Raw genomic sequence first — 56,723 nt, 5'->3', positions numbered from 1 at the left:
GGCCGCGGCGTCCGGCCCGTCCACGGCCACGCGCACTGCGGCGGCGCCGGGTTCCGGGGGGACGTCCGCCAGCAGGCCGGCCAGGCGGTCGGCGAGAGCACCGGGGGACAGCGGCTCCGGTCGGGTCAGGAGCGGCCGTCCGCGGTGGCGACGGCGCCGCTGGCCACCGGCTCCGGCCGCGGCACGGGCGGAACGGCGACGGGGGCGGGTGTTTCGGTCGCGGCGGTGGATGCGCCCGCGTCGGGTGCCAGGCTCTCGAGCACCTCGCGGGCCAGCTCCACCACGGGCCGGCCCTGCGTGCGCGCCTCGCGGCGCAACCCCTCGAACGCCGTCCGCGGGCTCGTGCCGTGCCGCTCGGCGAGCACCCCGATCGCCCGCTCGGTGGACACCCGGGCGGCCAGGGCGTGCTCGAGCTGCGCCACGGTGCGTTCCAGGGCGGCGATGCGCGCGTCCACCGGGTCGGTGTCGCCGGGGGCGCCCACCGGGCCGCGGGCCGAGCGCCGCGCGGACCGGTCCGGCTCCGGCAGCCCGCCCAGCTCGTCGGCCACCAGGTCGGCCAGGGTCATGCCCTCGACGACGTCCTCGACGGCGTCACCGCCGACCGGGCCGCCGGTGAGGGGGACTACCACCCAGCCGCGCGCGACCCGGGTCAGCGCGACCCGCGGCCGGTCACCGGTCCCCGGGCAGGCCGGGACCTCGGACCGGGACGACGCATCGGGGGACACGCGCCCGTCGGAGGGCCTGGGACCGGGGACCACGGGTGCTCACGCCTCCGGGATGTGTGCCAGCTGGGCCTTCACCGCGTCGATGCTGGGGTTGGTCAGCGCGGTGCCGTCGGGGAAGACCAGCGTGGGGACGGTGCGGTTGCCCCCGTTGGCCTGCATGACCAGGTCCGCCGCCTGCGGGTCGGTCTCGATGTCGACCTCGGCGAACGCGATGCCCTCGCGCTGCATCAGCTTCTTGAGCCGCACGCAGTACCCGCACCACGTGGTGGTGTACATGGTGACGGCGGCGCCGGGGGTCGTGGTCATCGCGGGGAGTCTCCCTGTTCGTGCCTGGTCGGTCCAGCCCCAGGGCGGGGTGGCGTGCTGCGTGCATGCCAACGTGCCGCTCCTGGGGATGCTTCCCGACGTCCGTCGGTGCCGGCTGGGAGGATCGTGCGGGGAGCCGACGGCTCCCCGGGACGACCGGGACGAGGAACGCGGAGGGACGCCGGCGATGGCGCATGCGGACGCGGAGGCCGTGCTCGACGGCCTCGACGACGAGCAGCGCGCGGCGGCCCAGGCGGTGTCGGGGCCGGTCTGCATCCTGGCCGGTGCCGGCACCGGGAAGACCCGCACGATCACCCACCGGATCGCCCACGGGGTGCACACCGGCACCTACGTGCCCGAGCAGGTGCTGGCGGTGACGTTCACGGCGCGGGCGGCCGGGGAGCTGCGTGCCCGCCTCGCCGCGCTGGACGTGGGCGGGGTCCAGGCGCGCACCTTCCACGCCGCCGCGATGCGCCAGCTGCGTTACTTCGCCCCGCGCGTGCTCGGCGGCCCGATGCCGGGGCTGGTCGAGAACAAGCTGCGGGTGGTCGCCTCCGCCGCCACGCGCAACCGGCTGACCACCGACCGGACCAGCCTGCGCGACCTCGCCAGCGAGATCGAGTGGGCCAAGACCACGCTCGCCACGCCCGAGGACTACCCGGCCCGCGCGAAGGCGGCCGGCCGAGAGGCCCCGTTCGAGCCGGCCGCCGTCGCGGCCGTCTACGCCAGCTACGAGCAGGCCAAGCAGCGCGACGGTGCGCTGGACTTCGAGGACCTGCTGCTCGTCACCGCCTACGCGCTCGAGGAGCACCCGGACGTCGCCCGGCAGGTGCGCGCCCAGTACCGCCACTTCGTCGTCGACGAGTACCAGGACGTGAACCCGCTGCAGCAGCGGCTGCTCGACGCCTGGCTGGGCGGGCGCGCGGAGATCTGCGTCGTGGGCGACCCGAACCAGACCATCTACTCCTTCACCGGTGCCGACCCGGACTACCTGCTCGGGTTCGCCGACCGCTACGCCGACGCCGCGGTGGTGAAGCTCGAGCGCGACTACCGCTCGACGCCGCAGGTGGTCGGGCTGGCCAACCGGCTCATCGGCCAGGCGCCGCCGCGCAAGGGCCTGCCCGGGCTCCGCCTGCTCGGCCAGCGCCCCCAGGGCCCCGAGCCGACGTTCGTCGAGCACCCCGACGAACCGGCCGAGGCGGCGGCGGTCGCGGCCCGGTGCAAGGCGCTGATCGACGACGGGACGCCGGCCGCCGAGATCGCGGTGCTGTTCCGCATCAACGCGCAGTCGCAGGTGTACGAGTCCGCGCTGGCCGACGCCGGGGTGCCCTACGTGCTCAAGGGCGGCGAGCGCTTCTTCGAGCGGCCCGAGGTGCGGGAGGCGGTCCTGCTGCTGCGCGGGGCGGCCGCCGGGGGGAACGAGCCCGGCATGCTGGTCCCCGCCGTCCGCGACGTGCTGGCCTCGACCGGCTGGGTCGAGCACCGCCCGCCGGCCGGTGGCGCGGCGCGGGACCGCTGGCAGTCCCTCGCCGCGCTGGTCGACCTCGCCGTCGACCTGGTGGCCGAGAACCCCTCCCTGGACCTCGCCGGGTTCGTCACCCACCTCGCCGAGCGGGCCGACGCCCAGCACGCGCCGACCGTCCAGGGCGTCACCCTGGCGTCGATGCACGCGGCCAAGGGCCTGGAGTGGGACGTCGTGTTCGTCGTCGGGCTGGTCGACGGCGTGCTGCCGATCGCGCAGTCGCTGAGCCGCCCGGACGCGGTCGAGGAGGAGCGCCGGCTGCTGTACGTGGCGGTCACCCGCGCCCGCGAGCAGCTGACCCTGTCGTGGTCGCTGGCGCGCAACCCGGGCGGCCGGCGTGCCCGCCCGCGCAGCCGGTTCCTCGACGGGCTGGCGCCGGGCTCCGGGCCCACCGCGCCCCCGCCCCGCCGCCCGGCCAAGCGCCCCAAGGTGGTCCTGGAGGGCGAGGCCGGCGAGCTGTTCGAGCGGCTCCGCGCGTGGCGCAGCCAGGCCGCCCAGGACGCGTCCGTGCCCGCCTACGTCGTCTTCTCCGACGCCACGCTGCAGGCGATCGCGGAGAGCCGGCCGGCCAGCCTCCGCGAGTTGTCGGGGTTGCCCGGCATCGGCGCCCGCAAGCTGGAGCTCTACGGCGCCGACGTGCTGGCCACCGTCAGCGGCTGAACCGGTGAGGAGGCCGTCGCCGACGGCGACGGCAGGCGGTTCCGAGACCCTCCGGGACCCTCGCGCGGAGGAGTCGCGATTAATTCGATTGACCCGGAATCCGGGGCGCCCCTAGTGTCCCGTTCCACACGCGCTGCACCCCCGTGGCGAGCCCGGCCGACCGGCCGGACCGCGAGAGAGGAAGGAGGGGGTACCCGATGACGATCACCACCACGATCACCGCTGCCTCCGCCGACCTCCTCGGCCTGGGTGGCGTCGACGCGCGCACGGGTGGCTTGATCATGACCGGTCCCGCCGCCCAGCACGAGGGCACCGGTCTGTCCTCCTCCGCCTGCACGAGCGGTGGGTGGACCGCCGTCCTCGGTGGGGACGCCGCCGTCACGGCCTGCGTCGTCGCCTTCGACCGGCGCCCGAAGTCGCTCCGCACCGTCGAGCGCCCCTTCGTGCCCACCTACCTGCCCCAGAACGACGGCACCACCCTCGGGATCCGATCCCCCGGGAGACCGCTGAGCTAGCCGCTCGACGGTCCTCCTCGAGGCCGCGGAACCCGAATCCCGGGATCCGCGGCCTTTCTGTTTCTCCCTCCGCGGCACCCGGCCCCGACTTCGGTCGGCGGACCACCGCCGGCCGTACACGACGAGTACGAGGAGGAGCGGCAGTGCAGCAGACGATCGACCGCCCGACGTCCCACCGCCGGCCCGGGCTCCCGCGGACCGGTGGCCCCACCCCGAGGCGACCGCGCCCGACCCTGCCCCCCGGACCGGTCCGGCGTCCCCTGCCGTGCCGGGTGGAGGACGCCGAGCTGTGGTTCGCCGAGAGCCCGTCGCAGCTGGAGCTCGCCAAGAGCTTCTGCGGCGACTGCCCGGTGCGGGAGTCGTGCCTGGCCGGCGCGCTCTCCCGGGCCGAGCCGTGGGGCGTCTGGGGAGGGGAGATCTTCGACCGGGGGGTCGTGATCGCCCGCAAGCGGCCACGTGGCCGTCCCCGGAAGGTCGTCGCGGCGTGAGCCGGCGGCCATCCCCACCCCGAAAGCACATGACCAGCAGTTCCGAGCTCCCGACCGGGAGCCGACCAGAGGATCAAGCGATGTACATGTTCGAGCACGACATGGCCCGCAGCCGCATGAGCGAACTGCAGGCCGAGGCGATGGCCGCGTCCCGCGCCCGTCGTCTGTACCTGGCGCGGCGTGCCTCCCGGCGCGCCGAGCGTGCGGTCCGCCGGGCCGCCCGCGCCAGCGCCGCCGTCTACTGAGCACACCGCGGTCCTCCGGACCGCACCGCCTCCACGTGCCGTCCCCCGGTGCCGTGGAGCCGGCCAGTCGTACCTGCGCGGAGCCCTCCGGGCCCCACTCGGCACGACCCCACCGCCTCCACGTGCCGTCCCCCGGTGCCGTGGAGCCGGCCAGTCGTACCTACGCGGAGCCCTCCGGGCCCCACTCGGCACGACCCCACCGCCGCCGGGGGTCGGACGCACGTCGTCCGGCCCCCGGCCGCTACTTCTTGAACCCGGGGAGCCACTCCTCGAGGATCGCGCGCCAGTCGGCGGCGGCGTCCAGCTGGCAGAGCACCCCGATGGAGCCCATCGAGACCCGGTGGATGAGCAGGTAGGCCGGTGGCAGGTTCAGCTGCCTGCCCAGCCGGTTGGCCTCAGTCCGCGGGTCGCCGATCCGCATGGCCTGCTCCTGCATCCAGGCTCGGGTGAAGTGGAAGTGGTGGCCGGCGATCGGCTCCAGCAGGGGGCGGAGGTAGTCGAGCACCGCCTGCGGGTCGACGTCCACGCCCGGCCGGACGAACCCCTCGGTGCGCAGGTCGGCGAGCACCTCCGCGGCGCGGCCGTCCAGTGCCCAGTTCAGCAGCCGCCCGATCGGCTCGGGGTGCCCGTCGGGCAGCCGGGCGATCGCGCCGAAGTCGATGACACCCATGCGGCCGTCGGGCAAGATCCGGAAGTTGCCTGGGTGCGGGTCGGCGTGCAGCAGCCCAGCGCGCTGCGGCGCGGAGAAGTGCAGGGTGCCCAGCAGCCGGCCGGCGCGGTCGCGCTCCTCCCGGCTGCCCGTGGCGATGATCCGGGAGAGCGGGGTGCCCTCGATCCACTCGGAGACGACGACCTTGGGGGCGCTGGCCACCACCCGGGGGACGGCGATCTCCGCGTCACCGGCGTAGGCGGCGGCGAACGCGCGCTGCGCGTCGGCTTCCAGACCGTAGTCCAGCTCCTCCACCACGCGGGCCTTGAGCTCGGCGATGAGCGGCTTGACGTCCAGCCCGGGGAAGACGGCGGCGAACAGCCGGGCGAACCGCGCCAGCTGGTTGAGGTCGCTCATCAGCGCCGTCGCCGCGCCGGGGTACTGGATCTTCACCGCGACGTCACGGCCGTCCCGCCACGTGGCGCGGTGCACCTGGCCGATGCTGGCCGCCGCGGCCGGGGCGTCGTCGAACTCCGCGAAGCGCTGCCGCCACGTGCCACCCAGCTGCTGGGCGAGCACCCCGTGCACGGTCCGCACCGGCATCGGTGGCGCCGCCTCCTGCAGCTTGGTGAGGGCCTCCCGGTAGGGCGCCGCCATCTCCTCGGGCACCGCGGCCTCGAACACCGACAGCGTCTGGCCGAGCTTCATGGCGCCGCCCTTGAGCTGCCCCAGCACCGCGAAGAGCTGCTCGGCGGTGCGCTGCTGGAGCTCGGCGTTCACCGTGTCCGCCGACTGCCCCGACAGGCGCTTGCCCAGCCCCATTGTGGCGCGGCCCGCGGCGCCCAGGGGGAGGGACGCCAGCCGTGCCGTCCGTCCGACCGACCCCCTCGGCATCACCGGTCGCTCGTCGCTCACGCATCCTCCTCGCCGGCGGCCGGGCGGAACGGCGCCGTGTCGTGTCCGGTGAGCCCGAGAGCTGGCTCGGTGACCATTGTCGCCCGAGTGGCCGTGGTCCCGCCGGGAGGGCGCCCCGCACCCTCCTCGGGTGGCTCGTCCGCAGCCGCAGCCGCCGCCGCGCCGCAGCCGCAGTCCGGGTGCGGGGGCCATCGCCGCAGGTGGGGTACCAGGTCGGGTGGGCGCAGCTCCACGGTGGCGTCGAGGGTGACCGGTGCGCCGCGCCCGTCGACGCAGGCGAGCACCTGGCCGGCGGCCAGCACCGCGGTGAGCAGGCAGGTGAGGGTGGCGCCGCTGGATGGTGGCTCCGTGGCGGTCAGCTGGGCCGCGAACCGGGGCCAGCGCGGGTCGGCGTCCCGGCGGTGCAGGTCGCCGCAGCGCAGGCAGCTGCTGGCGCCGGGGACCACCAAGGGGCCGACGACGCCGGTCTCCCCGCGCACCGTGGCGACCAGGTGCGGGCCCGGCACCTCGGCGACCAGCGGGTCGGAGGCTGCCCACGGGCGGGTGAGGACGACCACGTCGGGCCGGAGGCCGGGCGGGAGGGGCCCCAGGTCGGTCTGCGGGCTGGCCCGGCGGATGGCGTCGGCCGCCGCCACCGCGCGGGGCCGGCCCTCGTCCGCGGCGGTCAGGCCCCCCACGACGGCGTCGGCGGCGGTGACCACACCGGCGTCGCGGACCACGACGCGCCCGATCCCGCTCGCGGCCAGGACGGCGGCGAGCGGCGTGCCGACGCGCGTCGCACCCTCGACCACCACGGTGGCCCGCCGCCGGGCGCGCCAGCCCGCCGCACCGGGGGAGGAGTCCGTCGCGGGCAGCTCCACCGCCGCGCGTGCGGACGCAGCCGGGCCCGGTCCGATCGCGAGCAGGTCGGCCGGGTCGAGGTCGCGGACCAGCCCGGCCGAGCGAAGCGCGTCGACGGCGGCGTCCACGAGCCCGGGCGGCAGGTCCGCGCCGGCGGCCTCGGCCCGGACGGTGCGCCGCGAGCGCCGTCCGTCCAGGGCGCGGAGCACGGGCGCCAGCCCCGCGGCCGGCTCCAGGAGCAGCAGCCCGTCGGTGGTGTCGACGCCGCCGACCTGGACGCTCCCGGCGTCGCCGACGAGCAGCGGTGTCGCCGCGGGGAGGAGGGGATGGGCGTTGTCGCTCACCCCGGCAGGGTGGCAGCCCTCCGGTGGGGAGGGCGTCGTCGTCCACAGGCCCCACGACGACCGGTGAGATCTGCGAGGGGCCGGCGTGCCGGAGCCTCGACCCCCGTGGTGATGTCCCACAGGACCGCCCCACGTGCCGCCGAACTGGCAAACGACGGCGGCGCCCCCCGCAGGGGACGCCGCCGAGGTGACGTGCTGGAACGGCCACCCTCCAGGGGCCCGCGCCGAGCCTGCGAGCTGCGGGGAAGAGGGTGGTTCTCTCAGGCCTTGCCGAGGATCCGGTTCATCTTCGTGCCGCAGACGGGGCAGGTGCCCTGCGCCATGCGGCGGCCGGACTCGCTCACCTTGACCTCGCCGTCGAAGTCGCGCTTCTCCTTGCACTTCACGCAGTAGCCGTTGTAGCTCTCCGCCACCTGATCTCCTCGTCTCCGGGGCGCCTCGACCCGCACGCCGGGCGCCGTTCGCGAGCACGCTACCCGTGACCCGCCGGTGCCGACCCTCCGACGGGACGCCCGCTCGCGGGGTTCCGGGAATCGGTGGCCGCGCGTTCCCCACAGCTGTGGACGGGGCTGTGGATGCCATGGGGACGGCGGGGCGTGTCGCTGTGCGGAACCAGGGGACGGGCCGGGGACGGGTGACCCGCCGCGACCTGGCACCCCCCGCCGACCTGCGCAGACGTCCCCGAGCGGGTGTGGACCCCCGTGCGCGGCCACCCTCGTCACCGGCTGGAGCGGCGACGATGTCCACCGTCCGTGCGACCTGCACCCGAGCGGGTGTCTCCGCGCAGGCACCACGCCCGCACGGTGCCCTACGGTCTCCTCGTGCCCGGAACGACTCCTCATGCGAGCGCCCTGCCTGAGCCGGCGGACGGCGACGTCGTGGAGGTCCGGCGCAGCAGCCGCCGGCGGCGCACGGTGACCGCCTACCGCGAGCTGGGCCGCACCGTCGTGCTCATCCCGGCCGCGTTCAGCCCGGCCGAGGAGCAGCGCTGGGTCGCGCAGATGGTCGCCAAGCTGCGCACCCGCGAGGAGCGCCGCAAGCGCTCGCTCGGGGGCGACGCCGAGCTCCTGGCGCGGGCGCGGGCGCTGTCGGCCGCGCACCTCGACGGCCTCGCGGAACCGGCGAGCGTGCGCTGGGTGGACAACCAGCACCGCCGCTGGGGCTCCTGCACGCCGGCGGACCGGACCATCCGGCTCTCCAGCCGGCTGCGCTCGATGCCGGAGTACGTCGTCGACTACGTGCTGGTCCACGAGCTGGTGCACCTGCTCGAGCCCGGGCACGACGAGCGCTTCTGGGCCCTGGTGGCGCAGTACCCCCGCGCAGAGCGGGCGCGCGGCTTCCTGGAGGGTGTCGAGCTGGCGGCCACCGCCGGGGCGGCGGGCGCCGAACCCGCCTCCGACGTCGACGGGGTGAGCGGCTAGTACTGCGGCCGTCAACGTTCGCCTGCCTGGCGGCTGCCTTCCCGAGACCGCCGCTGATGGCGATGGAGTGCGCAGATGGTCAGTTTTCGGCACGGGAATGGCGCGTCTGCGCACACTGTCCTGACGCGAAGCGCTAGCCGGCCCAGCTTGAACCAGTCGAAGGTTGCGTGACGCGGTACTAGCCCTCGCCGCCCAGCTCGCGCCGGTCCTCGTCCTCGTCGTCGGACGGCCGGTCCGGCGCCCGCTCCGCGTCATCGGCGGTCAGCGCGGCCAGCTCGTCGTCGAGGCCCTGGCGGGCGACGAAGTCCAGCGGCTCGTCCAGGTCCTCCGACGTCGGCAGCAGGTCCGGGTGCGACCACAACCGGTCCCGCTCGGCGCTCCCGTGCTGCTGGCCCATCGCGCCCCACACCGTCGCCGCGTCGCGCAGCCGGCGCGGCCGCAGCTGGAGGCCCACCAGCGTGGCGAAGGTCTGCTCCGCGGGGCCGCCGGAGGCCCGCCGGCGGCGCATCGTCTCGGCCAGGGCGGCGTGCCCCGGCAACCGGTCGGCCGCCGCGGCGGCGACCACGGCGTCCACCCAGCCCTCCACCAAGGCGAGCAGGGTCTCCAGCCGGCGCAGCGCCATCTGCTGCTCGGGGGTCTCCTCGGGCTCGAGGACGCCGCTGCCCAGCAGGCGCTGGATGCTCTCCGGGTCGCTGGGGTCCAGCCCGCCGCCCATGCCGCCGGCCATCGCCTCGGTGATGCCCCGCTCGATCGCCTCGCGGTCGATGGTGATGCCACGCGCGTAGGCGTGGACGGCGTCCTGGAGCTGCTGGCGCAGCCACGGGACGTGGGCGAACAGCCGCTGGGAGGCCGCCTCCCGCAGGGCCACGAACAGGCGGACCTCGTCGGCCGGGCGGTCGAGCCCCTCGGCGAAGGACGCCAGGTTCTGCGGCACCAGCACGCCGGTGCCGGCGGGCGCGAGCGGGAGGCCGACGTCGGTGCTGGTGAGCACCTCGCCGGCGAGCGAGCCGAGGGCCTGGCCGACCTGGGCGCCGAACATCATCCCGCCCATCCGGCCCATGATTCCGGCGATGGGGCCGAAGGACATGGCCGCTTCCTCGGGCAGGGCGCTGGTCATCGCCGCCACCACCCGCTCGGCCAGCGGGTCGATGAGCGCCGCCCACGCGGGCTGGGTCTGCTCGACCCACTCCACCCGCGACCACGCGGCGGTGCGCTCGATCCCCGACGGGAGCTCGGTCACCTGGTCCAGCCACAGGTCCGCCAGCCGGAGTGACTCCGCGGTGGCGGCCCGCTCCTGCTCCGACGACGGCTGGTGCCCGGCCGCGAGCTGGCTGATCGCACCCTGCCGGGCGAGGTCCCAGTTGACCGGGCCGCCCGACCAGTTCATGAGCTTCTGCAGCTCGGCGAACAACGGCATCTTGCCGAGCACGTCCTCGGGCGACCCGCCGCCGGCCATCCCGCCGAAGAGGGCGCCGAGGCCGAACGGGTCGCCGCCCTGGTCGCCGCGGCCGGGCTCGCGGCGCTCGGGGTCGCGGTCGGGAGGGCCGAAGCCGAACGGGAGGTCGCTCATGCGTCCACGGTAGACGTGCGATCTTCGGCCAGGGGGAGTCGTTCGCCCGGAGCGGATGGTCCCTGGACCGGGCCGGCGGCCGCCGGGACGACGGCGCCGTCCAGGGAGGCGTTCTAGGCTCGCCCCTCGTGACCCGTCGCAACGCCGTCCTCAGCGTGGGCGCCGTGCTCCTGCTGATCTTCGGCGTGCTCGGCACGACCGTGCCCGTGCCCTACGTCGCGCAGGTGCCCGGCCCCATCTTCGACACGCTCGGGGAGGTCGACGGCGAGCCGATCATCGCGGTGGATGGCCGGGAGCGCAACGACGTGGAGGGCAACCTCAACCTGACCACCGTCGGCGTCAGCCGCGGAGGGCTCAGCCTCGTGCAGGCGGTCCGCGGCTGGTTCGACGACGAGGTCAGCGTCGTCCCCGAGGAGACCGTCTACCCGCCGGACCGCAGCGAGGAGGAGACCCGGCAGGTGAACCGCCAGGCCTTCCTCACCTCCGAGCAGGCGGCGGAGAGCGTCGCCCTCGGCGAGCTCGGCTACCCGCAGAAGGTGGTCGTGCGGGCCGTGCCCGAGGGCTCGCCGTCGGAGGGGCAGCTGGAGGAGGGCGATGCCCTGGAGACCGTCGACGGCCGCCCCGTGCCCGACGCCGAGGTGCTCGCCGACGTCCTCGCCGACATCCCGCCGGGGACGCCGGTGGCCGTCGGCTACACGCGGCTGGGGGAGCCGGGCACCGCCACGATCACCACGCAGGCGGCCGAGGAGCGCGCGGGGTCGCTGCTGGGCGTCAGCGTCCTCGACCAGCCGGCCGCGCCCTTCGACGTCGACATCCAGGTGGCCGACGTGGGCGGCCCGTCGGCCGGCCTCATGCTCACCCTCGGCATCCTCGACCTCGTGGGAGAGGAGGACCTGACCGGCGGCGCGGCGGTCGCCGGCACCGGCACGATCGACCTCGCCGGCAACGTCGGCCCCATCGGCGGCATCGCGCTCAAGATGGTGGCCGCCCGGGACATCGGCGCGGAGCTCTTCCTCGTCCCGGCCGGGAACTGCGCCGAGGCGCTGGCCGCCCCCGACACCGGCGTGCCGATGGCCCGGGTTGCCACGCTGGACGACGCCCTGGCGGCCCTCGCCGACGTGCGCGCCGGCCGGACACCGGAGGGTTGCTGACCCGAAGCGCCCCGGCGCGCCCCGGGAACCCCGCGCCGTCCGGTGCGTTGTCCATGAGGCCGGGCACGCCCGGCGTCGCACCACCCGACCCCCGCGGTCGATCGTCGCGTGGCCGAGAGGCCACGCCTGCAACTGAAGGAGACCGCTCGTGGCCATGCGGCCCCCCGTGCCGGTACCGACCCTGTCGCGGCGCGCGAAGCTGGTCATCGGCGCCATCGCCGTGCTGCTGGTGCTGTTCACCGCCGTCGGCACCCTGACCAACGTCTACGTCGACTACCTGTGGTTCGACGAGGCCGGGTTCACCGAGGTGTTCTGGACCGAGCTCCAGTCCCGCGCGCTGCTGTTCGCCGTGGCGGGCGTGGCGACCGGTGGGCTCACCGCGCTGGCCATGTACCTGGCCTACCGCTTCCGCCCCACGTTCCGCCCGATGTCGCTCGAGCAGCAGAACCTCGAGCGCTACCGCCAGTCCCTGGAGCCGCGGCGCGGCCTGGTGCTCACCGGCATCGCCGTCGTCCTCGGCCTGTTCGCCGGGTTCACCGCGCAGAGCAGCTGGGAGACCTGGCTGTCGTTCCGCAACAGCACCGACTTCGGCCGCACCGATCCCCAGTTCGGCGTCGACCTGTCGTTCTTCGTCTTCGACTACCCCTTCTACCGGCTGCTGCTGGGCTTCGGGTTCGCGGTCGTCATCCTCGCGCTCATCGGCTCGCTGCTGACCCACTACGTGTTCGGCGGGCTGCGGCTGCAGACCCCCGGCCAGAAGCTGACCGGCGCCGCCCGGGTGCAGCTGTCGGTGCTGCTGGGCGTCTTCCTCGCCCTCAAGGCCGTCGCCTACTGGCTGGACCGGTACGGGCTGGTCTACTCCGACCGCGGTGACGTCTTCACCGGAGCCAGCTACACCGACGTCAACGCGCTGCTGACGCCCAAGACGATCCTGGTCTTCGTCGCGGCCGTGTGCGCCCTGGCGTTCTTCGCCAACATCGTCGTCCGCAACTTCCTGCTGCCGGCCGCGGCCCTGGTGCTGCTCCTGGTCTCCAGCCTGGTGATCGGTGTGGCCTACCCGGCGATCGTCCAGCAGTTCGTGGTGAAGCCCAGCGCCAACGAGAAGGAGGCGCCCTACATCGAGCTGGCCATCGAGTCGACCCTCGATGCCTACGGGCTGTCCGAGATCGACTACGTCGACTACGCGCAGCAGACGACCGGCGACGCGGTCGACCCGGACCTGGTCCTGGCCGAGCTGCGCAACGACACCGAGACCATCCCCAACGCGCGGTTGCTGGACCCGAACGTGCTGTCGGACACGTTCACCGCGCGCCAGCAGATCCGGAACGTCTACGGCTTCCCGGAGAAGCTCGACATCGACCGCTACACCGTCGACGGCGAGACCGGCGACTACGTGGTGGCGGTCCGCGAGCTGGACAGCGCGGGCCTGAGCGAGAACCAGGACACCTGGATCAACCGGCACACCGTCTACACCCACGGGAACGGCTTCGTCGCCGCCCCCGCGAACGAGGTGGTCGCCGGCGCCGAGGGCGGCGAGCCGAACTTCACCACGCGGGACCTGCCGACCCGCGGTGACATCGAGGTGGAGCAGAGCCGGGTCTACTACGGCGAGCTGATGGAGGACTACTCCGTCGTCGGCGCTCCGCCTGGCGCGGAACCGAGGGAGTTCGACCTGCCCGAGGGTGGCTCCGACGAACGCCAGATCAGCAACACCTACGACGGCGAGGGGGGCGTCGAGATCGGCAGCTTCTTCCGGCAGCTGACCTTCGCGATCCACTACCGGGAGCGCAATTTCCTGCTCTCGAACGCGGTCAACGACGCCTCCAAGGTGCTCTACGTGCGCGACCCGCGGGAGCGGGTCGAGAAGGCGGCTCCGTTCCTGGAGGTCGACGGCGACCCGTACCCGGCCGTGATCGACGGGCGGATCGTCTGGATCCTGGACGGCTACACGACCTCGGCCTACTACCCCTACGCCGAGCAGATGGAGCTGGGCGAGGCCGCCGCGGACTCCCTGACCGGCACGGGGACGACGGCGCTGCCGAACGAGACGTTCAACTACATCCGCAACTCGGTGAAGGCCACGGTGGACGCCTACGACGGCACCATCACGCTCTACGCCTGGGAGCCCGAGGACCCGGTCCTGCAGACCTTCATGAAGGCGTTCCCGGGCACCGTCCAGCCGAGGACCGAGATGAGCGAGGAGCTGGTCAGCCACGTGCGGTACCCGCAGGACCTGTTCAAGGTGCAGCGGGACATCCTGACCCGCTACCACGTCGACGACCCGGAGACCTTCTACGAGCAGAGCGATCGTTGGCAGGTCCCCGACGACCCGACGCAGGACACCAACCAGGACCAGCCGCCCTACTACATCCTGGCCCAGCGGCCGGGCGACGACGAGGCCACCTTCCAGCTGACCAGCGCACTCAACGCCTTCCAGCGGGACAACCTGTCCGCATTCATCTCCGCGTCCAGCGCGCCGGAGACCTACGGCGACATCCAGGTGCTGCAGCTACCGGGCAACACCCCGTTCCGCGGTCCGCAGCAGGTGCAGAACGCGTTCCTCAGCAACAATCAGGTGCGCCCCGACCTCACGCTGTTCAACAGCGACAACTCCGATGCGGTCTTCGGCAACCTGCTGACCCTGCCGATCGGGGACGCCGGCCTGCTGTACGTCGAGCCCCTCTACGTGCGGGGGGCCGGCGAGAGCGGGTTCCCGCTGCTGCAGAAGGTGCTGGTCAACTTCGGCGACCGGATCGGGTACGCCAACACCCTGTCCGAGGCGCTCGACCAGGTCTTCGGTGACGGTGCCGGCCAGGTGGCGACCGACAGCGACGACATCGCCGACACCACGGAGGACGTGACGGCCCCGGGGGACGAGATCATCCCCGGGTTGCCGTCGGATCCGCCCGTCGACGGAGAGCCCGCTCCGGCGACGCCGGACATGGCGGAGGCCGTCACGGACATCAACGCCGCCCTGGCGGCGCTGGCCACCGCCCAGCGCAGCGGCGACTTCGCCGGGCAGGGCCAGGCCCTGGAAGACCTCCAGACCGCGGTGGACGCCTACCAGGCGGCCCAGCGGGCAGCGGCCGGCGAGTGACCCAGCGGTGGGGTCACCGACGCGGGGTGGAGCAGCTCGGTAGCTCGCTGGGCTCATAACCCAGAGGTCGCAGGTTCGAATCCTGTCCCCGCTACCACCACGAAGGCTCGGTCCCCATCAGGGGGGCCGGGCCTTCGTCGTGTTGCGCGCGGTCGGGCTCTCGCGCCGGCCGGCCGTACGGGTGGCCCGGTCAGCGTGCGCCGAGGCGCTCGCGCGACCGGTGGTCCTCCTGCCGCGGCGTCCGGCGGTACGGCGTCGGGCGGGGCCGCCCGGGCGCGGCGGGCGCGTGCGCGCGACCGGGCGCGGGGATGCGCGGATCCGCGGGTGGAGGGGTGACCGCGTGTTCCGGCGGGCGCGGTCGGTTGGTCAGCGCCGCCAGGAGCGTGTGCGGCCGGGTGCGGTCCTGCTCCACCGCCGGGGCGCCGGTGGCCATCGGGCGGGCCGGCGCCGCCGGGAACGGCTCGCGCCGCGGGGGGTGCGCCGGGTCGGGCAGCCGCAGCTCGGCGAGGTCCTTCCACGTCGAGTGCCGCAGCCCGTCGACGGTGCACCGCACGCGGGCGGAGACCCGGCCGTCCGGGGTGTGCCGCCAGCCGAGCAGCTCGCCGGAGTACCAGATCCCGCGGTGGTGGATCTCCACCGGCTGCGGGTCCCCGACGAACCTGCTCGCCGTCCCGTTCCCCGCCACGAGCCGGACTGTAGGCGGGGTGCGAGCGGGGGAGCCGGAGGCGCGCACGCTCCCCGTCCCGGCTGTGGCGGCCCGTCCCACCGTTCACACGGGTCCGCGCCGACGTCGCCGCGTCAGGCGCGCGAGGCCTGGCTCCGGTGGTCCGACCGGCTCCTGGGGCGTACCCCGCGGGCCTGGACCAGGCCGGTCAGGCGCCGTTCGCCGGGCAGGCGGGTCCGCCGCAGGGCCTGGGCCACGTACTCGCCGAGCAGCGACCCGGCGGCCAGGGCCAGGCCGACGGTGATCGCCGTCCCGAGCAGCGCCATCCCGCCCAGCGTGTCGCCCTCGGTCAGCCGGCGGAGGCCGCGGTAGATCGTGAGGCCGGGGAGCAGGGGGATGATCCCGGCGGCCACGTAGACCAGCGCGGGGACGCGCTGGCGGGCGGCCAGGACGAAGCTGCCCAGACCGATGACGACGGCGGCGGCCGCCGTGGCGAGGGTGACCGTGAGCCGCAACTGGTCCAGCCCGACGAACACGGCCCAGCCCAGCGCGCCGGCGGCGGCCGCGGGGGCCAACGTGCGCCGGGGGGCGTGGTTGGCGACGGCGAACGAGCCCGAGATGGCGGCCGCGGCCACGAGCTGCAGCGGTACGTCCGCCAGCCCGACCGACGGCGGGTCCCACATCGCCACCGGGACCCCGAGCCGCACACCGATCGACAGGCCGACCGCGACCCCGCTGATGATCCCGGCCGTGAGCAGGAATGTCTCGAACGCCCGCGCACTCGCCGTCACGTAGAAGCCGGTGATGGCGTCGTGCACCGCGCCGACGAGCGTGACACCGGGCAGCAGCAGCACGATCCCGCCGGCCACGACGAGCGAGGGGCGGACGCCGATGTCCGCGGCGACCAGCGCGAGCGCGACCGCCGTGGCGATCAGGCCACCGACGGCGTTGAGGAAGAAGGCGGGCAGGCCGCGCCGGCCCAGCCGGTCGATGGCGAGGTCGACGAGGACGGTGGCCCCGAACGCGGCCGCCGTCACCGCGGCGCCGGCGCCGAGCAGCACGGCCACCGCAGCGGCCAGCAGCGCCCGCGCCCCGGTCACGACCCACCGCCGGTAGGGCTGCCGGCTGGCGGCGACCGACTCCAGCCGGCGGTCGGCCTCCGCCGGGGTGACCCGGCCCGCGGCCAGGTCGCCGACCACGTTGTGGACGGCGGTGGCGCGCGAGTAGTCCAGCTCCCGCTGCTGCACCAGGCGCAACCCGCTGACCGCCCCGGCGTCCTCCGCGGCGTGGCCGGAGACGGTGATCGACGTGAACGTGATGTCGCACTCGACCCGCCGGAGGCCGCAGGAGCGGGCCACGACCGTGCAGGTGGCGGTCACCTCGGCCGCGCTGGCCCCCGCGGAGAGCAGCAGCTCGCCCGCCCGGAGGGCCAGGTCGACGGCGCGGTGGGCGTCCTGCGGTGCGAGCGGCTGAGGTGGCACCCGTCCACGATCCCCGACGTGCCGGTCCCGCGGGGGTGGGCCTCGTCACCTGCGGGAAGATGCGGGACCGCGCGAGTGCTGACAACCTGGAACATCGTGCCCGCCACCGGCCTGCTCCGGTAGCGCTCCGGCACGCCGGTGCCACCCGCCGGTCGCCCCCTACTGGAGGAACCCCTCGCCCGTGCGCAGAACATCCGCCGTCTTCTGGGCCTCGCTGGCCATCGTGCTCCCGTTCATCCTGTGGGGAGCCTTCTCCCCCTCGTCGCTCGACTCCGCCGCAGGAGCGGCCCGCGCCTTCGTCGTCGACCGGTTCGGCTGGTTCTACCTGCTGACCGCGACGATCGTCCTGATCGCGGTCATCGCGCTGGCGGCCTCGCGGTGGGGGCGGATCCGGCTGGGGGCGGACAGCGACCGGCCGGAGTACAGCACCCGGTCCTGGTTCGCGATGCTCTTCAGCGCCGGGATGGGCATCGGCCTGGTGTTCTGGGGCGTCGCGGAGCCGGTGTCGCACTTCCTCACGCCGCCGACGGCCGAGCCCGGGACGACCGAGGCCGCCCGGGACGCGCTCCGGTACTCCTTCTTCCACTGGGGCCTGCACCCGTGGGGCATCTACGCGGTCCTGGCGCTGGCCCTGGCCTACGCCCGCTTCCGCCGCGGCTGGAAGGCCACCATCAGCGGGGCGCTGCGCCCTGTTCTCGGTGACCGCGTCGACGGTCCGCTGGGTACCGCGGTCGACACGATCGCGGTGGTGGCCACCGTCTTCGGCGTCGCGACGTCGCTCGGCCTGGGGGCCGCGCAGATCAACGGTGGCCTCGCCTCGCTGAGCGACGGCATCGCGATCGGCTCGGGCGTGCAGCTGGCGATCATCGCGGTGGTCACCGTCCTCTTCCTGATCTCCGCGCTCTCCGGCATCAACCGCGGGATCAAGTGGCTGTCCACCGCGAACGTCGTCCTCGCGATCGCGCTCTTCGCCTTCGTGCTCTTCACCGCCTCGTCCGGCCGGCTGGTGGGTGCCTTCACCACGACCCTCGGCAGCTACTTCGCCGAGCTCCCCACCCTGAGCCTGCAGACCGGCCCCTTCGACGCCCAGCGGTCGGAGTGGATCAACGGCTGGACCATCTTCTACTGGGCGTGGTGGATCTCCTGGTCGCCGTTCGTGGCGACGTTCATCGCGCGCATCTCGCGCGGGCGCACCATCCGCGAGTTCGTCATCGGCGTGCTGGCGGTGCCCACGCTGGTCAGCGGGCTGTGGTTCTCGGTGTTCGGCGGCGCCGGCATCCTCGCCGAGCAGGAGGGCGCCGAGCTCGCGGGCCAGGCGACCGAGTCGCAGCTGTTCGCGCTGCTGGACACCCTGCCCGGCGGTGTGATCGCCGGGATCGGGGCGATGATCCTCATCGTCACCTTCTTCGTCACCAGCGCCGACTCGGCCACCTTCGTGCTCGGCTCGCTCAGCAGCCGCGGCGGGCAGGACCCGGCACGCATCGTCAGCGTGGTGTGGGGTCTGGTCATCTCCGCCTCCGCCGCCGTGCTCCTGGTCAGCGGGGGCCTGGGCGGGGTGCAGACCGCGTCCATCGTGGCCGCGTTCCCGTTCGCGATCGTGCTGCTCCTGGTGCTGGTCTCGCTGGCCAAGGGGCTGGCGCAGGAACCGCGCATCCCGCGCCGGGCGCCGGAGGAGACGCCGCCCCCGGTCACGACGGCGCCGGCCGACGGGCACGCCACGGCCGGTGCGACGGCCGCACCGGCGACGGCGGGCACGTCCCGCAGCTCCTGAGGTCCCGCCGGTCCCTCGGTCGCACTCCGACCGAGGGGCCGGCGACCGGCCTCCCGCGCCGATGCGGTAGCGTGGCGGCACAGCGCGGGGTGGAGCAGCTCGGTAGCTCGCTGGGCTCATAACCCAGAGGTCGCAGGTTCGAATCCTGTCCCCGCTACGAAGTGCAGAGGCCCTCCCGGATCCGAGTCGGATCCGGGAGGGCCTCTGTCGTCCGCGGCGTCGGTCGTGCGATCAGTCGCCGGCGGCTTCGTCGGAGGCGTGGTCGTTCCCGCCGAACACCCGGGCGGCGACCTCGCGCCGGGTCGTGGTGAGCCAGCTGTGCTGCCGGTTCGCCTGCTCGACGAGCCCGTCGAGCTGGTCGGCGTCCAGGCGGTCGTCGACGTCGGCGACCTCCCGGAGGCTCTCGAAGCCGCTGCGCTTGGCGCGGACGGCGGAGGCGAGGAACTCGAACTCCACCAGGTCGCTCAGCGGCGAACGGGTGACCAGGCGGCCGTTGAGCTTCAACCGCGAGACCTTCTCGCCGAGCCAGAGCGCCACCTGCTTGTGCCGCCGCACCGGGAGGCCCAGGTCGTCCATGATCGCCCGCAGCGCGGCGTTCTCCTCGTGCAGCTCGGCCAGCAGCGTCTCCAGCTCCGACGCGTAGCGAGTGCCCCGGTGCACGTTGATCATCCGCCGCACCAGCTCCATGCCCCCGACCGAGGCAGCCAGGTGGTCGTTGAGGTAGATGGCCAGCAGATCGGTGTTGCGCAGGCCGGCGGGCGGTGGGGACACGGGACCTCCTGGGGGCGAGCAGCTGGTCACAGTGTCGCGGTCGCCGGGGCGCTGCGCGCGCGAGGCCGCCCGGACGTGGGCGCCCGGCCGGGGGCGTGTACCGTGGGTGTCACCGACGCGGGGTGGAGCAGCTCGGTAGCTCGCTGGGCTCATAACCCAGAGGTCGCAGGTTCGAATCCTGTCCCCGCTACCACGACGAAGGCCCGGCCACCGGTGGTGGCCGGGCCTTCGTGCATCCGCGGGAGGAGCCTCGCAGGGGTGTGTTGTGTGTCACCCCGATTCTCTCTAGCGTGCGGAGGACGACCGCCGCCCAGAGAGGACCTCCCGTGTCCGTCGACGCCGCACCAGCACCGGGTACCGCCCCGCAGCCCCGCAGGGCGGGCGCCGCCGACCTCGGCATCGACCTGTCCGACCGCGACTTCTGGTCGCGCCCGCCGGCCGAGCGGCACGCCGTGTTCGACCGGCTCCGCGCCGAGCGGCCGTTCGCCTTCTTCGCCGAGCCGGAGATCCCCAACCTGCCCAGCGGGCCGGGCTACCACGCAGTGACCCGCTACGCCGACCTCGAGGCGATCAGCTCGCAGCCCGCCGTCTTCTGCTCGGGCGAGGGGGCGGTCTCCATCCAGGACATCCCCGCCGACCTGAACGAGTTCTACGGCTCGCTGATCAGCATGGACGACCCGCGGCACGCCAAGATCCGCCGCATCGTCGCCAAGACCTTCACCCCGCGGATGCTGGAGCGGGTCGTCGACTCGGTGGCGGGCATCGTCGACGACGTCCTGGCCCGCGTGCGCCGGCAGGCGGCCGAGGGCGACGGCACCTTCGACGTCGTCGCCGATCTCGCCGCACCCATCCCGCTCCGGGTCATCTGCGACATGATGGGCGTCCCCGAGCAGGACCGGGCGATGGTGCTCGCCAAGTCCAACGTCATCCTCTCCGGTGGCGACCCGGAGCTCGTGGAGGACGAGGAGGACCCGCTCACCGGGGTCCTCATGGCGGGCATCGAGCTGGCCGCGCTGATGGAGCGGCTGGCCGCCGAGCGCCTGGAGCGCCCGACCGACGACCTGACGACGGCGCTGGTGACCACCGAGGTCGAGGGGGAGAAGCTCACCCACCAGGAGATCGCCTCGTTCTTCATCCTGCTGCTCGTGGCGGGCAACGAGACCACCCGCAACGCCATCTCCCAGGGGTTGCTGGCGCTGCAGGAGCACCCCGACCAGCGGGCCCGCTGGATCGCCGACCCCGGCCTCACCCGCACGGCGGTCGAGGAGATCGTGCGGTGGACCAGCCCGATCACCTGGATGCGCCGCACCGCAACCCGCGACGGAGAGGTGAACGGCCACCCCTTCACCGCGGGGGACAAGTTCCTCCTCTTCTACACCGCCGCCAACCGCGACCCCGAGGTGTTCGCCGACCCGCACCGCTTCGACCTCGCGCGCGACCCCAACCCGCACGTCGGGTTCGGGTCGAAGGGGCCGCACTTCTGCCTGGGCGCGCACCTGGCCCGGCGGGAACTGGCGGTCACCTTCGCCCGGGTCTTCGAGCAGCTGCCCGACCTGGAGATCACCGGTCCGCCCGCCCGGCTGCGGTCGTCGTTCGTCAACGGGCTCAAGCGGCTCCCGGCCCGGCTGGCGGACAGCCGGTGAGCCGCCTGGCGGCCGACCTGGAGCGCTGCGTCGGGGCCGGCGCCTGCGAGGCGCTGGCGCCGGACCTGTTCGAGGTGGGCGACGAGGGGACGGTGACGGTGCTGCGCCCCCACCCGGAGGGCGGTGAGCTCCGCGACGCCGAGGAGGCGGTGCGGCAGTGCCCGACCCGCGCGCTGCAGCTGGTCGCGGAACAGCCGGCTCCCGCGGCGGGTTGACCGCGGGCATGGAGACCACCGTCACCGACGTCCCCGAGGCCGACCGGTTCGAGATCCGCGACGGCGACCGCGTGCTGGGGCTGACCGCCTACGAACGCCGCGGCGACACCCTGGTGTTCACGCACACCGAGATCGACCCCGACGCCGGGCAGTCCGGGCTGGGCAGCACCCTCGTGCGCGCCGCCCTCGACGAGGTGCGGTCGCGCGGTGGGTCCGTCGTGCCGCGCTGCTCGTTCGTGGCCGGCTGGATCGAGCGGCACCCCGAGTACGCCGACCTGGTGGCCGACCAGGACCGCTGACGGCCCCGTCCCGAGGCGCCGCGAGCGTACGAGCGGTGAGGAGGACGGGGTCCTTCAGAGGACCTTGGTGCCGTACATCTCGCCGAGCGGGTCGGCGATGAGCTCGATGCGGGCGCCGTCGGGGTCGCGGAAGTAGACCGAGACACCGCTGTGCACCTCGTGCGCGACGCCGGCCTCGGTGAGCCGGCCGACCAACTCCTCCCAGCGCTGCGGGTCGACGCTGATCGCCATGTGGTGCAGCCCGCCGAGCACCTCGGCGTACGCCCCGACGTCCAGACCGGGGAAGTCGAAGAACGCCAGCAGGTTGCCGTTGCCGATGTCGAAGAAGAAGTGCGAGGAGCCGGGGTAGTCGCGGTTCTCGATCAGCTCGGTCAGCGGGAAGCCCAGCACGTCCTGGTAGAAGCGCACGGTCCGCTCGACGTCGCTGCTGAGGAGTGCGGTGTGGTGCAGCCCGCGCGCGGTGGAGGGCGGCCGGGTGCCGGCCGGGCGCAGGTGCGTGGCCCGGATGCGGTCGCGCTCGGCCTCGAGGGCCGGCAGGTCGCGGTCGTGGTCGGTGGTGCTCACGGCGTCTCCTCGACGGTCGGCGGTGACCGGCACAACCCGTGGGACCGTGATCTCGTTCCCTGCGGATGCCCTCGACGCACCAGGCTGCCAGGGTGGAGGTCGTGCGTGTTCTCGTGGCCGGGTGGTTCAGCTTCGACGAGGTGATCGCCACCGTCGGCGACGAGCTGGGGGCCGAGGTCGTCACCGGCTGGCTGACCGAGCTCGGCGTCGACCACGACGTCGCCTGGGCGCCGTACCTGGAGCGGGGCGTGCACTGGCGCGACGTCGACCCGGCCGACTACACGCATCTGGTCTTCACCACCGGGCCCGTGGGTGACCTGCCGGGCCTGCGCGACCTGACCGCCGCGTTCGCCGGGGCGCAGCGGTGGGCGGTCAACGTCTCCGTCGTCGACGAGGCCGCCCGCGCGATGTTCGACGCCGTGTGGGAGCGGGACGCCCCCGGCGTGAGCCGGCCGGACCTCGCGATCGAGGGCCCGGCGGCGGATGCCCCCGTCCTCGCCGTCGCCTTCGCCCCGCTGCAGGGTGAGTACGGCGACCGCAGCCGGGCCGACCGCATGCGCGGCGTCATCGAGGAGTGGCTCGCCTCCCGGGCCCTGCCGTGGTTCCCGATCGACACCGACCTGTACGACAAGCCGCACCCCCGCAGGCCGGCGCAGGTGGAGGCCCTCCTCCGGCGGTGCGACGTCGTGCTCAGCATGCGCCTGCACGGGCTGGTGCTCGGGCTCAAGCACGACCGGCCGGTCATCGCCTGCGACCCGATCGCCGGCGGCGCCAAGGTGAGCGGCCAGGCCCGCGCGCTGGACTGGCCGCTGGTGCTGGAGGCCGAGGACGTCACCGCCGCGGCGCTGGACGCGGCGTTGTCCCGCTGCCTCTCCGGCGAGCTCACCGGGGCGGTGACCCGCTCCCGGGGCCGGGGAGCGGCCGGGACCGAGGACGCGCGGCGGTGGTTCACGGCCCGGCTGAGGGGCTGAGCGGCCGCTGCGCCAGGGCGAACCGCCGCTCCACCTCGGCCGGCACCGGCCGCCGCTGCCGCAGCGCAGCGGGCAGCCGGCGGGCCCAGCCGCGCAACGCCGCCCGCGCAGCCGGGTCCGACGGCACCCGCCGGGCCAGCCGGGCGGTGGCGGCCAGCGCCACCGGGAGCGGCCGGCGCAGCCAGTCGACCAGCAGGTCGTTGCGGGTCTGCAACGTCCAGCGGCGCGCCGGGACGGTCGGTGGACCGGCCGGGTCGTGCCAGGCGACGACGTCGTCGGCGAAGCTCTGCTGCCACCCCGCGGCCGCGAGCTCCAGCGCCAGCAGGTGCTCCTCGCCGCCGAAGAACAGCAGCGGTGAGAACCCGCCGACCGACAGGTACGCCTCGCGGCGGAGCACCGTGGCGAAGGCCGGGTAGCTCAGCACGTCGGGCCCCGGGGCCCCCGGCGTCGTCCCCAGGACGGCGGCCCGGTGCTTGTGGGTGACCGCGTCGACCGACCCGTCGCCGGCCATCCGCACCCGGCCGGCGAGGAGGGCGACCCCGGGGTGGTCGTCGAGCAGGTCGGCGGCCCGGTCGAGGGCGCCGGCCTCCCACCACGAGTCGTCGTCGGCGAAGGCGACGTAGGGCGTGCCGGCCCTCCGGACGCCGACCGTGCGCGCCACCGCCCCGCGGTTGACCGGCAGCTCGACGACGGTCACGCCGGGGTGCCGGGTGCGCACGGCGGCCGCGGTGCCGTCCGAGGAGCCGTTGTCGACGACGACCACCGGGTGGACGCCGTCGTCGAGGTGGGCGAGCGACCGGAGCAGGGAGTCGCGCCGGTCGCGGGTGGCGACGACGACGGTCGCGCGGGAGGAGGTCACCCGCTCCTGCGTACCGTGCCGGAGCGGTCCTCGAACCCGCCGAGGGGCGCCTCTTCGTCTACGGGTGCGCGCCGGCAGCCCTGGCCGGCCGCACCACCGGGGGCACTGCCCGGTCCGCCACCAGGTGCTCCCGGGCAGTTGGTGTCTGCCCAGCCGGTGTGGGCAGAGAGCGACTGTCCCCGGACCATCGTCGTGGGTCTCGACCGACCGCGTCCGGCCGGCCGCGATGGCGCATCGCGGTCGGCGCCGGTCCGTCGACGGGCTCGGCCAGCAGCGCGACCAACCGGTCCAGCGGCAGCCCGACGGAGTGGGCCAGCGCTGCGACGGTGAAGAAGGCGGGGGTCGGCACACGCCCGGACTCGATCTTGCGCAGCGCCTCCAGGCTCACCCCGGAGGCCGCCGCCACCTCCGCCGGGGGGCGGGTGCCGCGCGCCTCGCGCAGGAGTGCGCCCAGCCGGCGGCCGCGCTCGCGCTCCTCGGGGCTCAGCGGCGGTCGCACCATGGGCGTGATAGTAATACCGGGATAGCTTTACCGGAAGCGTCCGAGGAGGGCCACCGTGATCGAACTGCGCACACCCGGCGAGCTGGACGCGATGCGGGCCGCCGGTGCGGTGGTCGCCGACATGCACGCCGCGGTGCGGGCGCTCGCGGCACCGGGGGTGCGGCTGACGCAGCTCGACGCCGTGGCCCGCGACGTCCTGGCCGACGCCGGCGCCACCTCACCGTTCCTCGGCTACGCGCCGCTGCCCACGACGCCGCCGTTCCCGGGCGTGCTGTGCCTGTCGGTCAACGATGTCGCGCTGCACGGCATCCCGACTCCCGATGTGCTCCAGGACGGCGACCTGCTCAGCGTGGACGCCGGTGCGGTGCTCGACGGCTGGGTCGGCGACGCCGCGATGACCTACCCGGTGGGCACGCCGCGGCCCGGGGACCTCGCGCTGGTGGAGACGACCGAGCGCGCGCTGGCGGCCGGCATCGCGGCGGCCGTCGTCGGCAACCGGGTGGGCGACGTCTCCGCCGCCATCGGTGCGGTCGGCCGGGCGGGTGGGTGCGGCATCAACACCGACCAGGGCGGCCACGGGGTGGGGCGCACCATGCACGAGGCGCCGTCGGTGCCCAACGAGGGCCGCGCCGGCCGCGGGGTGCCGCTGCGCCCGGGCCTGGTCATCGCCATCGAGCCGTGGTTCCTCGCCGGGGGCAGCGATGACTACACGATCGACGCCGACGGCTGGACCCTGCGCAGCGCCGACGGCAGCCGGGCCGCGCACGTCGAGCACACGGTCGCGGTGACCGCGGACGGCCCGCGCATCCTCACGGCGCCGCGCTGAGAGCCGCCGCGGCAGCCCACCGGCGGGCCGTACGGTGCACGCCGTGATCCTCGAGCACGCAGAGCTGTCCGTGACTCCCGGCCGCGAGGCCGAGTTCGAGGCGGCGTTCCGGTCCGCAGCCCCGATCATCTCCGCGTCGCCGGGCTTCCGGCGGCTGCTGCTGTCCCGGTGCGTGGAGCGGGAGAACGTCTTCCTCCTGCTCGTCGAGTGGAACAGCATCGAGGACCACACCGAGGGCTTCCGCGGCTCGCCGGGGTACCAGGAGTGGCGGCGCCTGCTGCACTCCTTCTACGACCCGTTCCCCGTGGTCGAGCACTTCCGCCCGCTGTTCATCGTCGGGCCGACCCCCACGGGGGCCTGACACTCAGCCCCCCTCACGATCCAGGTGAGATGAACTGTCGGCCCTACCCGGCACTATTCCGGGTGTGAGCCACGGCGCGGTGCGGGTGCGCCTGGATGTGACCGACGTCCAGGCCGGGATGATGCTGCGCGCCGCTGGCGCCCGCCGGTTTGCGTGGAACTGGGCGGTCGCCAAGGTCAGGGCGAACGCCGACCAGTGGGCAGCTGAGGCGACCTATGGCATCGACAAGCCCCACCGCGTACGGCCACTGTCCTTCTTCACCCTCGCCAAGCGGTGGACGGCGGAGAAGCCCGCCGTCGCGCCGTGGGCGGGTGAGCACTCCACCTGGACGTTCCGGTATGCGATCCGGGATGCGGCCAACGCCCACCAAGCGTTCCTCGCCGGCAAGCGGCGGTTCCCGCGCTTCAAGTCCCGGCACCGGGACCGGGCCCGGTTCACCGTCCGCGACGGGCTGGCGCTCGAGGCCGGACGGGTCCGCCTGGCCAAGTACGGCTGGGTGCGCATCACGGCGGCGTGCCCGCAGCAGGCGAAGCTGCGGCGGCTGCTCCGCCGCGGGCATGCCGCGCTGCAGCACATCACCGTGGCCCGGCACTCCGACGGGCACTGGTACGCGACGGTGAACTTCGATCGGCAGGTCCGGGTGCCGGCCGAGCAGCGCCCCTCGCCGGTCGGGCCGGTCGTCGGCGTGGACCGCGGGGTGAAGACGGCGGCCGTCGTGGCGACCGCCGACGCTGCGCTGGTCGCTGAGTTGCCCGCGTCGCGGGCGCTCCGGGACAGGCTCCGCCAGGTCAAGCACCTGCAGCGCGCGCTGTCCCGTGCGAGCAAGGGCTCGGCGAACCGGCGCAAGGCCGTGGCGCGGCTTGGCCGGGCGCATGCCCGCGCGGCCGCGGTTCGAGCCGAGGCGCTGCACGGCTTCACCGCGAAGCTGGCCCGCGAGCACGGTGCCGTGGTGGTCGAGGAACTGGCGACGGCGAACTTGATGCGCAACCGGCACCTGGCGGCCGCGATCGGTGACCAGGGCTGGGCCGAGTTGGCCCGGCAGCTGACCTACAAGACGGCCCGTCGCGGCGGGCAGTGCATCGTCGTGGACCGATGGTTCGCGAGCTCCAAGACGTGCTCGGCGTGCGGTGCGGTGAGACCCAAGCTCACCCTCGCCGAGCGCACCTACCGCTGCGGCAACGGCGCCTGCGGCCACGTGGCCGACCGGGACGTCAACGCCGCGGCCAACCTCGCCGCCTGGGGCGAGCACACGCTGGGCATCTGCCCGTGCGTGACCCAGGCCGGGGACCGCCACCCGAGCGGCCCGACAGCCGAGCAAGCTCGGCATGCCTGCGGAGGGTGGGTGTCAGGACCAGCCTTACGGGCTGCTCCGGTGCCGCCCGATGAAGCAGGAACCAGCCGGCCACCCGTCAGCGTGGCGTAAGAACTGGATGCCCCGGACAGGGGCGCTCACGACGGTCGACGATGCTTCGGCATCTCACCTAAATCGTGAGGGGGGCCCTCAGCCCAGCGCCTGCTCGAGGTCGGCCACGAGGTCGTCGACGTCCTCGATGCCGACCGAGAGGCGGACCAGGTCGGCCGGCACCTCCAGCGGTGACCCCGCGGAGCTGGCGTGCGTCATCCGCCCCGGGTGCTCGATCAGCGACTCCACACCCCCCAGCGACTCGGCCAGTGTGAACAGCCGGGTCCGCTCGCAGACCCGCAGCGCCGCCTCCTCGCCGTCCCGCAGCCGGAACGAGAGCATCCCGCCGAAGCCGGACATCTGCTTCGCCGCGACCTCGTGGCCGGGGTGCTCGGGCAGCCCCGGGTAGAGGACCGTCGCGACGTCGGGCCGGCCGAGGAGGAACTCCGCGATCCGGGCGGCGTTGGCGCAGTGCCGGTCCATCCGGACACCGAGGGTCTTGATCCCGCGCATCAGCAGCCAGGCGTCGAAGGGGCCGTTGACCGCGCCCATCGCGTTCTGGTTGTAGACGAGCTGCTCCGCCCAGTGCGCGTCGTTCGTGACCAGCGCCCCGCCGACGACGTCGGAGTGCCCCCCCAGGTACTTCGTCGTCGAGTGCACGACGACGTCGGCACCCAGGGTGAGCGGCTGCTGGAGGTAGGGCGAGGCGAAGGTGTTGTCGACGACGAGGACGGCGCCGTTCTCGTGCGCGATCTGCGCCAGCGCGGCGATGTCGGCGATGTTCAGCAGCGGGTTGGTCGGCGTCTCGCACCAGATCACCCGGGTGGAGGGCCGGGCCGCCGCGGTCCGCACGGCGTCGAGGTCGCCGAGGTCGATCGGCTGGTAGCCGACGGCCCACGGGGCCAGCACCCGGGAGATGAGCCGGAACGTCCCGCCGTACGCGTCGCCGCCCAGCAGGATGTCGTCACCCGGCTGGCACAGCGTGCGCAGCAGGGTGTCCTCGGCGGCCAGCCCGGAGGCGAAGGCCAGCGCCGTCGATCCCTGCTCCAGGGCGGCGAGCTGCTGCTGCAGCGCATCGCGGGTGGGGTTGCCGCTGCGGCTGTACTCGTAGCCTCCCCGCAGCCCGCCGACGCCGTCCTGCTTGTAGGTGGTGGTCAGGTGCAGCGGCGGGATGACCGCGCCGGTGGCCGGGTCCGGGTCCTGCCCGGCGTGGATGGCGCGGGTGTTGAACCCGGGGGAGGCGCTCATCGCTCGACCGTAGGCGCCGGGCGGGGCGATGACACACCGGCGAGGTGGCCCAGCACGTCCTGCCGGGTGACGACGCCGGCGGGCTTGCCGTCGACGTGCACGAGCAGCGCGTCGGCCGAGCCCAGCTGGGCGACCGCGGAGCTCACCGCCTCGCCCGAGCCGACGATCGGCAGCGGTGGGCTCATGTGCTTCTCCACCCGGTCGGCCAGCGAGGCGCGGCCGGCGAAGAGCGCGTCGAGGAGCGTCTTCTCGTCGATCGAGCCGACGACCTCGCCGGCGGTCACCGGGGGCTCGGCCCGCACGACCGGCAGCTGGCTGACGCCGTACTCGCGCAGGATGTCGATGGCGTCGCGGACGGTCTCGTTCGGGTGGGTGTGCACCAGCGTCGGCGTCTCGCCGGACTTGATGTGCAGCAGTTCGCCGACGGTCTCGCCGCCGGTGGCCTCGACGAATCCGTAGTCGGCCATCCACGCGTCGTTGAAGATCTTGCCCAGGTAGCCGCGGCCGCCGTCGGGCAGCAGCACCACGAGGACGTCGTCCTCGGTGAGCCGCTCGGCCACGCGCAGCGCCGCGACCACCGCCATGCCGCAGGAGCCGCCCACGAGCAGACCCTCCTCGCGGGCGAGCCGGCGGGTCATGGCGAACGAGTCGCCGTCGGAGACCGCGACGATCTCGTCGGCGACCTCCTGGTCGTAGGTGCTGGGCCAGAAGTCCTCGCCCACGCCCTCGACGAGGTACGGGCGGCCGGTGCCCCCGGAGTAGACCGAGCCCTCGGGGTCGGCGCCGATGACCTGCACCCGGCCGCCGGACGCCTCCTTGAGGTAGCGGCCGACCCCGCTGATCGTCCCGCCGGTGCCGGCTCCGGTGACGAAGTGGGTGATCCGGCCCTCGGTCTGCGCCCAGATCTCCGGCCCGGTCGTCTCGTAGTGCGAGCGCGGGTTGTTCGGGTTGGAGTACTGGTCGGGCTTCCAGGCGCCGGGCGTCTCGCGGGCGAGCCGGTCGGACACCGAGTAGTACGACCGCGGGTCGGCCGGATCGACGGCGGTCGGGCAGACGACGACCTCGGCGCCGTAGGCCTTGAGCACGTTGATCTTCTCCTGCCCGACCTTGTCCGGGCAGACGAAGATGCAGCGGTAGCCGCGCTGCTGGGCGACCAGGGCCAGGCCGATGCCGGTGTTGCCGCTGGTGGGCTCGACGATCGTGCCGCCCGGCTGCAGCTCACCGCCGGCCTCGGCGGCGTCGACCATGCGCACGGCGATCCGGTCCTTCACCGAACCACCGGGGTTGAGGTACTCGACCTTGGCCAGCACGAGCGGCGCGTCCGGGCCCAGGTGGCGGGTCACCGACGACAACCTCACCAGCGGGGTGTTGCCGACCAGGTCGACGACGGACTCGGCGTACTGCACGGTGGTGCCTCCTCGGAGCCCCGGGCCGGCCGCGTTGCCGGCCCCGGTCACCCCCCATCCCACCAGATGCGGCGGGTCAGGGCTTGAGGACGACCTTGGTGCAGTCGTCCTCCTTGTCCCGGAACATCCGGTAGCCCTCCGGCGCCCGGTCCAGCGGCAGGGTGTGCGAGATCAGGAAGGTCGGGTCGATCTCGCCGTCGCGGATCTTCTCGTACAGCGGCTTCAGGTAGCGCTGCACGTGCGCCTGCCCGGTGCGCACGGTGAGCGACCGGTTCATCAGCGAGCCGACCGGGAACTTGTCCATGAGCCCGCCGTAGACCCCGATGATCGAGACGGTGCCGCCGTTGCGGCAGGCCATGATCGCCTCGCGGAGGGCGTGCGGCCGCTCGGTCTCGGCCATGACGGCGGTCTTGGCCCGGTCGTAGGCGTCGACCGCGGTGGTGGGGTGGGTGGCCTCCAGCCCGGCGGCGTCGATGCACCCGTCGGGGCCGCGGCCGGCGGTGAGCTCGTCCAGCGCGTCGAGGACGTCGACCTCCTCGTAGTCCAGGACGTCGGTGGCGCCGGCCTCGCGCGCCTTGTCCAGCCGGTAGCCGAACCGGTCGATGGCGATGACCCGCTCGGCGCCGAGCATCCTCGCGCTCGCGACCGCGAACAGGCCCACGGGCCCGGCGCCCCAGACGGCGACGACGTCGCCGGGGGAGATGTCGCACATCTCCGCGCCCATGTAGCCGGTCGGGAAGATGTCGGAGAGGAACAGCACCTGCTCGTCGGTGAGGTCGTCCTCGACCTTCAGGGGGCCGACGTCGGCGAACGGCACGCGGGCGTACTCGGCCTGCCCGCCGGGGTAGCCGCCGACCAGGTGGGAGTAGCCGAAGATGCCGCAGGGGGAGTGGCCCCAGAGCTTCTGCGCCATGCCGGCGTTCGGGTTCGAGTTCTCGCAGACGGAGAACAGGCCCCGCGCGCAGGCGTTGCAGGCGCCGCAGGCGATGGGGAACGGCACGACGACGCGGTCGCCGACGCGCAGGTTCGAGACGCCCCTGCCGAGCTCGACCACCTCGCCCATGAACTCGTGGCCGAGGATGTCGCCCTTCTTCATCGTCGGGATGAACCCGTCGTAGAGGTGCAGGTCGGAGCCGCAGATGGCGGTGGAGGAGACCTTCACGATCGCGTCGCGGTCGTTCAGCAGCTGCGGGTCGGGGACCTCGTTGACCTCGACGTGGTTCTTGCCCATCCACTGGGTGGCGCGCACGGGGTGGTCCTTCCGGTCGGCGGGGTCAGGAACGGGGTGCGGCGGGCTGCTGCTTCGCCATCCGGCGGGCCAGCGGGCCCTCGGGGGTGCCCTCGGAGCGGACCACCTGCCCGGTCTCGAGGATCTGCTTGAAGCGCGCGAGGTCGTCGCGGACCTGCTGGTCGGGGGCCTCGCCGAACAGCTTCGCGACCGCCTTGCCGGCCGTGCCGCCGGGCTGCGCGTAGGCCAGCCGCACGCGCACCTCGGTGCCCTGGTCGCCGGGGGCCGGGCGGAACTCGACGACGCCGGCGTTCTCGACGTCCGCACCCGGCAGTGACCGCCAGCGGATCCGCTCGCCCGGGGACTCCTCGACCACCTCGGCGTCCCACTCCACGGTGCGCCGGCCCGGCGCCTCGGCGACCCAGTGCCAGCGCCCGATGCCGGCGGGGCGGACCTCGCGGACGTGCGCCATGAACTCAGGCAGCCGGGTGAAGTCGTGCCAGCGGGCGTAGACCTCCTGGGGCGGCTTGTTCACGGTGGCGGCCGCCGAGACGTCGATCGCGCTCGTCCACGGGGCCGAGGAGGGCAGCAGCTCGCGGGCGGCGCTGCGGCTGCCGGCCCGGCGGGACCGCGCGGCGGTGAGCAGGTCCAGCGCGGCCAGGGCGGCGACGGCGGCCGTGGCGGTGCGCAGCCGGCGGCCGCGCTCACCACCACGGTTCGACAGGGCCACGCCCATGGCGGTGAGGTCGACGGCGTCGCCGGCCACCCGGGTCCAGGCCCAGCCGGGCCGGCCGGCGAGCAGCGGCAGGGCGTGCAGCAGCTCGCGGGCGCCGACGAGCGGGATGAGCGACAGCGCGGTCGCCGAGTCGTCGACGCCGGAGAACCGCGCGACGCCCTTCGGGTCCCGCAGCATCGCGACGCCGAGGCCGGTGCTGGCGAGACCGAGGACGCGGGCGGTGCGGCGCGGACCGGGACGGGTGCGGCTGGAGCTCATCGGGTCCTCCGGTAGGTCGGTGCCCGCACCGGCTACCCGGGGGCCCGGCGGGGAAACGGGGGCGGTGGCGGACGACGCGACGCGCGGACGAGGATGCGGCCATGCCTCCCGCCACTTCTCCCGTCGGTACCCGCACGCTCGGCCGCGACGGCCTGACCGTCTCCGCCCAGGGCCTGGGCTGCATGGGGATGAGCCAGATGTACGGTGCCGCCGACCGCACGGAGTCGATCGCGACCGTCCACCGCGCGCTGGAGCTGGGCGTGACCTTCCTGGACACCTCCGACGTCTACGGCAGCGGCCACAACGAGGAGCTGGTGGGCGAGGCGACCGCCGGGCGGCGCGACGAGGTGCAGCTGGCGACGAAGTTCTCGCTGTCCCGGACCCCGGACGGCGGGGTGCGGATCGACGGCCGCCCCGAGAACGTGCGGGCCTGCGCCGAGGCCAGCCTGCGCCGGCTGCGGGTCGAGGTGATCGACCTCTACTACCAGCACCGGGTCGACCCGCGGGTGCCGATCGAGGACACCGTCGGCGCGATGGCCGAGCTGGTGGCCGAGGGCAAGGTCCGGTACCTCGGGCTGTCGGAGGCCAGCGCCGCCTCGATCCGCCGCGCGGCCGCCGTGCACCCGATCGCGGCGCTGCAGAGCGAGTGGTCGCTGTGGACCCGCGACCCGGAAGTGGCCGGGGGCGGTGGGGCGGGTGGCGACACGGTGCTGGCCGTCGCCCGGGAGCACGGCATCGGCATCGTGCCGTTCAGCCCGCTCGGCCGCGGCTTCCTCACCGGGGCGATCCGCAGCCCCGGGGACTTCGGCGAGGACGACTGGCGGCGCGGCCACCCGCGGTTCACCGGCGAGGCGTTCACCGCCAACCTGCGGCTGGTCGACGCCGTCCGGGCCCTCGCCGGGGAGAAGGGCGTGACCGCAGGGCAGCTGGCGCTGGCCTGGGTGCTGGCCCAAGGCCCCGACGTCGTGCCGATCCCCGGCACCAAGCGCCGTGCCTACCTGGAGGAGAACGTGGCCGCGGCCGCCGTCGAGCTCTCCGCCGAGGACCTCGCGCGGCTCGACGCGATCGCGCCCCCGGGGGCGGCGGCCGGCGGACGGTACGTGGACAGCAGCTACGCCTACGGCGACAGCCCGGAGCGCCGGCCGGCGCCGTGACCGGGGTGTTCCTCGGGGCGGACCTCGGCACCAGCGGGCTGAAGCTGGTCGCGCTGGACGACGACGGCGCCGTCGCGGCGGAGGCGGAGGCGCCGTACGCGTACGACCGGCCGGCGCCGGACCGGGCGGAGATCGACGTCGCCGTCTGGCGCCGGGCGTTCGACACCGCCCTCGGGGAGCTGCTCCCCGCGCTGCGCGGGGCCCCGGTGCAGGCACTGGGGCTGTCCGGGCAGATGCACGGCGCGGTGCTCGTCGACAGTGCCGGGCGCGCCCTGCGCCCGGCACTGCTCTGGCCCGACTCCCGGGCCGGCGCGGAGCTGACCCGGTGGCTCCGGCTGCCGAGGGACGACCGCGCCGCGCTGGCCAACCCGCTCGTCCCCGGCATGACCGGGCCCCTGGTCGCCTGGCTGGCGGTGCACGAGCCCGCGGTGGTCGGGCGCGCCGCCACGGTGCTGCTGCCCAAGGACGCCCTGCGCGCCTCCCTCGTCCCCGACGGGCCGCTGGTCACCGACCGCAGCGACGCCTCGGGGACGCTGCTCTGGGACGTCCCCTCCGACGCCTGGTCGGGCGCGGCGGCCCGCGCGGCCGGGCTCCCCTTCGAGCTGCTGCCGGCGGTCCGCCCCTCGGCGGAGGTGGCCGGGACCACGCCGCTCGCCGCCGGCGAGGTGCCCGTCGTGGTGGGCGGCGCCGACACCCCGCTGGCGCTGCTGGCGGCCGGGACGGCCGAGGGCCTGCAGGTGAACCTCGGCACCGGCGCGCAGGTGCTGCGCCCGGGCTGGTCGCCGCAGCCGGTCGAGGACCCGGTGGTGCACGGCTACGCCGACGTCGAGGACGGCTGGTACGCGATGGCGGCGCTGCGGAACGGCGGCTCGGCCTGGGCCTGGGTGTGCGACGTCCTCGGCCTGACCTGGCCGGAGCTGTTCGCGGCCGCCGCGTCGGTGCCCGGAGCCGGGGGCGTGGTCTTCCGCCCCTTCCTCACCGGCGAGCGCGGGGGAGTGGCCGGGCCCGACGACCGGGCCGGCTGGGACGGGCTGCACCCGGGGACCACCCGGGCGCACCTGGCGCGGGCGGCGGTCGAGGGCGTCGTCCGCGCCGTGGCCGCCGCCGCGGCGCTGCTCGGGGGGCCCGGCGACGGACCGGTGGTGCTCACCGGCGGCGGGGCCCGCAGCGCCGTCGTCCAGCAGCTGCTCGCCGACGAGCTCGGCCGACCGGTCCGCCCCCTCGCGCTGCGCAGCGCCTCGGCGATCGGGGCCGCGGTGCTGGCGGCGCGGGGGGTCGGAGCCGACGTCGTCCCGCAGCGGGCGGCGGAGGTGCTGGTGGCGCCGCGCCGCTGAGCCGGCCGGTCAGGCGGGGGTCGGCCGGCCCGCCGACCGCAGCTGCTGGAGGGCGGCGTCGTGCAGCTTGCCGTTGGTCGCCAGCGCGCTGCCCCCGGCCGGCCCGGGAGCGCCGGTGACGTCGGTGAACCGGCCGCCGGCCTCCCGGACGATCACGTCCAGCGCCGCGAGGTCCCACAGCGACACCTCGGGCTCGCAGGCGATGTCGACCGCGCCCTCGGCGAGCAGCACGTAGCTCCAGAAATCGCCGTAGGCCCGGGTGCGCCACACCGAGCGGCTCAGGCCGAGGAAGCCCTCGAGCCCGCCGCGCTCCTCCCAGCCCGAGAGGCTGGAGTAGCTGAGGCTGGCGTCACCGAGCTGGGACACCTCCGACACGCGGCAGCGGGTGGCCGACTCCAGCCGGCGCCCGGTCCAGGCGCCGACGTCCTTGGCCGCCCACCACCGCTTGTTCAGCGCCGGTGCGGAGACCAGGCCCACCACCGGCTCGTCGCCGTCGAACAGCGCGATCAGCGTGGCCCAGACCGGCACGCCGCGGACGAAGTTCTTCGTCCCGTCGATCGGGTCGAGCACCCAGCGGCGCGAGCCGTGGCCGGTCGTGCCGAACTCCTCGCCGAGGACCGCGTCCCGCGTGCGGGCCCGGCTCAGCGTGATGCGCAGCATCTCCTCGACCGCCCGGTCGGCGTCGGTGACCGGCGTCAGGTCGGGCTTGGTCTCGACCGTCAGGTCCTGCGCCTTGAACCGCTCCATGCTGATCGAGTCGGCCTGGTCGGCCAGCACGTGTGCCAGTCGCATGTCCTCTGAGAAGCCCCGACCCGACGTCATGGGCACCCAACCTAGCGGTGCGTCAGTCGAAGACGGCGGAACTGACCCCGCTGGGCCCTTCGTACTCGCGGTCCTCGATCTTCTTGAGCGCCTCCAGCACCTCCCCGTCGCCCCCGTGCTGCTCGGCGTGCTTGACGATGTCGTCCTTGCGCGCGGGGTAGTCGATGCCGGACAGGGCCTTCTGGATGTCGATGGGGCTCACCATGCCCCGCTCCCTACCCGGGCGGCGGTGGCCGATGCACCGATTACCGTCGGGGCGTGGACGCGGCGACGATCGCGGGGCTGCTCGCGGACCCGGTGCGGCTGAAGGTGGTCGCGGCGCTGGCGCTCGGCGCCGGCACGATCGAGGAGGTCGCCGAGGCCGCGGGGCTGGGGCTCAAGGAGGTGGCCCTCGCGGCCCGCCGCCTGGCGCGGGCGGGGCTGGTGCACCGCGACGGCCACGCCCTGGTGCTGCGCGCCGAGCGGTTCTCCGCGGCCGCGCGGGCGGCCGCGGAGGCGGCGCCGCCTCCCGAGCCGCTGTCGGACGACCCGGCGGCCGACGCGGTGCTCTCGGCCTTCGTCCGCGACGGGCGGCTGGTGTCGATCCCCTCGCAGCGCAGCAAGCGGCTGGTCGTCCTCGACCACCTGGTGCGCGTCTTCGAGCCCGGCGTCCGCTACCCCGAGCGCGAGGTGAACGCGCTGCTCGCCGTCTGGCACCCCGACGTCGCGGCGCTGCGCCGGTACCTGGTCGACGAGGGGTTCCTCACCCGCGAGGCGGGCGTCTACTGGCGCAGCGGCGGCTACGTCGAGGTCTGAGCGGGCCGCCCGCCCGTTGCCGACCCGCCGTGGTGTCCCGGGCGGTCGACAGCACGACAAGTCGACAGGCGGTGGTGTCGACAAGTCGCTCGTCAGCGGTCCGCCGGCGACGCAGACTGGCCGGGTGCCCAGCCCCTCGGCCGATGCCTTCGCCGCCCTCGCGCGGTCCTCGCCGTGGCGCTGGTCCACGCTGCGGTTCACGGTCTCCTGGCCCGGCGACCCGTGGCGGACGGCGGCCGTGCGTGCGTGGCTGCGCCGGCCTGACGCGCTGCGGGTGGAGACGCTCGACGGCGCGCTGCTCCAGGCCGGCCGCGACACCCGGCTGACCGTCGCCACGGATCCCGCCCCGGTGCTGCGGGCCGACGGCCTGGTGGCCGAGCGGCCGTGGGGTCTCTGGCTCGACGACCCGATGTTCCAGAACTACTTCTGGGTCGCGATGCTCGATCCCGCGGAGCTCGCCGACCCGGGCCTGGATGCAACCCCGGGGGAGCCGCCGCTGCTGCTGGACGCGGTCACCGAGGTGGAGCACGCCGGCCGCCCGGCGTGGGAGGCCGTCGTCCGGACGACGCCGGAGTACGAGCCGCGCTGCGGCTGCTGCTCGCTGCTGCGGTCCCCGGACGTCGACCGGGCCGAGTACGAGGACGACGCGGCGCACCTCCTCGCGGCCTACCCCGAGCGGCACCGGGTCCGGCTGGACGTGCGGACCGGCGTCTGCGTGTTCACCGAGGCCCTCGGGGGAGAGATCTCGGGGCGGGGGCACGACCTCCGCATCGAGGCGGTCGACGAGCCGATGGCCGACGCCCTCTTCGTCGAGCCGCGTCGGCCGCTGTTCGGTCGTCGCGGCCGTCGACCGGGCCCGCCGCGGCCGGGTCTCGCGTAGGCCGGTCAGTAGCCGGGGCCGACCTGGCCGACGGCGGCCAGCAGCACCCGCACCGCGTCGAGCTGCTCGCGGCGGACCGGTGGGCCCTCCGCGGCCCACGCGTCCAGCGCGCAGTCGGGGTCCTCGGCGGTGTGCCCGCACCCCGGCGGGCACTCGGTCGCGGCCTCGGCGATGTCCTCGAACGCCACCAGGACGTCGTCGGCGGTGACGTGGGCCAGGCCGAAGGAGCGGATGCCCGGGGTGTCGATGACCGTGCCCCCGCCGGGGAGGTCGAAGAGCACCGCTGACGACGAGGTGTGCCGGCCCTTGCCGATCTTGCTGACGTCGCCCGTGGCGCGCAGGGCGTCGGGCACCAGCCGGTTGACCAGCGTCGACTTGCCGACGCCGGACTGCCCGACGAACACGCTCATCCGGTCGCGCACCCGGTCCAGCAGGTCGGCCAGCGGCAGCTCCCGCGACATCGGCACCGCTTCCAGCCCCAGCCCGGCGTAGCGGTCGAGCAGCGGGCGCGGGGAGGCGAGGTCGGTCTTGGTGAGGCAGAGCAGCGGCTCGAGCCCCCCGGCGTAGGCGGCGACCAGGCACCGGTCGAGGAAGCCCAGCGCCGGTTCGGGGTCGGTGACCGAGGTGACGATGACGAGCACGTCGGCGTTGGCGACGACGACGCGCTCGGTGGGGTCGCTGTCGTCGGCGGTCCGGCGCAGCGACGTCGTCCGCTCCTCGATGACCACGATGCGGGCCAGCGTGTCCGGCCGCCCGCTGGTGTCGCCGACCAGCCGCACCCGGTCGCCCACGACCACGCCGTGCCGGCCCAGCTCCCGGGCCCGCATCGCGGTGACGTCGACCGGTGCGCCGTCGGGCCCCTCGACCCGCACCGTCATCCGCCCGCGATCGACCGCGACCACCAGACCGGGAACGGCGTCGGCGTGCGTGGGCCGCGTGCGCGTGCGGGGGCGCGATCCGCGCCGGTTGGGCCGGACGCGGACGTCATCCTCGTCCATGCGCCGAGCGCCCCGCTGCGCGCTCAGGGGACGGCCCCGATCGGCTCGCCCAGCAGGCCGGCCCAGCGCTCACGGAAGTCGGGCAGGGTCTTGGTGACCGCGCCGGCGTCGGTGACCGTGATGCCCTCGACCGCGAGGCCGAGGACGGCGGCGGCCATGACCATGCGGTGGTCGGCGTAGGAGTCGAGCACCGCGGCCCGCCGGGGGCCGGGCTCGATCTCCAGCCCGTCGGGCAGCTGCCGCACCCGGGCGCCCACCGCGGTCAGCACCTCGTCGAGCGCCTGCAGCCGGTCGGTCTCGTGCCCGCGCAGGTGGGCGATCCCGGTCAGCCGGGACGGGCCGTCGGCCAGCGCGCACAGCGCGGCGAGCACCGGCGTCAGCTCGCCCACCTCGCCCAGGTCGGCGACCAGCGGCCGGACGGTGCCGGTGCCGGTGACCTGCAGCCCCTCGGCCGTGCGGACCACCTGGGCGCCCATCGCGGGCAGCAGCCGGTCCAGGTGCGCCCCGGGCTGCGTGGTGACGGCCGGCCAGTCGCGCACGGTGACCCGGCCACCGGTGACCAGCGCGGCGGCGAGGAACGGCGCGGCGTTGGAGAGGTCGGGCTCGACCACCCGGTCGAGCGCGGCGACCGGCCCGGGGGCGACCCGCCAGCCGCGGTCGGTGGCGGTGACGTCGACGCCGTGCTCCCGCAGCGTGGTCACCGTCATCTCGACGTGCGGCATCGAGGGGACCCCGCCGGCCAGTGCGAGGTCCAGACCCTCGTCGAAGCGGGCGGCGGCCAGCAGCAGCCCCGAGACGATCTGGGAGGACTCCCCGGCGTCGACCTCCACGGGGCCGCCGCGCACGCGGCCGGCGCCGTGCACGGTGAACGGCGCACGGCCGCGACCGTCGTCGTCGACCCGCACGCCCAGGGCGCGCAGCGCGGCGAGCAGACCGCCGTTCGGCCGCTCGTGCAGCCGCGGGTCGCCGTCGACGCGCACCGCGCCGTCGGCCAGCGCGGCCACCGGCGGCAGGAACCGCAGGATCGTGCCGGCGAGCCCGGCGTCGACCGTCACCGGGCCCCGCAGCGTGCCGGGGCTCACGACGACGTCCTCGCCGTCGTCGTCCACCCGAACCCCGAGGGTGCGCAGCGCCGCGGCCATGAGGTCGGTGTCGCGCGCCCGCAGCGGCCGCACCAGCCGGCTCGGGCCGTCGGCGAGCGCGGCCAGCACGAGAGCGCGGGCGGTCAGCGACTTCGACCCCGGCAGGGTGACGACGGCGTCGACGGGGGCCGGGTGGTGCGGCGCGGACCAGACGTCACTCACGTGCTCAGTCTGCCCGGTCGCCCGCGCCGCACCGTCCGCGCATCCGATCAGCCGGCCTGCGGCTTGTCGGCCTTCCTGACCGGCACGGTGCGCAGCAGCCGCCGGTTGGCGAACTCGAACATCGCCAGCTCGGAGAGCTCGCGGCCGTAGCCGGACCGCTTGACGCCGCCGAAGGGGAGGTCCGGGAAGGAGGCCGTGGGCTGGTTGATCCACACCATGCCGGCCTCCAGCCGCTCGGCCACCGACCGCGCGCGGTCGAGGTCGCTGCTCATGACGGTGGCACCGAGGCCGAAGTCGCTGTTGTTCGCCAGCTCGACGGCCTCGTCGGCGTCCTTCACCTTGTAGACGACGGCCGCGGGGCCGAACAGCTCCTCGCTGAAGGCCCGCATCTCCGGCGTGACGTCGGTCAGGATCGTGGCCTCGACGAAGGCGCCGGGCAGATCCGGGCGCTGGCCGCCGGCGATCACGGTCGCGCCCTTGTCGACAGCGTCCTGGATCTGCGCGTGCAGGTCCTGGGCGGCGCGCTCGCTGGACAGCGGCGCCAGCGTCGTGCCCGGGTCGGCCGGGTCGCCGGGGGCGAAGGTCGAGAACGCCTGCTTGAGCCCCTCGACGAAGGGCTCGTAGAGCTCCTCGGTGACGATCAGCCGCTTGGACGCGGTGCACGCCTGGCCGGTGTTCTGCATCCGGCCCATGGTCGCCGCCTTGACGGTGGCCGCCATGTCCTCGGCGTCCAGCACGATGAACGGGTCGCTCCCGCCGAGCTCGAGCACCGACTTCTTGAGGTGCTTGCCGGCCAGGGCGGCGACCGAGCTGCCGGCCCGCTCGCTGCCGGTCAGGGTCACGCCCTGCACCCGCCGGTCGGCGATCACCTGCTCCACGTCCGAGATCGCCAGGAAGACGTTGGTGAAGAGACCCTCGGGGGCGCCCGCATCGGTGAAGAGGCGCTCGATGGCCTGGGCGCACTGCGGCACGTTCTCCGAGTGCTTCAGGATGACGGTGTTGCCCAGGACGAGGTTCGGCCCCGCGACCCGGACCACCTGGTAGAACGGGTAGTTCCACGGCTCGATGGCGAACAGGACACCGATCGGCTCCGTCCCGATGACGGCCTCGCCCCTGCCGAACATCGGGTCGATCGACGTGGGCTCGAGGAAGTCGGCGCCCTTCTCGGCGTAGTACTTCAGGATCATCGAGCAGAGTTTGAGCTCCCCGACGGCCTCGTCGCGGCGCTTGCCCATCTCGCGGGTGATGAGTCCGGCGTACTCGTCGAGCCGCTCGCCCAGCAGCTCGGCGGCGCGCGCCACGACGGCGGCGCGCTCCGCCACGGGACGGCGCCGCCACTCCTGGTACGCGGCGTGCGCCCGCTCGATGACGCCGTCGATCTCCGCGGCATCGAGGAACGGGAACTCCTGCTCGGTCTCCCCGGTGTAGGGATTCACCGTCGCGTACGGGCGGGCAGCGGCGTCGCTGGCGGTCTTCGGGTGCTCGGTCGGTGGCTTCTGGGTAACAGTCACGCGGTGATCCTCGTCTCTCGTCGGCTGTTGCGACAGGGGGGCTACCCGCGCCCATGCGGGACACGCACCCGAGGTTCGCTGTCGGCGGGGCCACCTAGAGTTCGAACGGTCAATCCCGACCGGACCCGAGGAGGCGCCCGTGTGCGGTCGCTACGCGGCCAGCCGCAAGCCCGAGGACCTGGTTCTCGAGTTCGAGGCGGTCCCCGCCGGAGGACAGCCCCCGTTGGCTGCCGACTACAACGTGGCGCCGACCAAGGACGTCCACGTGGTGCGGCACGCCCGGGAGCGCGACGCCGAGGGCGTGCCCACCGGGGAGGGGCACCGCGAGCTGCGGGCGGTGCGCTGGGGCCTGGTGCCCTCCTGGGCCAAGGACGCGTCGGTCGGCAACCGGATGCTCAACGCCCGCGTGGAGTCGCTGACCGAGAAGCCCGCCTTCCGCAGCGCGGCCCGCTCGCGGCGGTGCCTGGTCCCGGCCGACGGCTGGTACGAGTGGGCCAAGCGCCTGGACTCCCCGGCCAAGCAGCCCTACTTCATCACCCCGGAGGACGGCTCGGTGCTCGCCATGGCCGGCCTCTGGGAGGTCTGGGGGAAGGGCGAGGACCGGCTGTACACGTGCACCGTGGTCACCGCCCCGGCGACCGGCTCCCTCGCCGAGATCCACGACCGCATGCCGCTGGTGCTGCCGAAGGAGCGCTGGGCCGAGTGGCTGGACCCGGCGCGCGCGGACGTCGCGGAGCTCGCCCGGCCCACGCCGCCCGAGTTCGTCGAGAGGCTGGAGCTGCGGCCGGTGAGCCCGGCGGTCAACAGCGTGCGCAACAACGGTCCCGAGCTGCTCGCCCGCGCGGACGGCGTGGACGCACCGGCCGACCAGCCGGCGCTGTTCTGACGTGGTCGCGGACGAGGCTCCCGCCCCGGTCGACGCGCCGCCGCAGGCCCCACCGCCCGGCGGTGCGCTCCCGGCCTGGGTCGCGGCGGGGCTGACCTTCCTCAGCTCCGGCGCCGTCCTCGTGCTGGAGATCGTCGGCCTGCGGCTCATCGCGCCCTACGTCGGCGTCACGGTGCAGACGAGCACCGCCGTGATCGGGTTCGCCCTCGCGGCGATCGCCGCCGGTGCCTGGCTGGGCGGTGCGACCGCCGACCGCACGGACCCGCGCCGGCTGCTCGCGCCGCTGCTGGTCGCCGGCGGCGCGCTGGTCGTGGCCGTGCTGCCGCTGGTGCGCTTCACCGGCTCCTTGCTCAGCGGCGCCGACGCCGGCGGGGTGCTGCTGCTGGCCGCCGTCGCCGTCGTCGTGCCGGCCGCGCTGCTGTCGGCGGTGCCGCCGATGGTGGTGAAGCTGCAGCTGGCCAGCCTGGACGAGACCGGCGCGGTCGTCGGGCGGCTTTCGGGCATCGGCACCCTGGGCGGGATCGCGGCGACGTTCGCCACCGGGTTCGTGCTCGTGGCGATACTGCCCAGCAGCGTCATCCTGGTCGCCACCGGTGCGGTCACCGTGCTCACCGGGCTGGTGGTGGGCGTGGTCCTGCGGCGCGGGGGCGGCCCCCGGACCGTCCCCGCCGGGCTGCTCGCGCTGGTCGTGGTGGGCGGGGGCCTGGCGGCGGTCGCCCCGACGCCGTGCGAGGAGGAGACCGCCTACCACTGCGCGCGGGTGGTCGCCGACCCGGAGCGACCCTCGGGCCGGGTGCTGATGCTGGACACCCTGCGGCACTCCTACGTCGACCTGGCCGACCCCACCTACCTGGAGTTCGCCTACGTGCGCGCGATCGCCGCGGTGACCGACGCCGTCTTCCCTGCGGGGGAGCCGGTGTCGGCGTTGCACGTCGGCGGCGGCGGGCTCACGTTGCCGCGGTACCTGGCCGAGGTGCGCCCCGGCACGGAGAGCCTCGTGGTGGAGGTCGACCCCGAGGTGGTCGCCATGGACCGCGAGCAGCTCGGGCTGGAGACCTCGCCGGACCTGCGGGTGCGGGTGGCCGACGGCCGGGTGGGGCTGGCCGAGGAGCCGGCGGGGGAGCGCGACCTCGTCGTCGGCGACGCCTTCGGCGGGCTCTCGGTGCCCTGGCAGCTCACCACGCGCGAGGCGCTCGAGCTGGTCGACCGGGCGCTGGCCGAGGACGGCGTCTACGCGGTCAACCTGATCGACCACCCGCCGCTGTCGTTCGTGCGGGCGGAGCTGGCCACGATGCGCGAGGTGTTCGACCACGTGGTGCTGCTCGCCCGCGCGCCGGTGCTCGCCGGGGAGGACGGCGGCAACGTGATCGCGGTGGCGTCGCAGCGGCCGCTGCCGGTGGAGGAGATCGCCGCGGCGCTGGGCGACCAGGACCTGGTCTGGCAGGTCGCCGAGGGCGAGGAGCTGGCGCGGTTCGTCGGCGACGCCGGCGTGCTGACCGACGACTTCGCCCCCGTCGACCAGCTCCTGAACCCGTACGGCTGAGCTCGGCGGTGCCCGACCCGTGATCTCGTCCTCGCGATCGGCGAGGGCGCAGGTCGCTCGACGGGCGCGGACAAGACCCGAGCGGAAGTCGGAGGTGCGTCCCTCGCGAGACCCGGCCGAGCCTCGGCGCTCGCCGGGGCCGCGCACATCGACCCCCTTGGACCGTACAAAAAATATGCTAGCGTCCTCCTCGATTCGCATGGCGCGCGTCACAGCGAGCGGGAGGGGGCCCCGTGTTCCGGCACGTCGCGGTGTTCGAGTGGTCGGACGAGGCCACGGAGCAGGAGCGTGCGGCCGCTGTCGCAGCCCTCGAGGCGTGGGCGGCTGGACCGGCGACCGCCTTCGGTCGGCTCACCGTGGGTGTCGACGCCGGCCTGGCCGACGACAACGGGGACGTCGTCGTGGTCATGGACCTGCCCGACCGCGACACGTATGCCGCCTATGCGGTGGACGAGGCGCACCAGACGCTCGTGCGCGAGCACGTGCGCCCCATCCTGCGTCGGCGCACCGCCGTGCAGCACCAGGTGTAGGCGGTCGGCGTGGACCTGGGGTTGGACGGGCGACGGGCAGCGGTGGCGGCGGCCACCGGCGGGCTCGGCTACGCGACGGCGGCCGCTCTCGTGACCGAGGGGGTGCGGGTGACGATCTGCGGCTCCGACCCCGCTCGCGCCGAGGCGGCGGCCGGACGTCTCGGCGCCGGTACCGCGTGGGTCGTGGCAGACCTGGCCGACCCCGGGGAAGGGGAGCGGTTCGTGCGCCTGGCGCAGGAGGCCATGGGCGGGGTCGACATCCTGGTGCCCAACGCCCCGGGCCCGCCCGCGGGAACGTTCACCCAGGTCGGAGCGGACCAGTACGCCCCGGCACTCGAGCTGAGCCTGCTCTCCACCGTGCGCATGTGCCTCGCTGCGGTGCCGGGGATGCGCGAGCAGGGCTGGGGCCGGGTGGTCGCCATCACCTCGATCGCGGTGCGGCAGCCCGTGCCGAACCTGATCCTGTCCAACACCGCCCGGGCCGGGCTGACCGGCTTCCTCAAGACGCTGGCCCGTGAGGTGGCCCCCGACGGGGTGACGGTGAACTCGGTCCAGCCCGGCCTGCACGACACCGAGCGCCTGCGCCAGGTGTGGGGGGACGGCATCACGGCGGAGGTGGCGAGGATCCCCGCCCGTTCCCTCGGCCGGCCGGAGGACTTCGGCGCCGCGGTCGCCTTCCTCTGCTCGGAGAGCGCCCGCTACATCACCGGCGCTGCGGTTCCCCTGGACGGCGGCATGAACCAGGGGCTGCAGTGACGCGACCCCGGCCGTGCACCACCGACGACGGCAGTGCCCGATCCGATCCACCGGAGGAGAAGTACACGTGAAGACCTACGGCGCCGTGCTGCGCGATGCAGGTTCGGACTACGAGATCGTCGAACTGGAGGTCGGCGATCCGGGCCCGGGTGAGGTGCTGGTCGAGATGGCCTTCGCGGGGCTCTGCCACTCCGACGTGCACCTGCGCCAGGCCAACGCCGGCGGTCGCTACCCGATCGTCGGCGGTCACGAGGGTTCGGGAACCGTGCTGGCCGTGGGCGCGGGGGTCGACCGGGTGCAGCCCGGCGATCACGTCATCACCAGCTTCCTGCCCGCCTGCGGGCACTGCCGGTGGTGTGCGGCCGGGCGGTCCAACCTGTGCGACGTGGGTGCGACGATCGCGACCGGGCAGCTGCCCACCGGCACCTGGCCCTTCACCCTGGACGGCGAGGCCCTCGGGGGCTACTGCATGGTGGGTGCCTTCGCCCGCCACACCTTGCTGAGCGAGTACTCCTGCGTGCGCATCGAGCCGTGGGTCCCCATGGACACCGCTGCCCTGCTGTCCTGCAGCGTGCCCACGGGCTGGGGGTCGGCCGTGTACGCGGGCGGTGTCAAGCCGGGTGACACGGTGGTCGTGGTCGGGGCGGGCGGCGTCGGGGTGAACGCCGTCCAGGGGGCTGCGCACGCCGGCGCCCAGCACGTCATCGCCGTGGACCCCGTGGCGTTCAAGCGCGACTTCGCGATGACCGTGGGAGCGACGCACACGGCCGAGGACACCCGCACGGCCGCCGACCTGGCCCACCAGCTCTCCTGGGGCGTGGGAGCCGACGTGGTGGTGGTGACCACCGGTGAGCTGGACGCGGAGACCACCAAGGGCGCGGTCCGGTGCGTCGGCAAGGGCGGGACCCTGGTCCTCACCGCGCTCGCCGGCGTGGCGACGGAGACGACCCTCTCCCTGCTGGGCAACCCCATCACCGTCTTCGAGCAGCGGATCCAGGGCTCGCTGTTCGGTGGCTGCAACCCCTTCCGGGACATCCCCAGACTGCTGCGGATGCACCAGGAGGGCTCGCTGGAACTGGACTCCCTGATCACCCGGCGGTACTCGCTCGAGGAGTTGCGCCAGGGATACGCGGACCAGGCCGCCGGCGAGACGATCCGCGGCCTGCTCGTCCACGGCTGAGTCGCAGGCACGCCCGTTCCCGAACACCTCCACCACCGGGGGCGCCCGTCCACCCGCCGGTCACCGACCCGGCGCGGCGGACGCGCGGTCCCGAGCGCGAAGAGTCCGGCCCGCCGGACCTGCCCCGAGGAGCGAGATGAACACCGCCGTCCGGGTCGACGACCGCTACCGCCAGTCCGAAGGACTCCTCCACGTCACCGGCATCCAGGCGCTGGTCCGCGTAGCGCTGGACCAGGTGCGCGCCGACCGGCGACGCGGACAGCGCACCGCCGGCTTCGTCTCGGGCTATCCCGGGTCCCCCCTGGGTGGCTTCGACATGGAGCTGGGCCGCCGGGGTGACCTGCTCGAGGAGCACGACATCGTCTTCCGGCCGGGGGTGAACGAGGAGCTCGCCGCCACCGCGGTGGCCGGCAGCCAGCTGGCCCAGACCCGTCCCGAACTGCGCTACGACGGCGTGACCGGCATCTGGTACGGCAAGGCCCCAGGTGTCGACCGCGCCGTGGATGCCCTCCGGCACGGCAACATGGCCGGTGCCGCGCCGCGTGGCGGCGTGCTGGCGCTCGTCGGCGACGACCCGTCCGCCAAGTCATCGACCATGCCCAACGCCTCCGAGGCGACCATGGCAGCCGTCGGGATGCCGGTCCTCTACCCGGGTGACGCGCAGGACGCGCTCGACATGGGGCTGCACGGGATCGCGCTGTCGCGGGCCTCCGGGCTCTGGGTCGGGGTCAAGATCGTCACGGACGTCGCCGATGGCTCGGGCACCGTGGAGGTCCATCCCGACCGGATCGTCCCCGTGGTGCCGGACATGACCGTCGACGGACGGGTGTTCCGGCACGAGGTCCGCGGCATGCTGCTGCAGCCGACGTCGGGTGAGCTCGAGTCGACGCTGCACCACGAGCGCCCGCTGATCGCGCAGCGGTACGCCGCGGCGAATGGGCTGGACCGCATCACCCGATCGGGACCCGACGACCGCGTCGGCATCGTGGCGGCGGGGAAGACCTACCTCGACGTCTGCCAGGCCCTGGCCTCGCTCGGGCTGGACGAGGCCGAGTGCCGCCGCCGGGGCGTGCGGCTGCTCAAGCTCGGGATGGTCACCCCCGTGGAGCCGGGGATCATCCGCTCGTTCGCCGAGGGGCTGCGGGAGATCGTCGTCGTCGAGGAGAAGCGGTCCTTCGTCGAGGCGGCGGTCAAGCAGATCCTCTACGGCCGCACCGGGGCGCCGGTCGTCCACGGCAAGACGGGCCCCGATGGGAGCCGGCTCGTGCCGGCCTCCGGAGAGCTGGAGCCCGACCTGCTGGCCGGCGTGCTCGCGCGGCGGCTGCTGGCGCTCGGCGGCATGCCGTCGGTGGAGGCGTGGTCGGAGGCGCGGACCGCCCGCGCCGCCCGGGAGGAGCGCCGGCCCGCGCTGCTGCCGCTGCTCAGCCGGACGCCGTACTACTGCTCCGGATGCCCGCACAGCACGTCGATGGCTGCGCCCGAAGGGGCGCTCATCGGCACCGGCACCGGGTGCAGTTCCCTGGCCGTGCTGATGAAGCCCGAGACGGTGGGTGACGTCAGCGTGCTCATGCAGATGGGTGGCGAGGGCAGCCAGTGGATCGGCATGGCGCCCTTCGTCGACGTACCGCACCTGGTCCAGAACATCGGCGACGGCACGTTCCACCACTCCGGGAGCCTCGCCCTGCGCGCGGCCGTCGCCTCCGGGGTGAACATGACGTACAAGCTCCTGTACAACTCCGCGGTCGCGATGACCGGTGGCCAGAGCGCCCAGGGCGGCATGACCGTTCCGGCGCTGGCGGCGATGCTGACCGCAGAAGGCGTCTCCCGCATCATCGTCACGACCGACCAGCCGGAGAAGTACCGGCGCGTCCGGCTCCCCGGCAGGACGCAGGTGTGGCACCGCGACCGGTTGGTCGAGGCCCAGGAGGAGCTGGCGCGCGTCCCCGGGGTGACCGTGCTCGTGCACGACCAGGAGTGCGCCACGGAGAAGCGGCGGCGGCGCAAGCGCGGCTTGCTGCCGGAGCCCGCCACCCGTGTGGTGATCAACGAGCGGGTCTGCGAGGGGTGTGGCGACTGCGGGCAGAAGTCCAACTGCCTCTCGGTCGTCCCGGTCGACACGGAGTTCGGCCGGAAGACGCAGATCCACCAGGCGTCGTGCAACAAGGACTACACCTGCCTGGCGGGCGACTGCCCGTCCTTCCTCACCGTCGTGCCCGGCGAGCAGTCGCCGAGGCCGACGGCCGCCGAGCTCGACGACGCCACGCTGCCGGCGCCCACCGCCCGGGTCGCGGCGGACGACTTCGCACTGCGCATCGTCGGCATCGGCGGCACCGGCGTGGTCACGGTCGCGCAGATCCTCGCCACGGCGGCTCAGCTCGGGGGACTGCACGTGCGCGGCATGGACCAGACGGGGATGGCGCAGAAGGGTGGTGCGGTCGTCTCCGACCTGAAGTTCACCCGGGCAGCCGTGGTCCAGGCCGCGCGGGTGGCGGGGGAGGAGTGCGACCTCCTGCTGGGGTGCGACATCCTCGTGGCGGCCGAGGCGAAGAACCTCGCGGTGGCGGATCCGGCACGCACGGTCGCCGTCGTCTCGACCGCGCAGGTCGCCACCGGTGCGATGGTGACCGACCCGGGGGTGTCCTTCCCGCCGCGGGAGCAGCTGGAGGACCGCATCCGGGCGGCGACCCGGGACGACGACGCGGTGTTCCTCGACGCCCACCGGCTGACCCAGCAGCTGTTCGGCAGCGACCAGTCGGCCAACGTGCTGCTCCTGGGCGCCGCCTACCAGGCCGGCGCGCTCCCGGTCCACGCCTCGGTGATCGAGGAGGCGATCGCGGTCAACGGCGCGGCCGTCCAGGTCAACGTGCAGGCGTTCCGTCGCGGTCGGCAGGCGGTGGCGGATCCCGCCGGGCTCGCCGCCGCCCTGGTCGAGATGGTCCCGCCGGCGGCGGAGCCGGCGCCGCCGGCGCCCGAGGTCGCCGCCCTGATCGCGTCGGTGCAGGCGCCGGTCGGCTCGGAGCTGGCGCGCTGCATCGGCGTGCGCGTGCCCGACCTGGTCGCGTACCAGGACCTCGGCTGGGCGCAGGACTACGCCCGGCTCGTCGAGCAGGTGCGCGCCGCGGAGGCCGAGGTGGTCCCGGGGAGCGGGGGACTGGCCGAGGCGGTCGCCCTGGGGCTGTACAAGCTGATGTCGTACAAGGACGAGTACGAGGTCGCCCGGCTCTCGATCGACCCGGCCGTCGAGGCCGACGTCGAGTCCCGCTTCGGCCGGGGGGCGCGCTACAGCTACCGCCTGCACCCGCCCCTGCTCCGGTACCTGGGCCGCAAGGACAAGATCGCGATCGACGCCCGCGCCGCGCGGCCGGTCCTGCGCGCGCTCTACGGCATGCGCCGGCTCCGCGGGAGCGCACTCGACCCGTTCGGCCGCAGCCACGTCCGTCGCACCGAGCGGGCGCTCATCCAGGAGTACCGGGAGCTCGTGCACCGCCTGCTCGAGGGGCTGACCACGGACAACCACGGCGTGGCCGTCGAGCTGGCGGCTCTCCCGGACATGGTGCGCGGCTACGAGGAGATCAAGTTGGACAACGTCGCCCGGTACCGCGAGCGCCAGCGGAACGCCCTGCGGCGGTTCGCCGGGACCGCGGCCCCGTTCGCCACCACCCCGAGGAGCTGACCCATGCCCGAGACCGACCTGCAGGACCTGCGCGCGGGTGTGCGCGACCTGGCCTCGTCCTTCCCCGCGGAGTACTGGCGACGCTGCGACGCCGCCCGCGAGTACCCGGAGGCGTTCGTGCGCGCGCTCACCGAGGCCGGCTGGCTCTCGGTGCTCATCCCCGAGGAGTACGGGGGAGGAGGGCTCGGCCTCGCCGAGGCCTCGGTGATCATGGAGGAGATCAACAGCACCGGGGCGAGCACGTCGGCGTGCCACGCACAGATGTACACGATGGGGGCCGTGCTGCGGCACGGCTCGCAGGCGCAGAAGCGCACCTACCTGCCCGACATCGCCGCGGGCAAGCTGCGACTGCAGGCGTTCGCCATCACCGAACCCGACGCGGGATCGGACACCACCCGGATCACCACGTTCGCCCGGCGGACCTCCGACGGCTACGTCGTCAACGGCCGCAAGATGTGGATCTCCCGCGTCCAGCACAGCGACCTCATGCTGCTGCTCGCCCGGACCACGCCCCGCGACCAGGTGGCCAAGCGCACCGACGGGCTCAGCCTCTTCCTCGTCGACCTGCGGGCAGCAGGTTCCTCCGTCCGCGCCGAGCCCATCGACACGATGGTGAACCACGAGACCAACGCCGTGTTCATCGACGACCTGGAGCTACCCGCCGACGCCCTCGTCGGGATCGAGGGCCAGGGGTTCCGGCACGTCCTCAGCGGCATGAACGCCGAGCGGATCCTGCTGGCCAGCGAGAGCATCGGCGACGCCCGTTGGTTCCTGGACACGGCGTCGGCCTACGCCCGCGACCGCGTCGTGTTCGGCAGGCCGATCGGGGACAACCAGGGCGTGTCCTTCCCGCTGGCACGGGCCTGGGCGGACATGCGAGCGGCGTCCCTGGTCCGCGACCGGGCGGCCGAGCTGTTCGACCAGGGCGAGACCGCGGGCACGGACGCGAACATCGCGAAGCTCCTGGCGTCCGAAGCGGCGTGGGCGGCGGCCAACGCGGCCATGACGACCCTCGGGGGTTACGGCATGGCCGCCGAGTACGACGTGGAGCGCAAGTTCCGGGAGTCGCGCCTCTACCTCGTCGCGCCGGTGTCGAACAACCTCATCCTCCAGCACGTCGCCGGGCACGTCCTGGGTCTGGGCCGCGGCTGATCCCCGGCCCGTCCGGGAGGGATCTTCCGGACGAGCCGGTCAGCCTCCCGCGTCCGCCAGCAGTGCGCGGGCGCGCTCGACCAGGGGGCGGTCGACCATCGCGCCCCCCACGGTCCCGACACCGCCGTCGCCGCCGGCGGTGGCGACCACCGCCCGGGCCCAGGCGAGCTCCTCGGCAGACGGCCGCCATGCCCGGCCGACGACCTCCACCTGGCGCGGGTGGATGCACAGCTTCCCGCCGAAGCCGTTCTCCCGGGCGGCACGGGCGTCGGCGGCCAGGACGTCCGGCGCGTCGAGCTCGGTGGTCACCCCGTCCAGCGGTGCGGGCAGGCCGGCCAGCCGTGAGGCCAGGACGAGTTCTGCCGCGAGCTGGCGCACCAGGGGCGAGCGCGGGGTGACCCCCAGGTCCAGCGCCAGGTCCTGATCGCCCAGGGCCAGTCGCGCCGAGGCGCGGGCCAGCTCACGGGCGGCGGCGATCCCGGCGGCGGTCTCGACGAGAGCGATCACCGGCCCGCCGGTCGCCTCGCCCGCCGCCCGCACGTGGCCGGGATCCTCGGCACGGGCCAGCATGACGGCCATCAGGCCTGGGCTCCCGACCAGCGCGGCGACGTCGTCCTCGTGGCCCGGCGCGTCCGCGGCCTGCACGCGGACGACTGCCCTGCCGTCCTCGTCGAGCCACCGGCGGACGTGTTCCCGGGCCGCTGCCCGCCGGCCAGGGGCGACGGCGTCCTCGAGGTCGAGGATCGGCACCGCGCCCGAGCCGGCGGCCTTGTCGAAGCGTTCCGGGCGATCTCCGGGGACGAACAGGTAGGCGCGCGAACCGGTCAGCGGAGTGCTCATCGCTCCTCCGCGACGACCGAGGGTCGGGCCGAGGTCGGGCCGTGGCCCTGTCGGTAGACCAGCAAAGTCCGGGTGAACGTGATCACCACGGTGCCCTCCTGGGTGTATCCCGTGGTCCGCACGGTGACCAGGCCGGTGCTCTCCCGGGAGCGGGACGGTCGCAGCGCCAGCACCTCCGACCGGGAGTAGACGGTGTCGCCCTCGAACAGCGGGTGCGGCATCCGGACCTCGTCCCACCCCAAGTTCGCGAAGACGTTCTGGGAGACGTCGGTCACCGACTGGCCCGTGACCAGGGCGAGGGTCAGGCACGAGTTGACGATCGGCCGGCCGAACTCCGTCTGCGCGGCGTAGTGGTGGTCGAAGTGCGGGTGGGCGGTGTTCTGGGTCAGCAGCGTGAACCAGGAGTTGTCCGTGGCGGTGATCGTGCGCCCGAGCGGGTGCTCGTAGACGTCGCCGACCTCGAAGTCCTCGTAGAAGCGTCCGTTCCAGCCCGGCTTGATGGCCACGGCATCCCCTCCGCCGGTGAAGCGCCGACTCCGCGTGCCCGCTCCCGCAGTCACGGCACCACGATCGCACATAATATAGGAAGCTGGGAGCGGGTGGCCGCCTCCGGTGCCGTCGCCTCCGGTATGCCGCCCGAGGTCAGCCCGCCGCGGGCAGCCCTTCGGCCAGCGACCGCAGCACGAGCGCCAGCTGGAGCTGCAGGGCCCGGTCGTGATCCCGCCAGTCCGGCCCGAGCAACTCGGTCACCCGGTCCAGCCGTTGGTAGAGCGTGTTGGCATGCACGTGCAGCTCGGCGCACGTGCGGGCGTGGTGCTGGGCGTTGCGGAGGAAGCTCGCGAGGGTGTCGACCAGGTTCCTGTTCCGCTGGGCGTCCCAGTCGAGCAGAGGGCCCAGCGTCGCGCTCACGAAGGCGTGCAGCTCACCCCGGCCGGCCGGGCTCAGCAGCGCCCGGTAGACCCCGAACGCGGCCGACGTGGCTGCCACTTCCGGGCGTCCCAGGGCGTGCAGGAGGGCGGCGGTCTGCCGCGCCTCCTGGTGGGCGGCCCGGATCGCCGCGGCCCCGCCGCCGCACGGGGCCAACCCGACGGCGGCGGGGAGCGGGCTACCCGGTGCCCGCAGCCAGACGAGGGCGTCCTCGGCGCTCGGTCCGGTCAGCAGGACCACCACCCGCCCCTGGTGCTCGGCAGACCAGCCGCGCGCTCCCTCGGCCAGGCGGGCTGCGGTCCGGGCAGCGGGCTGGAGGTCTCGCGCGCCCGGGTCCAGCACCGCCACGGCGGTGACCGCATCCACGTCGACCCCGGCTGCCCGCCCCCGCCGGCGGGCTCCCGCATCATCGACGTCGCCGGCGAGGAGGGCCTGGAGGAACTCGCCCCTGCTGCGCAGCTCGGCCAGGGCCACCGCCCGCTCGGTGACCACGACGAGGGCCAGGGAGGTCGCCGCCGTCTGCAGCAGACCGGCCAGTTCCGCGTCCGCCCCCTCGACGTCCCAGACGACGAGGCAGCCGGCGGGACCGCCGCTGAGCGTCACCGGGACCAGCACCCCCGAACGGCTGCCGGACCGGACCACCCGGTGCCCGGGGGGCGCCAGCCGGTCCGGCCAGGGCCCGTCGCCGGCCTCGGCGTCCCGGAGGAGGTCCGTCCCCTCCGCCGAGGGGGCTGCGTCCAGCCGCCCGCCGACGGGGTCCCAGACCTGCACCTCGCCACCGACCGCCCGCTCCAGCGCCCGGGCGACGGCGGGGACCCCGCCTCCCTCGAGCACGGCCGCGGTGAGCAGCTCGCGCAGCGCGGCCGCCCGTTCGCGCTGCTCCTCCGACCGGCGGAGGTCGGCGTTGCGCCGTTCCAGCTCACCCGCCGTGCCGCGGAGCTGGTCGATCAGCTGCGCGTTGCGCAGGGCGACGGCGGCGTGCGCCGCCAACCCGGCCATCAGCTCGACGTCGTGGTCGGCGAAGCGTCGCGGACGGCGGTCACCGGCCAGCAGCACGCCGATGGTCTCCCCGCCGAGCTGGAGCGGGAGGCCGAGGATGCCGCCGAGCTGCTCGCTGCGTGCCGCCACGTCCATGTGCGCCAGCCGGTGGACCTGCGGGTCGGTGCAGTAGGACTCGGTCCACACCGGCCGGCCGGTGCGCAGCACCTCGCCACCGATGCCCTCGCCCTCCTGGAGCGTGATCCCGCGCAGCGCTCCACCCATCGAGCCGTCGACGACCTCGATCCGCAGCCCTTCGGGACGCCGCAGCATCAGGTAGGCCACGTCGGCGTCCAGCAGGCGGCGGGACTGGGCGGCCACCTCCTGGAGCACCTCGCCCGGATGGTGCATCGAACCCAACCGGCGGGCGAGGTCGTTGAGCACGACCAGCTCCCGGGAGTGGCGGCGGCCGGCGGCCAGGAGCTCCCGGACCCGCCCCGCCGCCGAGGCCTCCTCCTCGATCCGGACGCGCTCCGCGGGCGGGACGACGGGGTCGGCCAGGAGCTCGGCGCGGTGGGCACCGAGCTCCTCGGCCGAGGCGTCGGCCGCCAGCAGGTGCAACCAGGTGGCAGAGCGGTCGGTCACGGACGCGTCCTCCCCGGGTGGACGATGGGGCCACGTGCGGCCTCGGGCGGTGAGCGGATCGTCCGTTGAGTGTGTCAGGGGCCACACCTACTCTCGGCAGGATGACCACCGGCACCTCGACCCCCAGTGGCGTGAGTGGATCCGCCACTGCAGCATCCGTCGCCGCCCGCGCCCCCGACGTGGTGGCGGCCCTCGGGGGGGCGCTGCCGCCCGGCCGGGTGGTCACAGACCCGGACGTGCTGGCCTCCTATGCGCACGACGAGGCCGAGTGGGCCGAGAACGTGCTCCCCGTCGCCGTGGTCCGGCCACGCGCGGCCGAGGAGGTGCAGGCGGTCGTGCGCACGTGCATCGAGCACCGCACCCCGGTGGTCCCGCGTGGTGCCGGTACGGGGCTGTCCGGCGGGGCCAACGCCAGCGCGGGGTGCGTGGTCGTCTCCATGGAGGCGATGGACGCCGTGCTGGAGGTGGACGAGCTCGAGCGCTTCGCCGTCGTCCAGCCGGGGGTGGTCAACGACGACCTGCGCGCGCACGTCGCCCGCCACGGCCTCTGGTACCCGCCCGACCCGGCCAGCTCTCCCTGGTCGACCATCGGTGGGAACGTGGCGACCAACGCCGGTGGCGTGTGCTGCGTCAAGTACGGCGTCACCGGTGACTACGTGCTCGGCCTGCAGGTCGTCACCGGCACCGGTGAGCTGGTCCGGCTCGGTCGGCGGACCGCCAAGGGGGTGGCCGGGTACGACCTCACCGGCCTGATGGTCGGCAGCGAAGGCACGCTCGGCATCGTCACCGAGGTGACGGTGAAGTTGCGCCCGCTCCGCGATCCGGAGCGCACCGTCGCCGGCTACTTCGACTCGGTGGTCGCAGCCGGGGAGGCCGTCACCGCGGTCGCGGCGGCCGGGCTCACCCCTTCGGCGCTCGAACTGGTGGACCGGCACTGCCTGGCCGCCGTCGACGCGTGGAAGAACATGGGTCTGTCCGACGACGCGGAGGTCGTGCTGCTCGGCCGGGTGGACACCCCCGGCGCGGCCGGGGACGCCGAGGCCGAGCGGATGCTGGCCGCCTTCGAGGGCGCCGGCGCGAGCTGGGCCGCCGTCAGCACCGATGCCGAGGAGGCGGACGCGCTCTTCGCCGCACGCCGGCTGGCCTACCCGGCGCTGGAGCGGCTGGGGCCGGTGCTCACCGAGGACGTGTGCGTCCCGAAGGCCGCCGTCCCGGCGATGCTCGCGCGCATCGAGCAGATCGGCGCCGCGCACGACATCGTCATCGCCAACATCGCCCATGCGGGAGACGGCAACCTGCACCCCTTGCTGATCACCCCGCCCGGCGACGAGGCCGCTCGTGACCGCGCCCAGCTGGCTTTCCACGAGATCATCGCCGGCGCCCTGGAGCTCGGCGGCACGGTCACCGGGGAGCACGGGATCGGACTGCTCAAGCGCGACGGCCTGGTCGCCGAGATCCCACCCGCCGTGCTCGCGATGCACCACGCGATCAAGGAGGCGCTGGACCCGCACGGCATCCTCAACCCGGGAAAGGTCGTCGCCGCGCGCCGGCGCTGACCGCGCGACCGACCTCGACGACGAGGGGCCACCGCCCGCGATCCGCCATCGGGAGGCGGCCGCGGGCGCCCTGTGGACGGATCCACTACAGAGGATCCGGCATGGTGGAGCCATTCTCCCTGCTGGTCGCGCCGCCCGTCTCCTAGCGTCGTGACAGGAGTCACAAGTACCGACGCGCGGCGGTAGGCCGCGACCGGCCGGAGGAGCGGGCCGCCCACCCCTGGGCGCCCGCGCGCCGAGCCGGTCATCGGGGCGCGCCCTCGGCCGTTCGCGACCGAGCAGGCACCGCCGCAGTCGTTGCGCAGGTGTTACTTGACCGCATATATCGTATGTGGTGTTGTCTTCGTCACAGGTCAGCCGGACCGGGCTGGTCTTGTCGGCACCGAATCGAGGAGATGGCGTGCACAGCTCACAACGCACGAAGCGGGCCGCTGCGGTAGGCGCAGCGGCGGTGCTGGCGGCCTCGCTGGCCGCCTGCGGTGGGGACTCCGGCGGCGGTGGCGGTGGCGGTGGCGGGGCTCAGTCGTACGACTGGCAGTACGCCAACTACCTGCCCCCGAACTCCTCCTTGAGCACCGGGATCGCCAACTACTTCGACTCGATCGAGGAAGGCGGCGACATCACGGTCGAGGAGTTCTACCAGGAGGCGCTGCTGTCGGCGACGGATACGTTGCCGGGCGTCGCGCAGGGCCGGGCCGACCTCGGCTTCATGATCGCCCTTTACTACCCGGGCGAGCTGCCGCTCTCGCAGATCGTCGGCGTGCCCTTCCAGACCGACGACGCCGAGGCGCAGGTCCGGGCCATGAACGACCTGTACGAGAACAACGAGGCGTTCCGGGCGGAGTACGAGGACCAGGGCGTCCACGTGCTCAGTTTCGTGCCGCTCGCCCCCACCATGATCGCGACGGCGGAGCCGCTGTCCGGGCTCGACGATCTCGCCGGCCGGCAGATCCGCGCCGTCGGGCTGCTGAGCCAGGCGATCGAGCAGACCGGTGCGAGCCCGGTGGCGCTCTCGGCGCCGGAGGTCTACGAATCGGTCGAGCGCGGTGTCATCGACGGCTTCACGTCCTATCCGTTCGACGTGGCGGTCGCCAACAGCCTCAACGAGGTGGCACCCCACATGACGGACCCGGGTACCGGCCTCTACAACCTCGGCGCGCTGGTCATCACCAAGAGCCTCTGGGACGGCCTCCCCGAGGAGACCCGCGAGCTCATGACCGAGGAGATCGACCAGTACGTCACCGACGCCATCGCGCTGCTGGCCGAGGAGGAGGAGAACACCTGCGACACCTTCCTCGAGGCCGGCGGTACGCCGGGCGTCTTCCCGGAGGCCGACGTCGAGGAGTTCGAGAGCATCGTCGGTGACAGCGTGCTGGAGGCCTGGCGGGAGACGACCGTGAGCGCCGGCGCCTCCGAGGACGTGGTCGACGGGTTCCTGGCGGATTACCAGGCCGCGCTGGAGGAGTACGCCGCGGAGTCCACCTACGTGCCCGGCCTCGTGGCCTGCGCAGAGCGGAACGGCAGCTGACCGGTTCCACACCGATGGGGGCGGGGGGGGGGGGGGGGGCGCGGGGGGGGCCCCCCCCGGGCCGGGGGGGCGCCCCCC

53 protein-coding genes and 3 tRNA genes (1 of these 56 running past the window's edge) are annotated in these 56,723 nt (G+C 74.3%); 31 read left to right on the top strand and 25 right to left on the bottom strand.

What is annotated here, in order from left to right; translation table 11 throughout:
* From QOZ88_RS08755 to QOZ88_RS08745, 3 genes are all read right to left on the bottom strand, one after another.
* On the bottom strand, positions 1-30 hold the 5' portion of the coding sequence (locus tag QOZ88_RS08755; RefSeq protein ID WP_305999399.1) for a nucleoside/nucleotide kinase family protein. 522 nt of this gene lie to the left of the window's left edge; 30 of the gene's 552 nt are visible here — the first part of the coding sequence; its start codon is at positions 28-30; its stop codon lies off the left edge, out of view.
* 95 nt (positions 31-125) lie between these two features.
* A complete protein-coding gene (locus tag QOZ88_RS08750) occupies positions 126-725 on the bottom strand; it encodes an ANTAR domain-containing protein (protein WP_305999398.1) in 600 nt (199 codons plus the stop codon).
* 39 nt (positions 726-764) lie between these two features.
* The gene (locus tag QOZ88_RS08745; RefSeq protein WP_091928905.1) at positions 765-1,031 is read right to left on the bottom strand and encodes a mycoredoxin; all 267 of its coding nucleotides are present in this window, start codon (positions 1,029-1,031) and stop codon (positions 765-767) included.
* A 187-nt stretch (positions 1,032-1,218) separates the two neighbouring features.
* Between QOZ88_RS08745 and QOZ88_RS08740 the strand changes: the two genes are divergently transcribed.
* The 4 genes from QOZ88_RS08740 to QOZ88_RS08725 all read left to right on the top strand — a co-directional run bounded on the left by QOZ88_RS08740 (position 1,219) and on the right by QOZ88_RS08725 (position 4,461).
* Positions 1,219-3,213: an ATP-dependent helicase gene (locus QOZ88_RS08740; protein ID WP_305999397.1), complete on the top strand. Its 1,995-nt coding sequence runs from the start codon at positions 1,219-1,221 to the stop codon at positions 3,211-3,213.
* Between the two features lie 197 nt (positions 3,214-3,410).
* Positions 3,411-3,728: a hypothetical protein gene (locus QOZ88_RS08735; RefSeq protein ID WP_305999396.1), complete on the top strand. Its 318-nt coding sequence runs from the start codon at positions 3,411-3,413 to the stop codon at positions 3,726-3,728.
* Between the two features lie 272 nt (positions 3,729-4,000).
* Positions 4,001-4,216 (top strand): WhiB family transcriptional regulator, encoded by a 216-nt coding sequence (locus QOZ88_RS08730; protein WP_305999395.1) that lies wholly within the window; start codon positions 4,001-4,003, stop codon positions 4,214-4,216.
* 80 nt (positions 4,217-4,296) lie between these two features.
* On the top strand, positions 4,297-4,461 hold the full coding sequence (locus QOZ88_RS08725) for a hypothetical protein (RefSeq protein ID WP_170852154.1): 165 nt from the start codon (positions 4,297-4,299) through the stop codon (positions 4,459-4,461).
* 241 nt (positions 4,462-4,702) lie between these two features.
* On the opposite strand, the gene QOZ88_RS08720 is transcribed toward QOZ88_RS08725, so the two are convergent.
* The 3 genes from QOZ88_RS08720 to QOZ88_RS08710 all read right to left on the bottom strand — a co-directional run bounded on the left by QOZ88_RS08720 (position 4,703) and on the right by QOZ88_RS08710 (position 7,622).
* Positions 4,703-6,025, bottom strand: coding sequence for an ABC1 kinase family protein (locus QOZ88_RS08720; RefSeq protein ID WP_305999394.1), 1,323 nt, complete (start codon positions 6,023-6,025; stop codon positions 4,703-4,705).
* Positions 6,022-7,209 (bottom strand): ThiF family adenylyltransferase, encoded by a 1,188-nt coding sequence (locus QOZ88_RS08715; RefSeq protein ID WP_305999393.1) that lies wholly within the window; start codon positions 7,207-7,209, stop codon positions 6,022-6,024. Before QOZ88_RS08715 ends, QOZ88_RS08720 begins: the two co-directional genes overlap by 4 nt.
* A gap of 260 nt (positions 7,210-7,469) precedes the next feature.
* Positions 7,470-7,622, bottom strand: a complete 153-nt coding sequence (locus QOZ88_RS08710; protein ID WP_012950213.1) for a DUF5679 domain-containing protein — start codon at positions 7,620-7,622, stop codon at positions 7,470-7,472.
* 408 nt (positions 7,623-8,030) lie between these two features.
* On the opposite strand from QOZ88_RS08710, the gene QOZ88_RS08705 reads away from it, so the two are divergent.
* Positions 8,031-8,630: a M48 metallopeptidase family protein gene (locus QOZ88_RS08705; protein ID WP_305999392.1), complete on the top strand. Its 600-nt coding sequence runs from the start codon at positions 8,031-8,033 to the stop codon at positions 8,628-8,630.
* 178 nt (positions 8,631-8,808) lie between these two features.
* Here QOZ88_RS08705 and QOZ88_RS08700 read toward each other — a convergent pair whose 3' ends face one another.
* Positions 8,809-10,200: a zinc-dependent metalloprotease gene (locus QOZ88_RS08700; protein ID WP_305999391.1), complete on the bottom strand. Its 1,392-nt coding sequence runs from the start codon at positions 10,198-10,200 to the stop codon at positions 8,809-8,811.
* 128 nt (positions 10,201-10,328) lie between these two features.
* Between QOZ88_RS08700 and QOZ88_RS08695 the strand changes: the two genes are divergently transcribed.
* The 3 genes from QOZ88_RS08695 (at position 10,329) to QOZ88_RS08685 (ending at position 14,545) form a co-directional block, all read left to right on the top strand.
* A complete protein-coding gene (locus tag QOZ88_RS08695) occupies positions 10,329-11,351 on the top strand; it encodes a YlbL family protein (RefSeq protein WP_305999390.1) in 1,023 nt (340 codons plus the stop codon).
* A gap of 154 nt (positions 11,352-11,505) precedes the next feature.
* A complete protein-coding gene (locus QOZ88_RS08690) occupies positions 11,506-14,448 on the top strand; it encodes a UPF0182 family membrane protein (RefSeq protein WP_305999437.1) in 2,943 nt (980 codons plus the stop codon).
* Positions 14,449-14,468: 20 nt separating this feature from the next.
* Positions 14,469-14,545: transfer RNA gene (locus tag QOZ88_RS08685), tRNA-Met, on the top strand.
* Positions 14,546-14,638: 93 nt separating this feature from the next.
* On the opposite strand, the gene QOZ88_RS08680 is transcribed toward QOZ88_RS08685, so the two are convergent.
* Together QOZ88_RS08680 and QOZ88_RS08675 are read right to left on the bottom strand one after the other, a co-directional pair.
* The gene (locus QOZ88_RS08680) at positions 14,639-15,133 is read right to left on the bottom strand and encodes a hypothetical protein (RefSeq protein WP_305999389.1); all 495 of its coding nucleotides are present in this window, start codon (positions 15,131-15,133) and stop codon (positions 14,639-14,641) included.
* Between the two features lie 113 nt (positions 15,134-15,246).
* A complete protein-coding gene (locus QOZ88_RS08675; RefSeq protein WP_305999388.1) occupies positions 15,247-16,593 on the bottom strand; it encodes a threonine/serine exporter family protein in 1,347 nt (448 codons plus the stop codon).
* A gap of 181 nt (positions 16,594-16,774) precedes the next feature.
* Here QOZ88_RS08675 and QOZ88_RS08670 point away from each other — a divergent pair, with 181 nt between their 5' ends.
* Positions 16,775-18,364, top strand: a complete 1,590-nt coding sequence (locus QOZ88_RS08670) for a BCCT family transporter (protein WP_305999387.1) — start codon at positions 16,775-16,777, stop codon at positions 18,362-18,364.
* 83 nt (positions 18,365-18,447) lie between these two features.
* A tRNA-Met gene (locus tag QOZ88_RS08665) sits at positions 18,448-18,521 on the top strand.
* Positions 18,522-18,595: 74 nt separating this feature from the next.
* Here QOZ88_RS08665 and QOZ88_RS08660 read toward each other — a convergent pair.
* Positions 18,596-19,135, bottom strand: coding sequence for a hypothetical protein (locus QOZ88_RS08660; RefSeq protein ID WP_305999386.1), 540 nt, complete (start codon positions 19,133-19,135; stop codon positions 18,596-18,598).
* A gap of 116 nt (positions 19,136-19,251) precedes the next feature.
* On the opposite strand from QOZ88_RS08660, the gene QOZ88_RS08655 reads away from it, so the two are divergent.
* The 4 genes from QOZ88_RS08655 (at position 19,252) to QOZ88_RS08640 (ending at position 21,292) form a co-directional block, all read left to right on the top strand.
* Positions 19,252-19,328, top strand: a tRNA-Met gene (locus tag QOZ88_RS08655).
* 133 nt (positions 19,329-19,461) lie between these two features.
* Positions 19,462-20,778 carry a cytochrome P450 gene (locus tag QOZ88_RS08650; RefSeq protein ID WP_305999385.1) on the top strand — a complete coding sequence of 439 codons (1,317 nt, stop codon included), beginning with the start codon at positions 19,462-19,464 and terminating at the stop codon, positions 20,776-20,778.
* On the top strand, positions 20,775-20,993 hold the full coding sequence (locus tag QOZ88_RS08645; protein WP_305999384.1) for a ferredoxin: 219 nt from the start codon (positions 20,775-20,777) through the stop codon (positions 20,991-20,993). The genes QOZ88_RS08650 and QOZ88_RS08645 overlap by 4 nt, the downstream gene beginning before the upstream one ends.
* An 8-nt stretch (positions 20,994-21,001) precedes the next feature.
* Entirely contained in the window at positions 21,002-21,292 is a 291-nt protein-coding gene (locus tag QOZ88_RS08640) for a GNAT family N-acetyltransferase (protein WP_305999383.1), read from the top strand.
* A 54-nt stretch (positions 21,293-21,346) separates the two neighbouring features.
* Here QOZ88_RS08640 and QOZ88_RS08635 read toward each other — a convergent pair whose 3' ends face one another.
* Positions 21,347-21,856 carry a VOC family protein gene (locus QOZ88_RS08635; RefSeq protein WP_305999382.1) on the bottom strand — a complete coding sequence of 170 codons (510 nt, stop codon included), beginning with the start codon at positions 21,854-21,856 and terminating at the stop codon, positions 21,347-21,349.
* A gap of 92 nt (positions 21,857-21,948) precedes the next feature.
* Here QOZ88_RS08635 and QOZ88_RS08630 point away from each other — a divergent pair, with 92 nt between their 5' ends.
* Positions 21,949-22,827 (top strand): polysaccharide pyruvyl transferase family protein, encoded by an 879-nt coding sequence (locus QOZ88_RS08630; protein ID WP_305999381.1) that lies wholly within the window; start codon positions 21,949-21,951, stop codon positions 22,825-22,827.
* Here QOZ88_RS08630 and QOZ88_RS08625 read toward each other — a convergent pair.
* Both QOZ88_RS08625 and QOZ88_RS08620 read right to left on the bottom strand, forming a co-directional pair.
* Positions 22,805-23,686: a glycosyltransferase family 2 protein gene (locus QOZ88_RS08625; RefSeq protein WP_305999380.1), complete on the bottom strand. Its 882-nt coding sequence runs from the start codon at positions 23,684-23,686 to the stop codon at positions 22,805-22,807. The two genes, QOZ88_RS08630 and QOZ88_RS08625, sit on opposite strands and share 23 nt — an antisense overlap.
* Positions 23,687-23,744: 58 nt before the next feature.
* Entirely contained in the window at positions 23,745-24,188 is a 444-nt protein-coding gene (locus QOZ88_RS08620; protein WP_305999379.1) for a helix-turn-helix domain-containing protein, read from the bottom strand.
* Between the two features lie 55 nt (positions 24,189-24,243).
* Here QOZ88_RS08620 and map point away from each other — a divergent pair, with 55 nt between their 5' ends.
* The 3 genes from map to QOZ88_RS08605 all read left to right on the top strand — a co-directional run bounded on the left by map (position 24,244) and on the right by QOZ88_RS08605 (position 26,798).
* Complete coding sequence (gene map, locus QOZ88_RS08615; protein WP_305999378.1) at positions 24,244-25,014, top strand: type I methionyl aminopeptidase; 771 nt, start codon at positions 24,244-24,246, stop codon at positions 25,012-25,014.
* Positions 25,015-25,057: 43 nt separating this feature from the next.
* Positions 25,058-25,375, top strand: a complete 318-nt coding sequence (locus tag QOZ88_RS08610; RefSeq protein ID WP_305999377.1) for an antibiotic biosynthesis monooxygenase family protein — start codon at positions 25,058-25,060, stop codon at positions 25,373-25,375.
* Positions 25,376-25,439: 64 nt separating this feature from the next.
* The gene (locus QOZ88_RS08605; RefSeq protein ID WP_305999376.1) at positions 25,440-26,798 is read left to right on the top strand and encodes an RNA-guided endonuclease InsQ/TnpB family protein; all 1,359 of its coding nucleotides are present in this window, start codon (positions 25,440-25,442) and stop codon (positions 26,796-26,798) included.
* Between the two features lie 78 nt (positions 26,799-26,876).
* Here the strand turns inward: QOZ88_RS08605 and QOZ88_RS08600 are convergent, their stop codons facing one another.
* The 4 genes from QOZ88_RS08600 to QOZ88_RS08585 form a co-directional block, all read right to left on the bottom strand.
* The gene (locus QOZ88_RS08600; RefSeq protein WP_305999375.1) at positions 26,877-28,025 is read right to left on the bottom strand and encodes a cystathionine gamma-synthase; all 1,149 of its coding nucleotides are present in this window, start codon (positions 28,023-28,025) and stop codon (positions 26,877-26,879) included.
* Positions 28,022-29,431 (bottom strand): cystathionine beta-synthase, encoded by a 1,410-nt coding sequence (locus QOZ88_RS08595; RefSeq protein WP_305999374.1) that lies wholly within the window; start codon positions 29,429-29,431, stop codon positions 28,022-28,024. The genes QOZ88_RS08600 and QOZ88_RS08595 overlap by 4 nt, the downstream gene beginning before the upstream one ends.
* A 76-nt stretch (positions 29,432-29,507) precedes the next feature.
* Positions 29,508-30,680 (bottom strand): zinc-dependent alcohol dehydrogenase, encoded by a 1,173-nt coding sequence (locus tag QOZ88_RS08590; protein ID WP_305999373.1) that lies wholly within the window; start codon positions 30,678-30,680, stop codon positions 29,508-29,510.
* Positions 30,681-30,705: 25 nt separating this feature from the next.
* The gene (locus QOZ88_RS08585; protein ID WP_305999372.1) at positions 30,706-31,653 is read right to left on the bottom strand and encodes an SRPBCC family protein; all 948 of its coding nucleotides are present in this window, start codon (positions 31,651-31,653) and stop codon (positions 30,706-30,708) included.
* Positions 31,654-31,754: 101 nt separating this feature from the next.
* Here QOZ88_RS08585 and QOZ88_RS08580 point away from each other — a divergent pair, with 101 nt between their 5' ends.
* Both QOZ88_RS08580 and QOZ88_RS08575 read left to right on the top strand, forming a co-directional pair.
* Complete coding sequence (locus QOZ88_RS08580) at positions 31,755-32,807, top strand: aldo/keto reductase (protein ID WP_305999371.1); 1,053 nt, start codon at positions 31,755-31,757, stop codon at positions 32,805-32,807.
* Positions 32,804-34,141: an FGGY family carbohydrate kinase gene (locus QOZ88_RS08575; RefSeq protein ID WP_305999370.1), complete on the top strand. Its 1,338-nt coding sequence runs from the start codon at positions 32,804-32,806 to the stop codon at positions 34,139-34,141. The genes QOZ88_RS08580 and QOZ88_RS08575 overlap by 4 nt, the downstream gene beginning before the upstream one ends.
* A 9-nt stretch (positions 34,142-34,150) precedes the next feature.
* Here QOZ88_RS08575 and hisN read toward each other — a convergent pair whose 3' ends face one another.
* Together hisN and QOZ88_RS08565 are read right to left on the bottom strand one after the other, a co-directional pair.
* Positions 34,151-34,933: a histidinol-phosphatase gene (hisN, locus tag QOZ88_RS08570; protein WP_319946879.1), complete on the bottom strand. Its 783-nt coding sequence runs from the start codon at positions 34,931-34,933 to the stop codon at positions 34,151-34,153.
* Between the two features lie 52 nt (positions 34,934-34,985).
* Positions 34,986-35,168, bottom strand: coding sequence for a DUF2795 domain-containing protein (locus QOZ88_RS08565; protein WP_091928880.1), 183 nt, complete (start codon positions 35,166-35,168; stop codon positions 34,986-34,988).
* 53 nt (positions 35,169-35,221) lie between these two features.
* Here QOZ88_RS08565 and QOZ88_RS08560 point away from each other — a divergent pair, with 53 nt between their 5' ends.
* Positions 35,222-35,758: a DUF2087 domain-containing protein gene (locus QOZ88_RS08560; RefSeq protein WP_091928879.1), complete on the top strand. Its 537-nt coding sequence runs from the start codon at positions 35,222-35,224 to the stop codon at positions 35,756-35,758.
* Positions 35,759-35,882: 124 nt separating this feature from the next.
* Positions 35,883-36,638 (top strand): hypothetical protein, encoded by a 756-nt coding sequence (locus QOZ88_RS08555; RefSeq protein ID WP_305999368.1) that lies wholly within the window; start codon positions 35,883-35,885, stop codon positions 36,636-36,638.
* Positions 36,639-36,643: 5 nt separating this feature from the next.
* On the opposite strand, the gene rsgA is transcribed toward QOZ88_RS08555, so the two are convergent.
* Genes rsgA through QOZ88_RS08540 form a run of 3 tightly spaced genes read right to left on the bottom strand, consistent with a single transcriptional unit; the run spans position 36,644 to position 40,451 of the window.
* Positions 36,644-37,636: a ribosome small subunit-dependent GTPase A gene (gene rsgA / locus QOZ88_RS08550; RefSeq protein ID WP_305999367.1), complete on the bottom strand. Its 993-nt coding sequence runs from the start codon at positions 37,634-37,636 to the stop codon at positions 36,644-36,646.
* A gap of 23 nt (positions 37,637-37,659) precedes the next feature.
* The gene (gene aroA, locus QOZ88_RS08545; protein WP_305999366.1) at positions 37,660-38,940 is read right to left on the bottom strand and encodes a 3-phosphoshikimate 1-carboxyvinyltransferase; all 1,281 of its coding nucleotides are present in this window, start codon (positions 38,938-38,940) and stop codon (positions 37,660-37,662) included.
* A 47-nt stretch (positions 38,941-38,987) separates the two neighbouring features.
* Positions 38,988-40,451: an NAD-dependent succinate-semialdehyde dehydrogenase gene (locus tag QOZ88_RS08540; protein ID WP_305999365.1), complete on the bottom strand. Its 1,464-nt coding sequence runs from the start codon at positions 40,449-40,451 to the stop codon at positions 38,988-38,990.
* Positions 40,452-40,590: 139 nt separating this feature from the next.
* Here QOZ88_RS08540 and QOZ88_RS08535 point away from each other — a divergent pair, with 139 nt between their 5' ends.
* The 7 genes from QOZ88_RS08535 (at position 40,591) to QOZ88_RS08505 (ending at position 50,171) form a co-directional block, all read left to right on the top strand.
* Positions 40,591-41,337: an SOS response-associated peptidase gene (locus tag QOZ88_RS08535; RefSeq protein ID WP_305999364.1), complete on the top strand. Its 747-nt coding sequence runs from the start codon at positions 40,591-40,593 to the stop codon at positions 41,335-41,337.
* A gap of 1 nt (position 41,338) precedes the next feature.
* On the top strand, positions 41,339-42,880 hold the full coding sequence (locus QOZ88_RS08530) for a fused MFS/spermidine synthase (RefSeq protein ID WP_305999363.1): 1,542 nt from the start codon (positions 41,339-41,341) through the stop codon (positions 42,878-42,880).
* A gap of 233 nt (positions 42,881-43,113) precedes the next feature.
* The gene (locus tag QOZ88_RS08525; RefSeq protein ID WP_305999362.1) at positions 43,114-43,410 is read left to right on the top strand and encodes a Dabb family protein; all 297 of its coding nucleotides are present in this window, start codon (positions 43,114-43,116) and stop codon (positions 43,408-43,410) included.
* A gap of 9 nt (positions 43,411-43,419) precedes the next feature.
* Positions 43,420-44,166 carry an SDR family oxidoreductase gene (locus QOZ88_RS08520; protein ID WP_305999361.1) on the top strand — a complete coding sequence of 249 codons (747 nt, stop codon included), beginning with the start codon at positions 43,420-43,422 and terminating at the stop codon, positions 44,164-44,166.
* A gap of 67 nt (positions 44,167-44,233) precedes the next feature.
* The gene (locus QOZ88_RS08515) at positions 44,234-45,346 is read left to right on the top strand and encodes an NDMA-dependent alcohol dehydrogenase (RefSeq protein ID WP_305999360.1); all 1,113 of its coding nucleotides are present in this window, start codon (positions 44,234-44,236) and stop codon (positions 45,344-45,346) included.
* Between the two features lie 136 nt (positions 45,347-45,482).
* Positions 45,483-49,019 (top strand): indolepyruvate ferredoxin oxidoreductase family protein, encoded by a 3,537-nt coding sequence (locus tag QOZ88_RS08510; RefSeq protein ID WP_305999359.1) that lies wholly within the window; start codon positions 45,483-45,485, stop codon positions 49,017-49,019.
* 3 nt (positions 49,020-49,022) lie between these two features.
* Complete coding sequence (locus tag QOZ88_RS08505) at positions 49,023-50,171, top strand: acyl-CoA dehydrogenase family protein (RefSeq protein WP_305999358.1); 1,149 nt, start codon at positions 49,023-49,025, stop codon at positions 50,169-50,171.
* 39 nt (positions 50,172-50,210) lie between these two features.
* On the opposite strand, the gene QOZ88_RS08500 is transcribed toward QOZ88_RS08505, so the two are convergent.
* From QOZ88_RS08500 to QOZ88_RS08490, 3 genes are all read right to left on the bottom strand, one after another.
* On the bottom strand, positions 50,211-51,011 hold the full coding sequence (locus tag QOZ88_RS08500) for an HpcH/HpaI aldolase/citrate lyase family protein (protein ID WP_305999357.1): 801 nt from the start codon (positions 51,009-51,011) through the stop codon (positions 50,211-50,213).
* Complete coding sequence (locus tag QOZ88_RS08495; RefSeq protein ID WP_305999356.1) at positions 51,008-51,517, bottom strand: MaoC family dehydratase; 510 nt, start codon at positions 51,515-51,517, stop codon at positions 51,008-51,010. The genes QOZ88_RS08500 and QOZ88_RS08495 overlap by 4 nt, the downstream gene beginning before the upstream one ends.
* Before the next feature lie 136 nt (positions 51,518-51,653).
* Positions 51,654-53,561, bottom strand: coding sequence for a helix-turn-helix domain-containing protein (locus QOZ88_RS08490; RefSeq protein WP_305999355.1), 1,908 nt, complete (start codon positions 53,559-53,561; stop codon positions 51,654-51,656).
* A gap of 101 nt (positions 53,562-53,662) precedes the next feature.
* On the opposite strand from QOZ88_RS08490, the gene QOZ88_RS08485 reads away from it, so the two are divergent.
* Positions 53,663-55,117, top strand: coding sequence for an FAD-binding oxidoreductase (locus QOZ88_RS08485; RefSeq protein WP_305999354.1), 1,455 nt, complete (start codon positions 53,663-53,665; stop codon positions 55,115-55,117).
* Positions 55,118-55,517: 400 nt separating this feature from the next.
* Positions 55,518-56,645, top strand: coding sequence for a C4-dicarboxylate TRAP transporter substrate-binding protein (locus tag QOZ88_RS08480; protein ID WP_305999353.1), 1,128 nt, complete (start codon positions 55,518-55,520; stop codon positions 56,643-56,645).
* The last annotated feature ends 78 nt before the right edge of the window (positions 56,646-56,723 follow it).

It is taken from the genome of Blastococcus carthaginiensis, from assembly GCF_030731085.1.
Classification (GTDB): domain Bacteria; phylum Actinomycetota; class Actinomycetes; order Mycobacteriales; family Geodermatophilaceae; genus Blastococcus; species Blastococcus carthaginiensis.
The sequence above is the reverse complement of the archived record's forward strand: the minus strand, read 5'-3'. Positions and strand labels throughout refer to the sequence as shown.

Bases quoted from the DNA above. Each gene is read 5' to 3' on its own strand.
- hisN (WP_319946879.1), bottom strand. From the start codon at position 34,933: ATGCGACTGGCACACGTGCTGGCCGACCAGGCCGACTCGATCAGCATG.
- QOZ88_RS08640 (WP_305999383.1), top strand. From the start codon at position 21,002: ATGGAGACCACCGTCACCGACGTCCCCGAGGCCGACCGGTTCGAGATC.
- QOZ88_RS08735 (WP_305999396.1), top strand. From the start codon at position 3,411: ATGACGATCACCACCACGATCACCGCTGCCTCCGCCGACCTCCTCGGC.
- QOZ88_RS08620 (WP_305999379.1), bottom strand. From the start codon at position 24,188: ATGGTGCGACCGCCGCTGAGCCCCGAGGAGCGCGAGCGCGGCCGCCGG.
- QOZ88_RS08745 (WP_091928905.1), bottom strand. From the start codon at position 1,031: ATGACCACGACCCCCGGCGCCGCCGTCACCATGTACACCACCACGTGG.
- rsgA (WP_305999367.1), bottom strand. From the start codon at position 37,636: ATGGACGAGGATGACGTCCGCGTCCGGCCCAACCGGCGCGGATCGCGC.
- QOZ88_RS08600 (WP_305999375.1), bottom strand. From the start codon at position 28,025: ATGAGCGCCTCCCCCGGGTTCAACACCCGCGCCATCCACGCCGGGCAG.
- QOZ88_RS08740 (WP_305999397.1), top strand. From the start codon at position 1,219: ATGGCGCATGCGGACGCGGAGGCCGTGCTCGACGGCCTCGACGACGAG.
- QOZ88_RS08500 (WP_305999357.1), bottom strand. From the start codon at position 51,011: ATGAGCACTCCGCTGACCGGTTCGCGCGCCTACCTGTTCGTCCCCGGA.
- QOZ88_RS08580 (WP_305999371.1), top strand. From the start codon at position 31,755: ATGCCTCCCGCCACTTCTCCCGTCGGTACCCGCACGCTCGGCCGCGAC.
- QOZ88_RS08725 (WP_170852154.1), top strand. From the start codon at position 4,297: ATGTACATGTTCGAGCACGACATGGCCCGCAGCCGCATGAGCGAACTG.
- QOZ88_RS08565 (WP_091928880.1), bottom strand. From the start codon at position 35,168: ATGGTGAGCCCCATCGACATCCAGAAGGCCCTGTCCGGCATCGACTAC.
- QOZ88_RS08690 (WP_305999437.1), top strand. From the start codon at position 11,506: ATGCGGCCCCCCGTGCCGGTACCGACCCTGTCGCGGCGCGCGAAGCTG.
- QOZ88_RS08585 (WP_305999372.1), bottom strand. From the start codon at position 31,653: ATGAGCTCCAGCCGCACCCGTCCCGGTCCGCGCCGCACCGCCCGCGTC.
- QOZ88_RS08700 (WP_305999391.1), bottom strand. From the start codon at position 10,200: ATGAGCGACCTCCCGTTCGGCTTCGGCCCTCCCGACCGCGACCCCGAG.
- QOZ88_RS08505 (WP_305999358.1), top strand. From the start codon at position 49,023: ATGCCCGAGACCGACCTGCAGGACCTGCGCGCGGGTGTGCGCGACCTG.
- QOZ88_RS08485 (WP_305999354.1), top strand. From the start codon at position 53,663: ATGACCACCGGCACCTCGACCCCCAGTGGCGTGAGTGGATCCGCCACT.
- QOZ88_RS08510 (WP_305999359.1), top strand. From the start codon at position 45,483: ATGAACACCGCCGTCCGGGTCGACGACCGCTACCGCCAGTCCGAAGGA.